At 50.0% G+C, this 57,671-nt stretch carries 34 protein-coding genes (2 of these 34 running past the window's edge); 5 read left to right on the forward strand and 29 right to left on the reverse strand.

Translation table 11 applies throughout. From position 1 onward, the window contains the following. The 12 genes from EYB31_RS06275 to EYB31_RS06330 form a co-directional block, all read right to left on the reverse strand. On the reverse strand, positions 1–5,603 hold the 5' portion of the coding sequence (locus tag EYB31_RS06275; protein ID WP_131012424.1) for a cadherin-like beta sandwich domain-containing protein. It extends 3,094 nt beyond the left edge of the window; 5,603 of the gene's 8,697 nt are visible here — the first part of the coding sequence; it begins with the start codon at positions 5,601–5,603; the stop codon falls past the left edge of the window. Between the two features lie 474 nt (positions 5,604–6,077). After that, entirely contained in the window at positions 6,078–7,370 is a 1,293-nt protein-coding gene (locus tag EYB31_RS06280) for an FAD-dependent oxidoreductase (RefSeq protein ID WP_131012425.1), read from the reverse strand. Positions 7,371–7,388: 18 nt separating this feature from the next. Further along, positions 7,389–8,234: a carbohydrate ABC transporter permease gene (locus EYB31_RS06285; protein WP_131012426.1), complete on the reverse strand. Its 846-nt coding sequence runs from the start codon at positions 8,232–8,234 to the stop codon at positions 7,389–7,391. A gap of 75 nt (positions 8,235–8,309) precedes the next feature. Continuing rightward, entirely contained in the window at positions 8,310–9,203 is an 894-nt protein-coding gene (locus EYB31_RS06290) for a carbohydrate ABC transporter permease (RefSeq protein ID WP_131012427.1), read from the reverse strand. Between the two features lie 55 nt (positions 9,204–9,258). Next, the gene (locus EYB31_RS06295; RefSeq protein ID WP_131012428.1) at positions 9,259–10,614 is read right to left on the reverse strand and encodes an ABC transporter substrate-binding protein; all 1,356 of its coding nucleotides are present in this window, start codon (positions 10,612–10,614) and stop codon (positions 9,259–9,261) included. A gap of 159 nt (positions 10,615–10,773) precedes the next feature. Further along, complete coding sequence (locus tag EYB31_RS06300; protein WP_131012429.1) at positions 10,774–12,393, reverse strand: response regulator; 1,620 nt, start codon at positions 12,391–12,393, stop codon at positions 10,774–10,776. Beyond that, positions 12,386–14,185, reverse strand: coding sequence for a sensor histidine kinase (locus EYB31_RS06305; protein ID WP_131012430.1), 1,800 nt, complete (start codon positions 14,183–14,185; stop codon positions 12,386–12,388). Before EYB31_RS06305 ends, EYB31_RS06300 begins: the two co-directional genes overlap by 8 nt. A 91-nt stretch (positions 14,186–14,276) precedes the next feature. Then, positions 14,277–15,668 (reverse strand): MATE family efflux transporter, encoded by a 1,392-nt coding sequence (locus EYB31_RS06310; protein ID WP_131012431.1) that lies wholly within the window; start codon positions 15,666–15,668, stop codon positions 14,277–14,279. Between the two features lie 48 nt (positions 15,669–15,716). Next, positions 15,717–16,934: an MFS transporter gene (locus EYB31_RS06315; RefSeq protein ID WP_206105437.1), complete on the reverse strand. Its 1,218-nt coding sequence runs from the start codon at positions 16,932–16,934 to the stop codon at positions 15,717–15,719. A gap of 128 nt (positions 16,935–17,062) precedes the next feature. After that, a complete protein-coding gene (locus EYB31_RS06320; RefSeq protein WP_131012432.1) occupies positions 17,063–17,830 on the reverse strand; it encodes an LppM family (lipo)protein in 768 nt (255 codons plus the stop codon). Between the two features lie 77 nt (positions 17,831–17,907). Continuing rightward, positions 17,908–18,810, reverse strand: coding sequence for a C39 family peptidase (locus EYB31_RS06325; protein ID WP_165452254.1), 903 nt, complete (start codon positions 18,808–18,810; stop codon positions 17,908–17,910). A gap of 289 nt (positions 18,811–19,099) precedes the next feature. Next, a complete protein-coding gene (locus tag EYB31_RS06330; RefSeq protein WP_131012434.1) occupies positions 19,100–26,152 on the reverse strand; it encodes an S-layer homology domain-containing protein in 7,053 nt (2,350 codons plus the stop codon). Positions 26,153–26,447: 295 nt separating this feature from the next. Between EYB31_RS06330 and EYB31_RS06335 the strand changes: the two genes are divergently transcribed. After that, positions 26,448–27,773, forward strand: a complete 1,326-nt coding sequence (locus EYB31_RS06335) for a HupE/UreJ family protein (RefSeq protein WP_240762121.1) — start codon at positions 26,448–26,450, stop codon at positions 27,771–27,773. A gap of 293 nt (positions 27,774–28,066) precedes the next feature. After that, the gene (locus tag EYB31_RS06340) at positions 28,067–28,582 is read left to right on the forward strand and encodes a DUF1643 domain-containing protein (RefSeq protein WP_131012435.1); all 516 of its coding nucleotides are present in this window, start codon (positions 28,067–28,069) and stop codon (positions 28,580–28,582) included. Between the two features lie 168 nt (positions 28,583–28,750). On the opposite strand, the gene EYB31_RS06345 is transcribed toward EYB31_RS06340, so the two are convergent. The 12 genes from EYB31_RS06345 to EYB31_RS06405 all read right to left on the reverse strand — a co-directional run bounded on the left by EYB31_RS06345 (position 28,751) and on the right by EYB31_RS06405 (position 46,208). Then, positions 28,751–29,458, reverse strand: a complete 708-nt coding sequence (locus EYB31_RS06345) for a DNA alkylation repair protein (protein WP_131012436.1) — start codon at positions 29,456–29,458, stop codon at positions 28,751–28,753. 250 nt (positions 29,459–29,708) lie between these two features. Then, on the reverse strand, positions 29,709–29,984 hold the full coding sequence (locus EYB31_RS06350) for a PhnD/SsuA/transferrin family substrate-binding protein (RefSeq protein WP_131012437.1): 276 nt from the start codon (positions 29,982–29,984) through the stop codon (positions 29,709–29,711). Between the two features lie 485 nt (positions 29,985–30,469). Further along, on the reverse strand, positions 30,470–30,817 hold the full coding sequence (locus tag EYB31_RS06355; protein ID WP_131012438.1) for a hypothetical protein: 348 nt from the start codon (positions 30,815–30,817) through the stop codon (positions 30,470–30,472). Between the two features lie 239 nt (positions 30,818–31,056). Continuing rightward, on the reverse strand, positions 31,057–32,163 hold the full coding sequence (locus EYB31_RS06360) for a slipin family protein (RefSeq protein WP_131012439.1): 1,107 nt from the start codon (positions 32,161–32,163) through the stop codon (positions 31,057–31,059). Positions 32,164–32,983: 820 nt separating this feature from the next. Continuing rightward, entirely contained in the window at positions 32,984–34,129 is a 1,146-nt protein-coding gene (locus EYB31_RS06370; protein WP_165452255.1) for a sialidase family protein, read from the reverse strand. Beyond that, entirely contained in the window at positions 34,107–35,270 is a 1,164-nt protein-coding gene (locus tag EYB31_RS06375; RefSeq protein WP_131012442.1) for an MFS transporter, read from the reverse strand. The genes EYB31_RS06370 and EYB31_RS06375 overlap by 23 nt, the downstream gene beginning before the upstream one ends. 534 nt (positions 35,271–35,804) lie before the next feature. After that, positions 35,805–36,431, reverse strand: a complete 627-nt coding sequence (locus EYB31_RS06380; protein WP_131012443.1) for a hypothetical protein — start codon at positions 36,429–36,431, stop codon at positions 35,805–35,807. A 562-nt stretch (positions 36,432–36,993) separates the two neighbouring features. Continuing rightward, the gene (locus tag EYB31_RS06385; RefSeq protein ID WP_165452256.1) at positions 36,994–41,967 is read right to left on the reverse strand and encodes a tetratricopeptide repeat protein; all 4,974 of its coding nucleotides are present in this window, start codon (positions 41,965–41,967) and stop codon (positions 36,994–36,996) included. 134 nt (positions 41,968–42,101) lie between these two features. After that, the gene (locus EYB31_RS06390; RefSeq protein ID WP_131012445.1) at positions 42,102–42,869 is read right to left on the reverse strand and encodes a hypothetical protein; all 768 of its coding nucleotides are present in this window, start codon (positions 42,867–42,869) and stop codon (positions 42,102–42,104) included. Beyond that, positions 42,853–43,416, reverse strand: coding sequence for a metallophosphoesterase (locus EYB31_RS06395; protein ID WP_131012446.1), 564 nt, complete (start codon positions 43,414–43,416; stop codon positions 42,853–42,855). The genes EYB31_RS06390 and EYB31_RS06395 overlap by 17 nt, the downstream gene beginning before the upstream one ends. Next, positions 43,413–44,291 carry a hypothetical protein gene (locus tag EYB31_RS06400; protein ID WP_131012447.1) on the reverse strand — a complete coding sequence of 293 codons (879 nt, stop codon included), beginning with the start codon at positions 44,289–44,291 and terminating at the stop codon, positions 43,413–43,415. Before EYB31_RS06400 ends, EYB31_RS06395 begins: the two co-directional genes overlap by 4 nt. 57 nt (positions 44,292–44,348) lie before the next feature. Continuing rightward, positions 44,349–46,208, reverse strand: coding sequence for an AAA family ATPase (locus EYB31_RS06405; RefSeq protein ID WP_131012448.1), 1,860 nt, complete (start codon positions 46,206–46,208; stop codon positions 44,349–44,351). A gap of 159 nt (positions 46,209–46,367) precedes the next feature. Between EYB31_RS06405 and EYB31_RS06410 the strand changes: the two genes are divergently transcribed. From EYB31_RS06410 to EYB31_RS06420, 3 genes are read left to right on the forward strand one after another with little or no spacing between them, the layout of a single operon-like run. Beyond that, positions 46,368–47,381, forward strand: a complete 1,014-nt coding sequence (locus EYB31_RS06410; RefSeq protein WP_131012449.1) for a helix-turn-helix transcriptional regulator — start codon at positions 46,368–46,370, stop codon at positions 47,379–47,381. A gap of 8 nt (positions 47,382–47,389) precedes the next feature. Continuing rightward, complete coding sequence (locus EYB31_RS06415) at positions 47,390–50,017, forward strand: AAA family ATPase (protein WP_131012450.1); 2,628 nt, start codon at positions 47,390–47,392, stop codon at positions 50,015–50,017. 3 nt (positions 50,018–50,020) lie between these two features. Continuing rightward, complete coding sequence (locus EYB31_RS06420; protein WP_131012451.1) at positions 50,021–51,427, forward strand: 5-methylcytosine restriction system specificity protein McrC; 1,407 nt, start codon at positions 50,021–50,023, stop codon at positions 51,425–51,427. A gap of 372 nt (positions 51,428–51,799) precedes the next feature. Here EYB31_RS06420 and EYB31_RS06425 read toward each other — a convergent pair whose 3' ends face one another. The 5 genes from EYB31_RS06425 to EYB31_RS06445 form a co-directional block, all read right to left on the reverse strand. Further along, on the reverse strand, positions 51,800–52,198 hold the full coding sequence (locus EYB31_RS06425; protein ID WP_131012452.1) for a hypothetical protein: 399 nt from the start codon (positions 52,196–52,198) through the stop codon (positions 51,800–51,802). Between the two features lie 86 nt (positions 52,199–52,284). Further along, entirely contained in the window at positions 52,285–53,085 is an 801-nt protein-coding gene (locus EYB31_RS06430; protein ID WP_240762124.1) for a phosphoadenosine phosphosulfate reductase domain-containing protein, read from the reverse strand. Positions 53,086–53,118: 33 nt separating this feature from the next. Next, a complete protein-coding gene (locus tag EYB31_RS06435) occupies positions 53,119–56,487 on the reverse strand; it encodes a hypothetical protein (RefSeq protein WP_131012453.1) in 3,369 nt (1,122 codons plus the stop codon). Beyond that, on the reverse strand, positions 56,466–57,353 hold the full coding sequence (locus EYB31_RS06440) for a DUF4007 family protein (protein WP_131012454.1): 888 nt from the start codon (positions 57,351–57,353) through the stop codon (positions 56,466–56,468). The genes EYB31_RS06435 and EYB31_RS06440 overlap by 22 nt, the downstream gene beginning before the upstream one ends. 9 nt (positions 57,354–57,362) lie before the next feature. Further along, a protein-coding gene (locus EYB31_RS06445; protein WP_165452257.1) for an FtsK/SpoIIIE domain-containing protein crosses the window boundary here: on the reverse strand, positions 57,363–57,671 show its end. Its footprint extends 4,848 nt past the window's final position; only the last 309 of its 5,157 coding nucleotides appear in the window; the start codon falls outside the window, past its right edge — the gene reads right to left on this strand; it ends in the stop codon at positions 57,363–57,365.

Raw genomic sequence — 57,671 nt, forward strand, 5'->3', positions numbered from 1 at the left:
AGAGAAGCCTGTTCAGCGGCTGTCGCCAACAACGTCCCTTCACTTCCGTCATATGACGAGTAAGTTTGCTCTTTAACCACGGACGAACCGGCATCAAGCGATAAGGTCAGAGCGGCCGGCTGAGGAACTGGAAGCTCCGCTGTCACGCCCGCGGACTGAGGACTGAGCACTACACGTCCCTGCTCTTGTCCGATAGCCGATACGGTGAAGGTGTACGAATCTCCAGCCGGCAAGCCGATAATAAGCGCTTGCTGCTGATCTCCCGTCTGCGGAGTCATATCCATAACCGGTACAGCCGTCTGCCCGTATGCTCCTCCGCTAGCCCAGATCCGGTACGTTGAGACATTGCCGGATATAGAGGCAAAACGCAGCGATACTTCTCCATTACCCGTCGAAAGCACCTCAGGGCGCTCCGGCGTATTCAGCGTATAAGGAGCGGTGACTTCAACCGTTTTTCCTGCAACCGCATAAACCGGCGCTTTTCCGGTAACAGTACCCGCCACAGACAAATAATAAGTTCCAGGCATCGTCATCGCAGGAATGTCAATCGTTTCGCTGCCGGAGGCAGGACGATCTTCCGCAATGACCTCTCCGATCAGTTGATCGGCGCTATTCGTCAGCATTACCGTTACTTTCGAGTCAGGTGTCGTATTCTCCATCGACCATGTCACCTGAATCCGGTTTTCATTACCTGGAACCGGCGATACGGATGCCTTAATGGAAGGAAGCGGCCGCAGCTTCTGGGTTTGAATATCGACGTGTTTGGCGCTTTGGATAGACCATTTGCCTGCCGGTGCATCCAATAGGGAAACGTACAGCATATCCCGTCCATCCTGCACAGGGTTCGGCGTTTCAACCTGCGGCTGCAGCGGATCGCCTGATCCTCCTCCGCTAGCCACGCGATCGGCGGCCGGCTGCAAGTAGGCGTTGCCGTCCGGCGTATTGAAATTCAAGGCCATCTGTTTGCCATCCGGAGAGATGATGACCGTATTGGCATCTCCTCCACTGACTGTCAGCATGTAATTTCCGTTATCCGCAAGCTCGAAATTTCTCGTATAACGTCCCTCTGCAAACATCGGTTTGATCGATCTGAACTTTCTGGTAGCTTTGTAAGCAATCACGCTGGTAAAGCTGCTGCTTACCGCCTTCCATTCCCCGTCCAATTTAACCCCGTCCAGCAAAACGGTCAGCTTCCGCTGTCCTTCGTCATAAGAAGCATTCATCCCGGACATATTCGGATCGGACTGGAATGCATACAGTTGTCCGTTTGGCGCATACAGCTTCGTCTGTGCATCAGCGTCGTAAATTTCGACAATCGCTTGACCATTGTCCGTGCTGCTCATTTTAAATACGTTAGGATATGCACCTGCCTGCAGCCACTGCACAACATCGCCTATCGTAGCTTTCTCAGACACGCTGTTCAGCGCTGCAGTCGGGCTGGTACCGGCACTGACAATCCACGTGCCCGCCTGCACCACATCGATCCGAGCGTATACATTGCCGTTAGCATCGCGATACGCGTTCCAATCCGGCTGATTTTGCTGTGTTTGAAGGTTATAAGGACGTCCATCCGGTTTGTAAACAATAACTTCACCTTGCGCAGCCCCAACCTTTAACACATAAGACCCGCGCTCCTCAACCGTAAGCGAGGTGACCGTCCGCTCCGGCGTCTGCATCCATAATCCGGCAAGTGCATCAAGTTTCATTGCCGGATCTGCAAACAACAGTTCATTGACGCTGATTCGACTGCTGCCTTTAGTGGCAAGCTTCCAAGTCCCCTTGTTCAGCGATACGCGCATGAATGTAATATCACTGGCAGCATCGTAGAAGGTTTCAGCCGAAGAACCATTTATTACGGCAAAACGCTGATCGCCCGACATGGTGATGAACGCATTATAAGCACGTTCTACCCTAAACTCGCTGGTCGTTTGGCCGTTTGACGCATTTGTTTCCACAGTGATCGCCGGCGTCCGATCGAGCGTTGTAAACTGTCCGTCTACCATCCGCGCCCTGACATTTTGGATTGCCGTATCTTCCGGCTGGAACGACAAGCTTACCGGCGTCAGATCGAATACCTTCTTCAGATCGTCAGCCGCCGCGATGTTAACCAGATTGCGCGAATCCGGCTTGATCAGGAACAATTCCTCCGCTATATCCAGCCAAGGTTGCGCTTTGTCCAAGAACTGGTCAACGCTGTTGTATAAATTATTCACAAAATCGAGGCCCTTTTCCCACCAGGACTTCTTCGGAGGCTCCGCTTCTACTTCAAACAACATCGTATTGTTGTTAAATGTGTACTTCACATTGGCGCCGATGCCATTGTGCTTGAATGTGCCGTATATGCCGGTATTGTCAACGGCCATGATCACGTTGTTTACCGTTGCCCCGCCGATCCGCGGGATTCCTTTAGGGACATATACGGTTCCTTTGATCGCTCCGTCAAAGCCTTTTTTATTAAAGGAGTAGGAGGCGATCACTCCCTTGATCATTTCAAAGACGTTGATGTCCCCTTTTGCCAAAAAACCAGGGGAGGAGAACCCTTGAATTGCCGCTACCTTCGGATTTACCACGGTTTGCATGTTCATGTTGTTCACAGGGAACCAATAATAATATTCGATGCCGGTGGCGGTAAAGCCAGAGGATGAAACATTCATATCGATCGAGTCGGTTCCAAGCAGATTAAACTTGTAATTCACCTGCGGATGCTTCAGCTCAGGGACAATAATATCGTTCACCGAACCTGTGACGGCAAGCTTTTGAGGGATTTCCGTTTTATCCGCCAGATTGCTTGCGCTGCCGAATAAATAGTTAACCTGAAGACCTGTGGAAGCCAGCTTCACCTTATTGTACATGCCGAAGCTGATGCCATCCAGTCGGCCTTGCTTGGTTTTCATGTTCAAATCGAAGCTGATATCCGTATCCGGCAAGCTGCCTATGCCTTTAACGCCAACATAAGGAATGCGGCTGTCCACGACAAATTGAGTATTTTTCGCATTAAAAGGCCCGATTTTAAAATCTTTGTTCATGTCGTACGTACCGGTCAGATCAAAACGGTTGTTGCGGAAGTTCATGTCCGTAACCGGTACGGAATTGCTCACTTTTTGGCTGCCCAACTGCAGGCCGACTTCCAAGTCCCCCGTCAAGCGCAAGCCGTCTTTGGCAAAAATCAGCTTGCTAGCCTTAACCGGCATACCGATATTTAAGTAATCGGCCGCTTCAGCGCCGTTAATGGCTATGGAGAAATCGTCGGACGAAAGTGTAAACGCACCGTCCAATAACGTATAGGATACACTGGCTCCAAGCGCTCCGTTGCCGTTGACATATAAGCGCCCTTCTCCGCTGATCGTGGATTTGCCGGTTATCTTATCTTTGGTTACGACAAGGTTACTGCCCTTGAACATCACCGAATCATTGATTACCACCGGCTCCGATGTATCATCCAGCACATACTTACCCTCTGCTGACGGGTCTTCCGTAAACGGCCCTTGCAGCCCCAAGCTGTTCACCTCGTTGCTTGGCGATGTGCTCGGCACATCGACGCGGGCGAAGTTGCGCGGCTTGTAGAAATCAAGCGCGGTTATCATCAGTCCTTGGAGGGATACAAAGTCGGGCTTGTAATAAGCGTGATTCAGGTATACATCATATTTCCCCGGCGGCAAGTTCTCCGTCCAGGTTAGTTCCAACTGCCGGTCGTTGACGACATTATATTTCAGCGGATATTGCGTGCCGTTCTGTGCCTGTAAGAAGTAATGAATGTCACTTATCGGCTTGCGCAGTAAATTGGTGATCCCTGTCCCGACAGCCACAATCTTCTTGGCGTCCTTCACATGGAGAACCGACGCTCCTACGCGGTTATATTCGACTTTCGGCGGCGTCATGTTGGGGTCGTCTTCCATGATAAAAGACTTCACTGGAGTATAACTTGTGCCGATTTCATTAATTGCGTATCCGCGCGTCTCATACTTTTGGTGCCAGGTCAATCCTTTCAGTTCAACGGTAAAAGCACCCATTCCGTCTTCCGAGACATCACCCGTGTACGGTACTTTAATCCATTGGTTAGCGTTTGTCTCCGTGTACATCCGGTACTCTATCCCTTGAGCGGTGATCGTTCTTGTACCATTGTCATACACATTGGTAATAACGCTGACAGAGTCATTCAGATGCAGCGGTTCAGTGTCAAAATTGATGATCGGATCGTTATCAAACCGGACACCCGGCGCTGTCGGCGGCGTATAGCCGAATAACCAAGTCTCGTTCACATTGCCGGCAGGATAATTATCAACAATGGCATTTCCATCTAACGGAAAGTTAACGATATCAATCTTACCCCGTTCCCCGCCAAATACTACAAAGTTTTTCCCGTCAAAAGCCATACCCGCATTAGTAAGAGGAAAAGGCACTTTATTAGGAACAACTTGAGTATCATAAACCTTACCATCTTTCGCAGTCGCACTTTGGAATATCGATTCCGACCCTACACCTGTAGGTAGCGGATACTTTTCCCACTTACTTCCGGTCCAAGCATATAACATCCCGCCCCTCATCGGAGGATACCTAGTCGAAGGCAGTTTCAGCTTCGGTACCAAATCCGCACTGGAATATAAATGAACGTAGTCCCGTTCACCGCTATAGAGCACAACGCGGCGCCCGTCATAAGCCATCGCTTGACCCCAGCGGCCATAGCCTTCCGGTCCATCCACCGAGCTCCATGACTGGGTATCCCGATCCCATTTCCATAGCAACGGAGAACTGTCGTCATGGGTATACGTCTTTGTTTCGGCGGTGCCTGCATAATCCTTAGTCACCGATCCGATATCCCCGCCATACAGCACCGCCGTATAGCCGTCAAAAGCCATCCTGCCGTTATATGCAGGCGGCGGAGAAGGATTCCCTGACTGAGCTTGCGTCCAAGCGGATCCATTCCACAGCCACGTATCGCCAAGTATCGTCTTTGCATTTTCACTGCCGGAGTATCCTCCGTACAATACAAGCTGCTGACCGTCATAAGCAAGCTGCGCTCCACCGCGAGCCGAAGGTGAAACGGTCAGCCCGGTTACCTCTTCCCACGTGGCGTTAATGCCGTCCCACATCCATGTATCGTTAAGCAGTCCCGTTTTGCCTACACCACCAAACAGCAGTACTTTACCGGTGGACGGGTCGTAAGCCATAACCGCACCCTTCCGTTTAGGAGGACTCGGATCAAGCTTCGCCAGACTAGGACCCAACTGTTCAGTCCACTTTTTGTTATTTCTATCCCAAATAAAGGTCTCATCCAGCAAACCGCCGTCCGAACTGCCGTTTCCCTGACCGCCAAACATCACGATATTGTCTGCGTTCTCATCGTAGACCATCGTCATTGAGCTTCTGGGATTAATAGTCAGATTCGGAATGTCCACTTTACTCCATTTATAGTCCGTGATTTTGGTAGTCCCCGGATTAGGACCGTATGTGCTTGAAATCGGCGTTCCGGTTCCGTAAGTTTGCCCCGTTACGGTGCCCTCCGCCTGCGCCGTGCTTGTCCCTCCAAACCACATAGGCATGCCCTGCAGCAATAACGCAGCGGTCAACAGCTTGGCCAGGCCGGTTTTCCATCGTTTTTGCACTACCGTTTCCCCTCCCTTTGAATGACAAATCCGGCATCGAATCGGTCTGCCATTTGATCCGCTATATCCTTGCAGATAAAATAATACATTTTTCGACACACTGCCCTTCCATTGTCTAATTTTGTAGCATCCATCATGCAACCATTATAAAAAGCAACTCTAAACAAACTATAAACAAAACGGGAAAATGACCCCCTTTTTTCAAAAAAACAATCAGCAAAAAGTACTAAACGACGTTCAAAGATACGCGAGCGTGGTTTATCGTTCCATCGGCAACCGCCATCCCGGCCGGAAACATGTCAACGGCGAAGAGAAGTTGTCTCATACGTAGTTTTTAACTGCGGTGCGACAGGCTCTTTTCCTCAAACGAAAAAGGTCGAATCAAAGCCTCATTTGGCTTTTGATTCGACCTTTTTCGAGCGGTTTCCCCTGTTACGAGGTTCACTTATTTAATAGAAGACTATGAAACCGAACTTACAACTCATATCCTTGTTTCCCCATATAATCGGAAACCGCGCCGCCTTCTACTTCACTTAACGTACAGCCCGACTTCGCGGCAATTGCCGCTGCGAACCCGATCGCTTCACCCATCGGGACCGCATTTCCCGTCACCCGGTAAGAGGCATGCGCCCAGAAATCCCCGCTTACGCACCGGCCCGCCAAGCCGAGATTGTCGATGTCCTCCGAGACAAGGCTGCGATAAGGGATTTGATACGGCCGGGAAATCACATTTTCGTTGCTGTAGCCTATTTTATCTTGCGATTGCAAAGCATGAATGTCGACATTAAAGCGCACAAGGCATATGCCGTCTTCAAATTTGCGGCCTTGGCGCAAGTCTTCGGCGCACAACCTGTATAGTCCCTTCACCCGGCGTCCTTCCCGAATCCCTATATGCGCGGAGGTAGAGACCAGCCGTACTTCTTCCCAATCGGGCACTTTCCTTAACAGCTTAACGGCATCATAGATCTCCTTACGCCCGTTAATCGACGCCTCGGTGATATCCTCCGTAGAATCGCATTTCACCCCGTATTCATGATTCATCATGATAAAACAGAAGTCCGGATGAGGAAGCCGGAAAATACATGGAGACTGATAGCTGGGCTCAATGCCCGCCCCATTCAGAAATCGGCGAAACTCTTGATGTTCGCTCGTCAAGCTCGTATTGCGCTGCGATTGGGGCACCCCGCTGATGATCGCCAGCATGGAAGCCGGCTGGGTTTTTCCCGTTGCCGGATGTCCGACTTCAAAAGCGCACCCCGCCCTTGCCGCCACATCCGCGCTGCCGGTCGTATCAATAAATACCTTTGCGCGCAGCGCTCGCCTGCCGCTATGCCCTTCGGTAATAACGGCGTCGATCTGACGGCCGCTCCTGATGACTTCCACCACCCGGGTATGCAGCTGGATATCAACACCCGCCCCCTGGCACATCTGCTCCAGCAGCAGCTTCATGGTTTCCGAATCGTACGTAAACTCGGCCTTGTATCCGGTCGGCAGGTATGCTTGCTCTTGTTCCAACCGGCCAATCAGCTCCTGGAAAATCCCCTCCTTGCCGCCGCCGTCCAGAACAATGGACAAATTGCCGGATGTCCATATGCCGCCTAGGCAGCCCGCAAGTTCAATCAGCAGCGTTCGGGCCCCATTGCGGGCAGAACTGAGCGCCGCTGCAATCCCCGCCGGTCCGCCACCGCATACGATGACATCATATTCGGCAAATACAGCCAGTTTTCTTTCGCACTCAGTGACCCATGTTTCCGTGGAAACGTTCATGACATTCACCCTTTCGATCTACCCTTTTAGGCCGGAGCTGGCGATTCCTTCAATGATCCATTTTTGACAAATCAGATAAACGACAAGCATAGGAATCAGCGCACAGAAAGCGGCCGTGGAAACCAAACTGTAGTTCGTCCCGAATTCATCCGTATAATTCGTAATGCCTAACGGAATAGTGTACAGACTTTTGTCATGCAGAAAGATAAGCGGGCTTTCGAATTCATTCCAATGCCATATAAAATTCAAGATGATGACGGTTACAAAAGCCGGCTTTACCAGCGGTGTAAAGACCCGCAGCCAGATGTACAGATGACCCGCACCGTCCAGCTTGGCTGCTTCCAAGTATTCGCCGGGCACCGTACGGTAAAACTGCCTCATCAAAAAGGTGCTCACCACATTCGTGAGGCCAGGTAAAATAATCGCCCAATGCGTATTCACGAGATGCAGCCAATCAAACAAGATGTACCGGGGAATTAATAAAATTTGGTTAGGAATCATTAATGTCGCCAAGTACACCAGGAACAAAAACTCTTTGCCTCTGAATTCAATTTTGGCAAAGGCATACCCCGCCAGCGAACTGGTTGCCAACGTCCCGATGACGGTAATGGAAGTCAGCTTCAACGAGTTTAAGTAATACAGATAAAACGGATATTTGCCCGTCCAGACTTCCCGATAGTTGTCCCAAGTGAACCGCGAGGGAATCCACTCCATCGGATACTTGAACACATCGATCGGCAGCTTAAAGGACGTGGACAGCATCCATAGGAAAGGAAGTATCATGATGATGCTGAAGGCAATCATGACAGCCGTATTCAATCCTTTGAGGCCCGACTGTCTTGCATGTGTCCACGCTTTAGCCATACGAATCTTCACCGCCTAAAATTGATGTCGAAATGGAATTTCGCATCGGCTCCATCACTTGACTTAGAGCGCTCCCTATTCGTTTGTCCATTGTCTTTGCCGTCTCCATTGTATGAGAGTGATCAATAACAAGATGATAAATACGACCCATGCCATGGCGGACGCATAACCAAACTTATAATAATTAAAAGCCGTGATGTAAATATAATAAGCCAGCATGGAGGTGCTGCCCGCCGGGCCGCCTTGCGTCAGCATAAAGATCGTCCCGAATACTTGGAAAGTGGTAATCATTAAAGTAACGACGATAAAAAATGTAGTTGGCCGCAGCATGGGAAGCGTAATATGCCAAAACTGCTTCCAAGCGTTTGCCCCATCGACCTCGGAGGCTTCATACAAATCGTTGGGAATACCTTGCAATCCCGCCAGGTATAGGACCATCGTGTAACCGATAAGCCCCCATGCGCCGATTAAAATCACCGCCGGCAGCGCCCAGGTACTGCTCGAGATCCACCCGGGAGGATCGGAGATGCCAATCCCTTTGAGGAATGAATTGATGATTCCGTCCGAAGGACGGTATAACATCCCCCACACAACGGAAACGGCAACTATGCTCGAAACGTACGGCATAAACACCATCATGCGGATGATGCTCTTCAAATAAACGCCCCGGTTCAAGATCAACGCGGTTGGCAGGGCAATGACCAGAATCAACGGAACGGTTACGGCCACATAAATGGCATTGTTTCGCAGCGACTTCACAAACCATTCGTCATGCCATAAATTCAGGTAATTGTCCAGGCCCGTCCACTTCAGAGCTTTCATTCCCCCCAGAAAACTCCATTCAGTGAAGCTGAGTATAACCGAAAATGCGATAGGAAGTAGCGTCAAAGCGATAAGCCCCACCATATTCGGCATAATAAACAAGTAACCGGTCAACTCTTCTTTATGCTTGCGTAACCATGTTTGCATGTGTTCCTCCTTCGCAACAAGCGGGCCGATCCGTAAGAAAGACCGGTATCAGGGTTCATTTACGAGCCGCTTTGATGAGCTCATCCGCCCGCTTCTTCAAGTTCGCAAGAGTAATGTCCATGCTCTGGTTATTTAAGATGAATTTTTCCGTCTCTTCCTTAAGCAGTGTTCCCAGCTCCGGCCTTGCCGTATTATTCTTCGGAAATGTAAAGCGATAATCTCCCGAATAATACGCTTTCAACGACGGCAGATCAAACAGTTCTTTGTTTTTTCCGGCCGTTGCCTCAACAACCGTGTTTACATCGAACTTCTTCCAGCTTGGGACCCGGCCGAAAGGCACCATCGGCTCATAGCCGTCGGTGGAGTACCACTTGATAAATTCCCACGCTTCTTGTTTATGCTGCGAATTGGTGCTGATCGCCAAAAAATCCTGCATGCCGAAACCGTTATATCCAGGCTGGCCTTGCGTCATATGTGGGGTCGGAAGTACAGCGGTTACAAAATTGTGGGGATACTTCTCCAAATCCTTGACGCTGCGAATCAGAAACGCTCCCCAGATCATAGCCGCTTTGCCCTTGAGGAATTCCTGATCGGGAGCGGGCTTGGATGCGACTACATCGCCGTATGGCATGATCGATTTATCTATTTTCTCCATGCGTTCCTGCAGCGCAAAAATTTGTTTCCAGATCGGATCGTCAAAAGCGGATGTGCCGTCCGCATGATACAAAAAGTCGGCTCCCTGCTGACTTAATGCCAACGTGTTGCCAAAGCTGGCCTTTGCATAATCAAACAAAAAACCGTAGCGCTTATTTGCCCCTTCGCCTTTGGTAAGCTTCTTAGCGAGGTTGGCGACGTCCTCCCAGGTCCAGTCCACCGGCGGCAGCGGTTCACCAATCTCGTCTAACGCAGTTTTATTGATCAGTATGCCATCAATCGCTTTCTGAGCAGGCACATAATAAATTTTCCCGTTAATAACCTCGGTATTACCTTTGCCGAACAATTCATCGAGATTAAAAGCGTCTTTGGCCAAAAACGGATCCAACGGTTCAACCACACCGGCCTCAATTCGCTTGTTTCTCAGATTGGGGTCGTAACCGATGAAGATATCGACGTCTTTGCCCGAATATAAAGCGGTATCCAGCTTCGTATTGCCCGCGGAATCGTTCACAAACCGAACGTATTCCGCCTGTACATCGGGGTGAGCTTTATTCCAATTTTCCACGGCTTTGGCGGGACCGTTCTCTTCCGGCGTTCCTCCCCAAATTTTCAGTTTGACGGGTTCCTTGCCGCCGGTTGCGGAGCTGCGGTTTGCTTCCTTGCCTTGACCGCTGCCGCCGCTGCATCCCGTGGCGGCTAACAGCACACTAAGACACAACAACGCGACAGACCCCATCTTTTGTCTCGCTTTCAATCCATATCAACCTCCTTGAGTAATTGCTACTTCAGTATAACGGCGGTTGAAAGCGGTTGAAATGAAGGATACCGCCAACATTCTGTAACATTCTTGGAATCCGCGATTGCGTGCAATGACATAACATACTTTCTCGTATGATTATTAACCGAATCTGGATTATTTTTTGGTGAACTGATTCCGGTAATCTAGAGGATTCATGCCTATATACCTTTTGAATTGTCTGGAGAAGTAATTCGAGTCGGCAAAACCTACCCTTTCGGCGATTTCGTAAGTTCGCAGATCGGAATTGCGCAGCAGCTGTTCGGCTTGCTCCAAGCGGTACTTCGTCAAATAATCGATCAGATTTTCGCCGGTTTCTTTTTTATAAAGGTGGCTGAGGTAAGATTCGGACAGCCCAATCGAAGCTGCAATATCCGAAACTGTGATTTTTTGGCGATAATTGCGATTTATATAAGCTTGTGCTTCTCTTATTTCCGAGCGCATCGTCTTACCTGCTTGCTCCTTGTAGAAATCGATGTAAAATCCGATCCAACCGAGAAACCACATCTGCATCTCCGCCAAAGTGTCGATATTTCGAATGGCTTCGCTTGGGTGATATCCCTGAAATTCCGGAAGGTCGATCAGAGATAACCCTACCCGCTTCAACTGCCTGGAAAAAGGCAGCATCAAATCGTCAAAAAACACTCTTACTCTCCGTACTTCAACCGTTTGGTTCAGGCTGCGCTCCATAATGCCGCGCACGATCCGCTGCAGCGATTCCTTGTCTTCCAACAGCAATTGATGTTCGATATGTTTAACTTCTTCTTCGGTTAAAGAAATAACTTGATCCGGATCGGTCGCCGCCTCATCGCTTGTTACAATGGCCGGCTCGGAAAAATAAAACGTGTACTCCAAAGCAAGAATGGCCAGACGATAAATTTCGGCAAACGCCGGAGGAATCGCCAAACGATGGGCAATGCCGATAGAAACGGAAAACTTCAAGTATTGGCCGACCGAAACTCGGATCCGATCCGCAATGACTCGCGACTGCGACTCCCATACTGCAAGCTCGGCGCAATTGAAGAGCAGTACAACAATCCCCTGATCATCAACAACAACATCGCCGCCTCCTTCCGTCCGTAATATCTCCAAAGCTATGTTGGATACGGCGAAGGTGGTCAAATCCTTATTTGCGAGTGACTTCGGATGATGTTCCTTGTCCAACCCGCGAATGCGAATCGCCATCAAACCGATGCTGTCCCGCAGCGGAATAACCCAATCTTTCACAGCGGCAGCCCACTGCTCCGGTGTATGCAGCTTTCCTTCCAAGGCGTCAACGATCATCTTTCGCCTCATCACCTGCGAACTGACATGAATCATCTGCGATTTTTGCGCTTCCGATTGTTCGGCTTCCTTTCGTTTAAGCAGGTTGTCCCGCACGCGGGTCAACAGGGTTTGCAGCTCTTGCGGCTGCATGGAAAGCTTCAGAATATAATCGACGGCACCCAGCTTCAAGGCTTGTTGGACATATTCAAAATCGTGATGCACGCTCAGGATGATTACCTGAATTTGCGGGTACGTTTCCCGCAATTGTTTCATCAATTCGATGCCGTTCATGACCGGCATCTGAATATCGGTCAGGACAACATCCGGCACGTACTGGCCGATTAACTCCAAGGCCTGCAAGCCGTTCGCCGCTTCCCCGATCAGTTCATATCCCAGCGCCGACCATGGGATCATGGATTTGATACCTACACGAACGATCATCTCGTCTTCGACAATCAAAGCCTTAAGCATGTTCCAACGTCGCTCCTTTCATAGGCAATCGAATCGTTACCGTCGTGCCCTCATCCAGCTGACTTGCAATGCGCAGGCCATATTCAGGCCCGTAATGCCACTGAATCCGGTCATGAACATTTTTCAGTCCGATGCCCGAAATTTGGGATTCGCCAGGCTGGTCCGGCCGATCAAACTGCAGCATTTTCATGCGTTCGGGGGTTATCCCTGCCCCGTTGTCTTCTACCGACAGCAGGAAGTCGTTTCCTTCCGCACGCCCGCGCAGTCGGATTTCTCCCTGAGCCGCCCCGTCCTTGAACCCGTGCCGGATACTGTTCTCCACAATAGGCTGCAGCGTCAGCTTCGGTACAAGCAGCTCTTTAGACATTTCAGGCAGTTCTAACCGCAGCGTATAGTTATTGTTAAACCTCATATTTTGCAAATCCATATAAAGCTGCAGATGCTCAAGTTCCTCACGAACCGTTACCAGATCTTCCTGATGCTGAAACGTAATCTCGAGCAATCTCCCCAATCTGGACACCATCTCTGCGACATGGGATGCGCCGCTCATGTAGGCCGTCCACTTTATAGTATTTAATGTGTTAAATAAGAAGTGGGGATTAATCTGCGCTTGCTGCGCCTGAAACAGGGCAGCTTCTTTCTTTTTCCGCTCCTCTTTATTCCTTTCGATGCTTTCCCCCAGCCGCCGCACCATCTGATTAAACTGCTGGGTTAGAAATTTCACTTCGAAGGGGCCAGATAACCGAACGCGGATATCCAGATTGCCGCTGTCCAGCGCTTGAATTGAATGCGTAAGCCGGCTAAGCGGCTTAGTAATCAGCAGCGAGAACAACGAAATCAGCACAATAAACAAAGCTGCAAAAAGTCCGGCGATCAGGAACAGGTTGGATTGCGCTTTCGCCAGCCGCTCCCGCAATACGCTCTGATCATAATACATCGTCAGCTTCCAGTTGAAATTAGGCAGCTTATAACCCATGAAATACCCTGGCTGGCCTTTGAACTGCACTTCCGTTTCCCTGCGATCCTGAGAGGCTTGCAGCAGTTCGCTCGGAAGCTGCTGCCCAATCATGGAGCGATCATTGGAAATAAAAACCGTGCCATTTTCCGCGAGTACATAATAAAGATTGCCGAAATCCTGCTGAATTTCCTGCGCGCTCAGGAAAGCGGAAGTACGCAATTGAAACAGCAATATGAGCTGATGATCGTTTACGGAACCAAACTTCAGCATTCGCGCCATTGAGAGATAGGATTCATGTTTCTCGGCAAAATCCGCATTACGCGGGGAGGCAAACCAATAAACGTAACCGTTTGCTTCGACGGTATTCCGATACCAGTCCAGATCCTGAATTTGTGCGATTGATTTGGAATCGGTTAACGATGCTGTGCTGTAAATAATCCCCCTGGTATCGATTAATGTAATTTCGCCTTCTCCGGGAAGGATATAATTTTTGACATCCGTCAGCTTGGATACGACTTCCTGAATCAATTGATTGCGAATGTACGCATCGTTTTTCCAATTATCGTATTGCCCGGTAATTTCGTTAATCCGCTTGTCCAATCCGATTAAATTCGAGGCGGACAACATTTGGTCGATCATCTTTTCGATACTGTTGCTTTTTGTTTCCAGCGTCTGGACATGTGTCTGAAACACTTCTTCTTTTAAAGCATTTTGCGTGGACAGGTTATAAACGATCAAGAGGATAGCCAGTGGCACCAGCACAAACAAAATCAGCAGCTGGAGAATACGCGACAGGATCGTTTGAGTGGAGCGATGCAATTTCTGTGAATACATGAGGATATACACCTCCGAAACCGAACAGAATCGTCGTCAGTATAGCAAAAAGAGCCGCCCTAAAGCGACCCTTATTTTTGATGCAACGCCATCATTCCCCAGCCGCCGGTTCGATCAGCCGGTGCTTATACCACTTCTCGCCGCGGAAGCGCCATAAGAAGATGGCCCCGCGCACGCCCCATTCGCTTTGCATCGCCACCCATACGCCGATGACTCCGAAACCTAACACGATGCCGAAAATATAACCAAACACCACCCTGAACAGCCACATCGACAACATCGCTGTAATGGAGGTGAATTTGGAATCGCCCGCCGCTCTGAGTGCTGAAGGCAGCAGGAAGCTGATCGGCCAAAACACCACCTGGACCACCGAATTAATCAGAATGATGACATAAATATTGTGCACAATATCGGCCGGTGGATGGAACAAACCGACAATCGGCTGAAATAAAGGAACCATGATCAGCGCCATCAGCACAAAAGAAGCGGAAGACAACCACAGAAACGATCTTGTAAATTTCCGGGCATCCCGGATGTTCCGCCGCCCTATACATTGGCCCACAACCGTTACCGTACAAATCGACAACGCCATAGAGGGAATTTGAAACACGACGGCAAGCGATGAACTGATCGCATTGGTTGCTATGGCATGAGTGCCAAGCCCCACTATAAACACCTGGGTCAAAATTTTCCCGCCGTTAAAAAACATCTGCTCCGCCGCTAACGGCAGCCCGATATACAATATCTTTTTGAGCATGGACAACTTTATATGAATCATTTCTTTGATCTGGATACGCAAACTGGTGTCCAGGCGCATCAAATAATAAATCGCGCAGGCCGCGCCTAAATATCTGGCTATGTTCGCCGCAATGACCATACCCAGCACACCCATATCCAAAACCTTGATAAAAACGATATTTAATAGAACATAAGAGAGGTTCATAATAAGCGACAGCGTCATGGACACCCTTGTTCTGCCGATCCCTCTGAGCGAACCGTTGACGGATTCGATGATTGCAATAGCCAGATAAGACATGCCGCTTCCGATCAAATACAGCCGGGCATGCTCGAACACATCCGCTTCCGCCGTCCCGAACAACGCATTGAGAACCGGACTGAAGCCTAAAATCACAACCAGAGCGATGCAGATCGCAAGCAAGGAAACAGAGGAAACCGTGCTTGCCGCGGCTTTCGACACCATCGGGGCGTTGCCGCTCCCCTTGTATTGGGCGACCACAACCGTTCCCCCGGTCGAAATCGCGACAAATACGCCAATCAGAAACATGTTGACCGAGTCGATCATATTGACTGCGCTGACTGCCGCCACACCCGAGGAGCTAATCATCGCCGTATTCATCATGTTAAGGCAAGCCATAAAAGCCTGATCGATGAGCACGGGCAAAAATAGCGAAAGGACTTGCCGGTAATCGATCGATTCACCGGAAAAATGGGTTTCCAAAAATGCGTGCAGTCTGGCCTTCATATGAGATGGAATCACATTCGTCACATTCTTTTTGTTATATTTGAACTGCTAATCTGTCTTAAATGTACGCAATCTGCGAAGCGATGGGAATAAGTACATCCAGAGGCCGGCAACCGCTATCGTGCCGATGCCTCCGATCAGCGTGGCGGGTACAGCCCCGAAGAATCCGGCCAATGTCCCCGATTCGAATTCTCCCAGCTGATTGGACGTGCCGACAAAAAGCGAATTCACGGCGCTTACCCTGCCCCGCATCTCGTTAGGCGTGTTTAATTGGACAAGCGTAGAGCGAATAACCACGCTGATGACGTCCGATGCGCCAAGCACAAACAAAGCAAACAGCGATAACATCAAACTGGTCGACAGCGCAAACAAAATCGTCGCCGCTCCAAATATGCCCAAAGCGCCGAACAAAATCGGCCCCAGCGCCCGCTTCAGCGTATAATGTGCGAGCACCAGCGACATCAAGAGCGCCCCGACAGCCGGAGCCGAACGCAGCAGCCCCAAGCCCCACGGGCCCGTATGTAAGATGTCTTTCGTAAAGATAGGCAGCAGAGCCGTTGCTCCGCCCAACAAAACCGCAAACAAATCCAGCGAAATCGTGCCCAATATGACCTTATTGCGGAACACAAACACCAATCCCGAAAAAACCGAGTTCATCGCCAGCGGTTCTATTTTCCGTTCGACACGCTCCATGCGGATCAAGAAGACAAGCACACCCGCGCACAACAACGCGACGGCCGACGTCGCGTAAACATAGGTGGCCCCAAGCGAAAAAAGCAAGCCCCCCAACGACGGTCCGAGAATTTGCGCGGTTTGACCGGCCGAGGCGGACCATGCGGATGCTTGCGGTAATAATGATTTGGGCACGAGCTCCGGCACAAGCGCGGACATCGTTGGTCCCTCAAAAGCGCGGCAGGCTCCGATGACGGCGGCGGCCAGCAATATTTGTTCACGGCCGAGCCAACCGGCATGACTGCCGAAGACAAGCAGCACAGCGACGATTCCTTCGAATAGCTGGCATATAGCCACGACTTTTCGGCGGTCAAAGCGGTCTGCTACCTGGCCGACAACCAAAGTAAGCAGCAGCATCGGTACAAACTGGGCTAGTCCCACAAGGCCTAAGCTGAAGGCATCTTCGGTCAATGCATACATCTGCCACGCAATTGCAACAGACAGCATCTGAAAGGATGTCGTCGATAAAATCCGCGCCGCCCATGATTTGGCGAACGCCGGCTGCCGAATAACGGATTCACTAGATTGCGACAAAATACAGTTCACGACCTTTCAGTAGGCATGCCTCTTTTTTACAAAATCTACGCATTTCCTAGTTTAGCATAGATGGAAGCGTTTGTGCCCTACAAAAAAGCCGAAAATGAACAGTACCTGACGGTCGGTCAATCCAGATGATTCGGGTTCTGCTCCTCCAGGGGCAGCGCTTCTTGATAACGAAGCGGCCTTTTTCTTTTTCTTAACATGGCAAACGCGATCATGAGGAGCACAACGACAAAAATAACCACTATAATGATGACGTTGGTTACATTGAATACTTTGGCTTTTAAGATGATTTCGTTTTTCGATCCGGGTACCAGATCCCACTGGTAGGTCTTCTGATCTCCCAGCAGCCGGGTGGCGTTCTGTTCCTCTGCCGCTATCGGCAGCGTTAACGTGAACTTCAGGTCAATTTGGCTGAGCAGCGCTTTTTGAATACCCATCGCATCGTTTGTATCCGGCTTCATACTGCCGAGGTCCATAACGCCTTTGTAGCTGTAGGTGTTGTACAGCAATCCCTTCTGAACGTCGACTTTCATACTGTTATCGCCCTTCGCGAAGCTGGCGTTAATATCGTTCATCGGGCCTACCGATGTAAGCTCGTTTACGTTGTTCTGATGTTTTTTGGCGATGACCCCCACATATTCGCCTTCCCGGTATTGAGTGACAGTAAACCCTTGCTTTTCAAAACCTTGCTTGATCTGTTGAATCGGTTCCTGCGCATCTTTGCCGGCTGACATCAAACCGGCGAGCGCCCCGTTCATGCCCAGCTTGTATTCGAGGTCAGCTGAACTGTCCGCGTTCACCGTGACGTGAAAGTCACCTTTTACACAGCCGCTGAGCAAACACAGCAGGACCACTGCGATGAATCCCATCAATAATTTCTTTTTCACCGAGCATCCCCCCAAATTTTAGATAATGATCAAAATAATTGTAATTATATATGAGAAGGTTGAATTTGAATATATAGTTAGGGAGTATACGTTACGGCCTGCTTGCCCAGCTGTTCCCAGCTGTCGATAAAAGCTTGCTTCTCTGCTTGCTCCGCCTGTTTCCCCGTAAGCGGATTGTTGACGTACACGTAATCATCGTCGTACCCTACTAACAGAACGGCGTGTTCTTCAAAGGTGGCGTTGATCGTCCCGCCCGCTTGAGTGTGCCACTGCTGCCAATCATCCACAGGCTCAAAACTTGAGGTGGTCCAAAGGATAACCGGGCGATCCGACAAAATCTGCTTTTCAACTTCTTGAAAATCGCTCCCTGACAAATCGAGAGCATGTCCATGATCTATCCGGTTCAGCAGGTCTTTAATCGGCGTATGATAAACGCCGTAACCCATCTCTACGCCCGTAATATCTCCGACAAATCCAATGTCAGGGTCCCCCCATTCCACGACGGAACCGTCCGAATCGGTGCGGAGCGGCGTTTCGTCCTTGTCCAGCATGCGAATGAGCTCTTGTCTGTCGTAAGGAAGCTGCAAGTAGCTCGACAGCATAGCCAAACTCGTAATCTCGCAGCCATTCTCATATTCGGGATATTGGGACATAGCCGGAACGTCGATAATATGTTTCACTGCGATCGGGTTAGCCGGAACTCCTCCATCAACCGGAGAACGAGTGGCTGCAGCGGCAAGATCTTGCGATTGCGGTTCGCCTGATCCGGCAGGTTCAGCCTCCACCGGCTGCTTCAGCTCCCGTGGCATCTGTGTGCGGCCGTCCTGTGCTATCTGTGTGCGGCCGGTTTCGGCGATTTCTTGTGGCGCATTCGCTTCCTCATGCCAAACAATGGGCGTACCTCTCTTTGCCGTATCGGAACATGCCGTGCTGAACAGAATTAAGGCAACTATGGCTATTAATTGCAGCTTTTTCATCATTCTCCCTGCCATGACTTCGGATTTAATATCATCTTATTTTTCTCAAGTCTAGCAGAAGTCCGTTTATTGCATCAATATCCATTTCTCGCACTTCTTCTACACCACCGCTAACCATTTCTCAATTGTTACGCGGCTCGCTATTCCCCCCTCCTAAATTTACCTGCAAAAAAAGACCTGCAATCTGCGGCTCCAATAAAGGAACAAGCAGATTACAGGCCTTGAACAATCACTTCGCCTTTGGATACATTTTGCAGATCAGGCCAAGGTATGCAGTTTTTTGCACCAAAATTTACGGTTTCATCGTTTTAACGATCACGGATACCGCTTCGGCGCGTGTCGCATTGGCTTTCGGCTTAAACGTACCGTCCGGATAGCCGTCAACGACATGACTTGCAGCTGCCGACCCAACTGCGGCTTTCGCCCAATCGGAGATAGCGGAGCTATCCGTATATGCATTAGTTCCTGTTGTGGAAGGCAGCTTCGCCGCCCGCACCGTCATCGCCGCCATTTGCTCGCGGGTGATGCGATCATCCGGGCCGAAGGAGCTATCGCTATAACCGGAGATAATTTCGTATGCCGCCGCGGTTTCAATGTATTTGCGCGCCCAATGGCTTTGCGTATCGGCAAATACGGTGCCGCTCTTCTCCTGCAGCTTGAACGCTTTGACCAGAATCGCCGCAAATTCCGCACGGGTGATAGTCCGGTCCGGTCCGAAGCTGTTGTCGGGATATCCTTCAATTGCCCCGGCCTTAATCAGCTCGCGGATGTTTTGTTCCGCCCAGTGGCCGGCAATATCCGATAAATTCAGCTCAGCGGAAGGCGTTGCCGGAGTGGTGCCCGACACTTGCTTCTCCACGGTCAATACGGCAAATTTGCCGAAATGGTCGACCGTTCCAGTCACCACCGCTTGTGCCGTATCCACGCTGGAATCTGCCAACGCATTCCACTTCATCGCGGTTTCATCAAACCAATAGACCGCAACATCCGACTTAGCCGGATTGATTTTGGACAGATCCGCCGGGAGACTTACGGTTACCTTTTGCGTGAAAACGTCTGTTTGATCTTTGTTGATGTCAAACACTTCACTGATGAATGAACCTGGGGCATACTTTGTCAGGTCATCAAAGCCCGTCACTTTGGCTACAGTAATTCGAATGTCATTTTTGCTGGCTCCCGCCGGGATCACGATCTTCACGCCCTGATCTGTGACCGTACCGCCGTTAACGCCGCTGACCAGCGTACCGCTAATAGCCGAGGCGCCGCTGTTGGAGCTGGAATTGCTGGAAGTGTAGACTACCTGCGTATAACTTACAAATTGGGTAAAATGCTTCGTCCAGATGACCAGGTCGGAACCAACCTCGATCATCGCTTCTCCGCCGTCAACGATCTCCCGATCCGCCGCTTCTTGCGTGTCTTGACTAACCCGGTCCTTGATTGGCGTAAACACTCTGTTCTTCACAAATCCGGCCGCTTTGCCCGCCTGGTTCGGAACGAGCAGCCTAACCGCTTTATCGAAGGTCAGCGTCATATCGGGAACCCCGACTTCAATGACAGCGGCAACTACGCCGCTGCTCACAGCAACGCTGCTATTGGGCTGAACTGCCGGCAATTTGATCACGCCGTCCCAGTTCGCAGGAGCCGTTACTTTCACGCCGCTTGGGATGTTCATGCCAATATTGCCAAGGCTCGTTGCAGCCTTCACTTCTACTAGAGGCAGTGTCGCCTGCTTGCTGTCGCCCTCTGTTACCGGAACAACCTGCATGCTCGCATTTACGACGCCTTCCGGAACATTGAGGCTAACCGGCGCAGTAGTAAGCTGAACCGGAGTGCCGGTTACCGTCTGAGCGGCAGCTCGCGTCATTTGCAGCCTGTAGATTTTGTAATCGCCCTGCACCTGCACTTTAATCGTAATCGTATTAACACCTTCAGCCAGAACGATTTGTTTACTGCTGGCGGCTTCGCCGTTAATTTCAATCACTGCCTGAGCATTGTCTGGTACTGCAGTTACAGTAGTGCTGGCCACCCCGTTACCGACGCTGAGGCTATAATCTGTGGTGGCCGGCGAAAAGCTAAAGCCAATTCCATCCACCTTCAAATCTTTCAGTTTTGTGCTGTTGCCTGCCGCTCCCGAAAGCTCGCGTGTATCTCTGACACGGATGCGCGTTCCGTCCGCAAACTTTCCAAGCAAACCAACCGCTTCATAAATGTCTCCTGCAGCCAGAACTGGCACAGGCACGTTCGTTTCATTAATCACGTAACCGTCCGTAAATACGAGAACGGCGCCGCTGCCGTCATCGATAACGTAAGAATTATCGTCATATTGGGACAACACTTGTCCTTTTACCTTAACCAACAAGCCTTGATTGGCATCCAGGCCTGCCTCTCCGGTGGAGATCGCTTTCGGCTGTACTGGGGCCGATTGGCCCAGTTTAACGACATCGGTATCGAAGGTGTTGTATTCGAGCTCAAGATTGTTCTCGAATGTTTTGATATGCCCGTACACACGCGCTTTGTCGCCAAGCTCCAGCGATTTTTCCGGAACTTCCTTAAATGCCATAATCCCCCCGGTCGCATCCTGCAAATAGAACGCATCGAAGAAATTGCCTGCCGGCGTTGTCACCGTGCCTTCTACGACCGCATCGGCGCCTTCCGGAAGCTTGCGGGCATCAGCAATCGTCGATACAACCGTTCCTCTGCCGGCCAGCCAGTTAAACACGTTAATGGCAAATTCATCGTTGCCGGAATTGACATCATCAAGCTGCTGATCGTTGAGCAGGTTCATGCCGGCGACAAACAGCTTGCCGGAGCCAATCTTTTCCGTCGCAATCGCCGGAATTACCGAACCGCCGGTAGTGTCGTTCACATTATCGTATACGTAGCTGCCGCCTTTAATATTGCTTTGGAATGTCGTTTCGTTACCTTTGGCGATGAGGGTCACCGTCGAGCTGTCGGTTAACGGCTGATGGCCGACCTTCTCCAAACTAGAGCCGCTGTAATATTCCAATTCGGAAATACGGTCGGTCAAATAATTCGCAACCAACTCCGGATGCAGCCTGATCGCAAAATTGTATTTTTTCGTATCGGAGAAGAAATTGCCTTCTTTGGATTCGTCAAAAATACCGTCATTGGCAATTTGAATCGTAGATCCCATCGCAACAAGCAGGTCGTTATTGATGGTGGGATCAACGTTGAAATTGCTTTTGCCCGTCAAATACAACGAACCTCCGCCATTAACGTATTCGGCCACCGCCGTATTCTCCGCAGAGGTCAAATCGGATGCCGGGTGAGTAACTATCAACACCTTCACACCCTGCAAAACCGCGGCGCTAAGCGGCTGCTTGTTCTCAACGACCGTATAACCTTCCCGCTGCAGCGCGCTCGTAAGCAATTTGAAATTGTCCTTGTAAGTCGCATTGACACCGTCGGTCGTGGTGTTTTCATTGCCGTGCGAAGCATCAATCATAATCGTCATGTTCAGCTTCGCCTTAACAACCACCGCTTCTTCAAAGCGATTATCCGCCGGGTTATCTCCGTTTATCGGATTCAGTACGGCAATCAGTGTATGGTTCCCGGTAACCGGATTGTTCCAAATGACGCTGGCGGTGCCGACGGTTTTGGAGTTCAGCTTATCAATCGTTCCTGCGCCGATCAGATGAGCTTCATCCACCGCATCATAATAAAAATTCACTTTCAGGTTACTTTGCGCCGTAGTGCCCATGTTGCTGACCCCGGCTTGCAAGCTGGCTGGCGTTCCGCTTACCATGGAGCCGCCGACAATGTCCAAACCGTTCACCTTGACATCGACTTCCGTATCCATCGTCCAGATCGGCGCGGAATACATTCTCTCTCCGTCCATTTGAGTCACGCGAACGATAAACCATTGGGAGCCGCCCGTAACGGTATAGCTCGGATTCCATGTAAAATCTTTCGTCATTGGAGCAGCGGAAGCAACGACGTTCCCTCCGTTGGTCACCAGCTCCACCTTGGCCACCCGGTCGTCGGACTTATAGTTCGCAGGCAGGTAGCTGTAATCCGCCATGGAACTTGATTCAGCCAGCGAATCGGAGCCTTTGACGGAAAATTGAAGTGTCTTCGAATCTACGGTCGATCCCATGTATTGACCGTTAGCCAGCACGTCCAAAGTAAAGTTCGGATCTTCGGTCATGTATACGCGATGTTTCTTCATCGAATCGAGCAAAGAGGCCTGGGACAGATCGCTGGCGACAATGACGGTCCGCTTGTTCGTTTGTCCCCAAGTGCCTTCGTGATTGTCTTCCCCGAATGTCGGAGCCACATGCCACCCCAGATCCAACGCGGTAAAATATTTTTTCTCCGCATTCACATAACCGTAATGGCCCGATCCGTTCCCTACTTCAAACATCGTAAACAGCTTGTCGACATTTTTATCGTACGGTTTGAAATTGTTAAACGCATTGGCCGACATATCCGGGTGGTTGAACTGCGCCGCCACATTATCATAGGTCAGCACCCAGGAATAATAGCTGTTCAGGTCTTGATACAGCCCGCCTTCCATTTTACGGTCAATAAAGTTGTCCGTACCAAATACGTTCGAATGGCCCCATGTCGTTGCCGTCATTTCAAAAGCCGGAAACACGGTAAACTGGCTGTTCGTATATTGGGCCGCGAGCTGCTTCGTCAACTGCCAATCGGCTCCGCCGGTACGCTCCGGTTTACCGTCATGCTGTACCGTATCTTGGCCGATTTGTCCCGCATCGATGTCGTGGGAGTGGTCGGAAAAAGCAAACCAGTCATAATGATGCGCCTTCGCCGCCTTCAATGCGTCCTCCGGCGTGCCTGCGGCATCATGGGAAATATTCGTATGGTTGTGTGTCGTGCCTCTGTAATGGTTGCCGCCGGTAAACGGCTGCACCACTTCAAAAGTCCACGAGCCCGAGCTTGGATTGCCTTTCATATCACCGGCCGTTACGGATACCGTATGAATGCCAAGCGCCAAGTCGGCAGGCGGCGTAAACTCCACCTTTTTATCTGTTTTGGAAATAAACGCAGAGATCGTATTATCGTCGAGCTTCACTACGATCGAGTCTTGGTTAACACCGCTTGGGTCGTTCAGATCAAAAGAGATCGTCGGGCGATACGATTCCACCCGGGCGTCTTGAGCCGGAACCGTGTTCAAAATGGCCGGTCCTGTCGTGTCCTCAACCAAGCTAACCGAATAAGGAGCTGCGGCTGATCCGGCTGTTCTAACTGCCGAACCGACAAGCGGCGCCGCTTCGATATAATATTCGAATCCGCTTACCGGCACTTGTGCGGCGGAAAGCGTTGCAATGTAATTGCCTTGGTCACCGCTCATGGACAGCGGTACATAGGAGTTTGCTCCGATCGCCCGGTAGTACACTGCAGCGGATTTTGCGCCGCTGATCGTTGCATTAAAAACCACGTCCGTATTAAAATACGCGCTGGTCATCGGTTCATGCTGAATGTCCAATGCCTGAACGATGTCGGCCGAGCTTCTGGGGAATATTTGATAAAACTGATCGTACGGAGACGAGGTGTCATTTTGCCCGACAATACCGGTCACCGTATACGAATTTCCGATAATCAGCTCATCCTGCGCTTTGATGCCTGTCGTGTTGACAACACGAACGGTGATGCTTTTGCTTGTGCTATTCGTCTCCGTAAACGTGACGTTATAGGCGGTAGTGCCCGATGCCGCCACACTGCCTACCCGGCCCGTCACGACGGCCAATTTGCCTTCTAACGGCTCGGCGCTGGCGAAGCTGCTAAGCTCGGTGACGCTTGTCTCTACCGGGGCCGGTATAGGAGCTGTCCCCTTTTGGGCCATGGACACCGGTCTCAGCTCCGTTAACCCGCCGTAGAAGTCAAGTGTCCCTGTCACCTCAATCTCATCGCCGGGGGCCATAGTGAAGCTCGGCGCTTTACCGTAAAGATTGATACCGCCGCTTTCATCTTGGATAAAATAGCTGTTTGAACCTACAATGTTGTTGGCAACTGTGGCGATCCCTTTCACGGTGACCGTCTGGCCCGTGCCGATCAGATATCCGTCCTGATCCACTGCTTTTACCGCAGCAATCGGGAGAGTCGATGAAGTGTCCAGCTTATCTGCACCCAGCGGTGCGCTCTCCAGGCTGCGTCCGTTAGCGCCGTACGTTTTTTGGGTCACGTAAATTTTGCTAGGCGGATTGCTGATTTTAAAAGAAAATGCCTTGCTGGCGTTCGACATCACGTATGTGCTGTTCGATACGGTATCGGTCAAAGGAACCGTAGCTCCCGCATCGGAATACACATACACCGGGGAGTTCGGCGCACTTGCCGTACCCACGATAGTCCCTGTGCTTGTCCCGTTCGCAAACAACGCCGCACCTCTCACGAGCGGGGCAGGCACTGCCGGATCGATTTTGACGGCCTTACTTGACAGCTTGCCGGTTACGGTAGCCGTAACATAAATCGATCTGCCACCGGTTACGGTGGCGCTAAACGATCCGTCCGCCGCCACATTCGCGGATACGTCGGCTGCTCCACCGGTTGAGCTGGAGTAATAAATGTCTACCCGCGCTCCAGGCGAAACGGAGTAAACCGCACCGGTTACTGACCCGTTACTCAGCAGTTGGATACTGCTGCCGACAGGATCGGCCGTCTCCGGACTTGTACTGCTGTCTGCAGGTGTTGTTGCGATGATCGAGCTGTTCCGCGGAATTGGCGCCAGCAGTTCGAAATCGTTCTTATTCGCATCTGTGTCCAATCCGCTGCCTTTGGTCGAATTGCCTGACGTTCCGTCCTTAGCTTTTCGCACCGCAGCTGTCGTAGCGCTTAAATCGCCGGTAGGCTGGCCTTCAGATTCGCTTGCGGCCGTACCGAAGCCGACAAAGTCAACGACACTGGCATCGGATTTGCCGGAAATAGCCGTTATTTTGCTTTTAACCAAAGCAACTTTTCCCGCTCCGGCCGCCATATTAATGGTCCCTGTATCATCGGGGGAATCAAGTGCCGTGGTCCCCCCGCTTCCTGCCGCTTCTTGAATCAAATAATATCCGTGAGGTTTGATTTTGTTTTTCAAAGGGGTAGCCGACCAGCTTGTCCCGGCGGATGATGCATATTGAACCGACCATCCCGACAAATCGATCTCGTTGTTTGTTGGATTATACAGTTCAATAAAATCGTTTTTGTAGGTCGACCCTGAATTGCCGCCGCCCCCGAACACCTGGCTGATAACCACTTCGTCATCCGTCGTTTTTGCACTTACCTTTACCGCAGCCCCAAACGGCATGAGTATGCCGCAGAGCAGCGAAGCGACAAGAACTTGACTGACCCATTTCTTGTTACTTTTTAACCACTGATTCACTTTTTAATCTCCTCTCAATTGCTAAAGATGAACGGTTTGCCCAAGCAGATAAATTCCGTTTATCTCTCCTCCCCCAGTTAGTAGCTTCATGGTGACATCTTAATTTAGCATGCGTTTGTAAATTCACATGCAGTGTTATGCTTAGATTTCGTGAAGATAAGGTTGAATAATTGACATTCCGATTACAGCCGGTTAATACTCCGAGTGATATTTGCACGTATAATTAGGCCTGTCTGCGGCCGAATTGCAGTCCAGACATGCACTTATAATTATGATAAAAGGAATGGTAATCTACATGAGACGTACTTCTTTGCCGACACCATCTGCCTTCAAGCTCCTAACCGCATGTTTTCGGCTGTTTGCTGCAGCGGTTTTATTAACCGTTGCGCTTTTGCCGGGACAAGCAGACGCCCATGCGCTTAGCGTAAGTTACACGAAAATCACTTTTTTGCCAAAGGAAACGAAACTGGTATTCTCTTTGGACACATTATCCGTGCTGGAAGGAATGGATCTTGATGCCAATAAAGACGGCAAACTCGACGAGAAAGAGTTGGAGAGCGGACGCCACCGCGTAGAGGAATGGATCGACGATTCCGTCGTGCTGGAGGCGGACGGCCGCGATCAGGAGGGCAAGCTGGAAAATATGCGAATTGAGAAGAAAAACGACAAAGAATTCGTCAGCTTCGAAATCAGTTACCCTGCTTTTCAACCCGGTCAGACGGTCAGCTTAAACGACGGGCTTTATTATGGAGACGCTACAACCACCTACACCAACTTCTTGACGGCTCAGGTCGGAAGCCAGCTCAGTCAGGCGATCCTTCAGGGAAAACAACGCTTATGGACGATGCTGCTGACGGAGGACCAGCAAGAGCAGGAGCGGTCACAGACCGCCGTAGGGAAAGCTTCGGGGCAGCCGGGCAATATGAGCGGAGCAGGCGGTATAGCTGACAAACAAGGCATTTCCGGCGGCACGCCTGCTTTGGCGGGTGGCTCAGCAGTGCCGGCCGGAGCCGGCCAAGCGCAGAAAACCGCGCAACCGCATGCCGCCGCGGAAGCGGTTGTGTCCCAGTCGAATGATACCGCGTGGTTTGCCTTCTTCAAACTAGGGATCATGCACATTTTATCCGGTTACGATCACTTGCTGTTTTTGTTCGCTTTGCTTATCCGCAAGCAGAAGTTCAAGGAATACGCTGCCGTCATCACCGCATTTACAATTGCTCACAGCATCACACTGACGCTGGCTGTGCTGGATATCGTCAGCTTGCCTTCCCGTCTTGTTGAATCGGCGATCGCGCTTAGTATTTGTTATGTAGCGCTGGAGAACATCTTCCGCAAAGAGATCCGTTACCGCTGGACCATAACCTTTTTGTTCGGACTGGTGCACGGCATTGGTTTTGCCGACATCCTTCAAGAGATGGAGTTGCCGAAATCGCGGATTGCCGTCGATTTGATCAGCTTTAATCTGGGCATCGAAGCGGTGCAGTTGGCGCTGCTGATCGTGCTGCTTCCCCTGCTCGCCCAATTGCAAAAGCTGCGGCCATATCCGCGTGCCGTTCATTACGGCTCTTACCTTATCGTAGCGCTTGGCGGAGTCTGGCTCGTGGAGCGGCTGTTCTTTTAATTTTGCCCCGCCATGCCAGCTTCAGGTCTCTACCTTCATCACCGCTTCCCCGGCAGCGACTGGCGGATTTGCTCTGGCACACGTTCGGTTGCATCGTATAAACAATCAAAAGCGTATATCGATTTAATTCGATTACGCTTTTTTACATGGGCATTTTATCATTATCAACATAATCGGATCGCTCTTCGGCCCGCCTAACTTTCTTAAAGCTGCTTCAGAAAGAAGAATATGACAGAGTTAATCCCAGTTATTGTATAATTATGACAAACCTACTATAACGGAGGGGAATGCGGTTGAAAAGAGAAGCTGTTATCGATGCAACCGGAACGTACCGCTATTTATTGCGGCGAGAATGGGATTCCGCCAAACCAAAGGCGTTGTGGATTATGCTGAATCCAAGCACGGCCGATCACGAGGAAGACGATCCTACGATTAAGGCTTGTACCCGATTTTCTCTAGGCTGGGGTTACGGCTCATTTGAGGTCGTTAATCTTTTTGCTTATCGGGCAACCCATCCGTCCGAATTAAAAAAAATCGAGAAACCTATTGCCATAGGAGCGGAAAATGGCGCATTCGTTCGCGAAGCGTTAGCAAAGGCGGATGTAATTGTAGCCGCTTGGGGTGCCCATGGTAAAATCCACAAGAGAAATCAAGACATGCACTTCATCTCGTTAATTGACAAATACGAGTTAAAGTGCCTGGACATTTTAACTTACGGAGATCCCCGCCATCCTCTGTACGTCAGCGCGGATACCCTGCTTCGAGAGTTTAAGCCGCAGGGCATGCTTCGCTACCCTTTTACAAGTTAAATAATCAATGGCATCAACCATTAGATTGGTTTTGCATAACCGCGGCAGATTCAGTCAGTAAACAGTGGATCGATTATCCCTCGACGTCATCTCGCTAGTCCCATTCTCCAACAGGTTCATCTGTTCGATGCCATTAAATGAGACCGCTTTAACCGGTGCCCCTTCTCTCTAGCAACGTACATGTTTGCGTTTAAATCCTAGCGCCTGCTTATCAACCGCCTTTTGAATACGTTCGGAAGCAAGCAGAAAACTGCTCCTTTTCTTATCCCGATTAACTTCCACAGCACCTACCTCTTTGGCGATCTCAACCGCTTTATTATGGAGCGGCAGATAGGATACCCCCACTGTATATATAAAATTATTCATAGAATACTTTGTCCGATCGGGAGCATCGTGGATCGTATTTTTCACCAATTCAAGCATACTCGCTATTTTACTTTCGGAAAATTCATCGTCCGGGCGATTCCCCAAAAGCCAGCAATAGCAACTCCAACCCGCCGACATTCTCAACTCTTCGCCGCTGGCGATCCACTTATCCGCTACTTCTTGCGCGATATCCGCTTCTGCCAAAGTTACCGCAACCACAAAGTCGGACAGCATATAAAAATAAGCCCCATCCATCCAACGTTCAAAATCGGCTTCAGTCATCGCCTTGGGATCTGCAATCATTCCGGCAAAATACATGGCATCGTAGTTCCCTGTAGCGTATAGCTGTTCTGCTAAAGGCTGGTTTATTTTTGCTTTTTTTAAAATCGGCTTCATTTCGCCTGTAGCCACGCCAAAAACCGGTTCATGCGCACCATTGGACATGTAAATCTTCTTGGTTCGTTCCTTGCCGAGCGCTTCCAACTCCTGCATAACCATTTCAAAATTCAATGTGTACCACTTCCTTTTTACAGAGTTGATTCCGGACTATCCAGATTGCCGGTTTATGGTTGACCGCTGGGCCTTTTTGATTGTATCGGCTTTATGGTGCGTTTGTTCAAGGTAATTATGACCACTTTATGCCATGAGGATGCATATATTTATAGAAACTTCCGTTTTCGTGTGACGATTCAAGAGAAACCCTTTCCCTGATCAAAAAAGAACCGTCGCTTAAACCCACTACAGTTCACATACAATCACTTTACTCTCCTTCCATAATATCCAATACTTGACGCGTAAAATCGAACTTTTCATCCTCCGACTTGGCATATCCGTAATGACTAAAGATATCCACTATCACTTTTTTTCCTAATGGATCTTGACCCAATGAAATGAATGCATCTTGAATTTTTTGCTTCCAAGCCGGATCCATATCAGGCCGCACGACAATCGTATCATTCGGCAGCTTATCGGTCATCGCAATATAAAATAGTTCGCTCAATAACCATGCTCGACCTTTCATCTTATGAATCTTCATAATAAACCTCTCATTCTTTTTAATATTCCAACCGAAGTTTCCTACTAATGAACACTGGCAGCCTCAGCACGCCAATCTGGTAATTTATGTTGTTCTGTACATTGACCTCGTTATCCTGCACCCCATCCAATGAGCACACCAATCAATTTCCCTTTTTGAAAACAAAACCCGCCAATAAGGCGGGCTTCTAATGACATGATACCTCTACAAAATCATTCATAATAAAAGCAAATAAACTCAAGCGCCAACTCGAGAAACCCGACATTTGAGTTTGTTAATCACATAAATATTACATGGATAACGTCTGGGCTACCAACAGCTACGTACTTCCGAGATCTCCCGGCGGGCCCGAACCTTTCACTAGATAATGCTCCCAGCACGATGTCACAGATACGCCGATCAATAAAGTCGTTGCGTGCTGCCAACCGTACCGAAAAGCACTCCGCCGAAACGGCGAAGCGCTTAACAACCTTAACAACTACCCTTTACTTCTTCTCGACTTGCAGCAAGGTCACATTTTTCACAGAATAGGTGTCCTTCAGTTTTTCTTCCGAGATGACGTTTAGCTTGACTAAACTCGCCACCTTGGAGGCGTCCGCCTTGGAGATCATACGCCACACTTCGGAGTCGGGCAGCGCCTGGTACAGCTTGCTGTCGTCATATTCCTTCCGCTCCTGAAGCACAAGCTTCACCCTGTAGCTCCCCGCTTCGAATTCCGACACTTCCCGCTCCTCACAATGACTTAAGATCTCGCCGCGCAGCTCGGACAGCTCTTGTTCTATTTCTTTGTGCTTTTGCTTCAGGTCATAATAACGCTTCACTTTCTTCTCCATATTTCTCTTCTCACGCTCCTCTCTCCAACATGTTTATGCAGGAGAGCCCAGTTTAAGACAGAATGGAGCACAGACGACAGATAAGGCTTTACAGACATAAGGTTACTATGTTTTCTCCAAAATGAGAAAATAGGATAAAGCTCGGTCAGTTTTCCATGACAAAAGCTTTATCCCCTATCATACAAACGCGATTATTCCGCTTCTAGCGAGATCCTGTTTTCCATACCCTTCCGAGTTTCTCATCTGCTCCGATCACCCAACAGAGAATTGAGCTGCTCGAGCAAATTCCCGCCGCCTGTCAATGAAATGGTGCCAATCTTCTCGCAGATTTTCTCCAGAAACTCAAGTTCTTTCAAACGATACAACGTCTGGTTCTCATCCATCAACTTGGCTGTATTCAACAAACTGCGCGCAGAAGCGGTTTCCTCCCGGCGTGTAATCAGATTAGCCTGCGCTTTCTTCTCTGCAAGAAGGACCGTATTCAGGATATCTTTAATGTCCCCTGGAAGGATAATATCCTTCAGTCCGGCCGAAAGGAACAACACGCCGTAATCATCACTTTTCTCCTGCAACCGGGAAAGGACAAAAGCGGCGATTTCCTGCTTCATTTTGAGCAGATCATCAAGCTTTAACGTACCGACATATTCCCGCAAAATGAGCTGAAGCTGGATATACAGCTGTTCCTCAAATGACTTGATAGCCATGATGCGGAGGGGACTCACAATTTTGTACTGGCAAACGAAATTAAGCCGCAGTGTCACCTTATCTTCGGTCATCATTTCTTGGCCAGTCATATCGATTTGCAGCTGCCGTAAATCGACGGTTTTTACCGCGACCGAGACAGGTCCTCTCCAGAAGTAATATTTGCCGGGACCAAGCTCTTTTTGCATCACATGATTGTAAAATAAAGCTCCCGACTCGTGGTTTGCTACCTCGAACGCCTGATAAAAGCCCGCCAGCTTCGGAAGAAGGGCTGCATCAATTTCTGCTGGCAGTTCCGGTTTCCGGATATCTATGTGAACGTATGTATGCTTTTTCAGCACATTCCAGAACGCATAACTTCCGGATGTCAGCAGTCCACAAAACTTACTGTCCTCATAATGCAGCACATACTCGTGGTCAAGCACATGAACCACATCCAGCTGCTGCAGAAGTCCCTCATCATGCATAAACAGCTGTAAATCTTTACCCTCAACGATAAAAGGCTTCGTTATATTCAACACAACGACCGTATCCTCGGAAAAAGCCGAAAAACGATATACATTAGGCTGAAGCAGTTTATAGTAGTTCCCTTTTCGGAACAGCAGGCCTCGCTCGTCGTTATGTATTGTCACTTTTTTAAACATACAATTTCCTCCTCTGATCTGATTGTTAGGAATCCCCCTGCTGCAAAAGGCGGAATCTCGCTTGAGAAGCGGGATAACCTGAACATCCCCCCGTTAACTCCATCATCCGTGGGACAAGCCAGCCTGCGCCTGCCACAATATCATGTTCATTATGCGGAGAATGTTCCAGTGGCCCGTTTCGGTATCCGCGGATTGCATGGCCCTGCCGCAGTGTGCATGGAAAGCCACCTGGATTCCTAACACCAGTCAATTTTTTCACAATAAGCTCGATTAGAAGTCGAGTGCTCTACCCTGAGCGAATCGTCTGTAACGATGGGGAGTCGAACCCCTATGGAAGATTCATGCCGGAGCGATCGTACAGCATACAAGCACCTATTGGCGCAAGCACTGCGGAACCTTATGAAGTCCCAGCCTTGGTACATCGTCCATGTAGTGAACCTACATGTATCTTAAGCCGTCCCCCTCTTAACGAACATGGCAAAAGTATTACGACTCATCGGAAAGTTTCCATTTCTCCCGAAATAAAATTGTTCTGTTCCTGGAATATTTGCGATTACCGCTTTTTAAAAACCAAGCAGCAAGCAATACAAGAATGGGAAACATCACCGTGGCCGAAAGACAAATCATTAACTCGAGCAAACGTCATTAAAGAATGGGAAAAGTTCTATAGAAGAAAATAAACTCAAGCGTCGGCTAAGGGAAGCCCGGCGTTTGAGTTTTTTAATAGGATAAATATTACGCATGGATAACGGCTTACTGCCGAGAATGCTGAGCACATGCCCTAAACACACTTTCCCATTTAGCTAAGACGGCGTTTAGGCTAATCCTCCACAACCCAAGCCCAGTTGAACCGGGCCAACGTCAGATAACGTTCATCCGCCTGCTCGGTTTTCGCCCCTCTTTCGTAGAGGCACAAAATTGTCCCGTCCGCAGCCACAGCCAGATCGGAATACTGCGCGGGGCCGGACTCCAGCGATTTGCAAGCCATCCAGGTTCGGCAGTCGTCCACACTTGCTTTGATCGTTAATCCTTGGCGGGCATAAGGGCGGACGATCAGCGTGTCACTCACTTTCGTCGTACGTTGAGGTCCCGTCAAATCGGATAAGTTAGCGAAAAGAATCGGAGCGACCGGATACCCTTGCTGCTCCGGCAGCTTGATAATCGAGCCAAAGCAAATCGGGTCCGGCAAAGCCTCGTCGAAATAAGGCTGCGACCATGTCCCTGCCCCGTCCGGACTGGTTACAATCAAGCGGCGGTATGTATCGCTTTCCGTCCGCACATTAAACAGCACCGTTCCGTCCGACAATTCTACCGGCACCGTCTCGTTCGGATGCAATATCGCATCCGAGGTTCGTACTACAAACTCACCGGGCCGCCATGTTTGCCCATGATCGTCACTGTAAATCGATACGACATCGGAGGGACGATGCCCCTTTTTCCCGTTGCCAAATTCTTCGCCGGTGCCTTCGGACATCCATACCGGAATCACCAGACGTCCGCCGGTAAGCTGAATGCCATGACCGGGGCCTGGAGCGATGACCTGCCAAGCGTACCGATCCCGATATGTTTCCATAACAGAAGTAATATCGGTCGGCTCACTGAACGACGCGCCTTCATCATCCGATTTCATGTAATATAACCGTTCATAATTGGTACAGTACAGGCAATGCACGTCACCTGTTACAAGGTCGGCAAACAACACCAGATTGTTAACCGGCTCCGCCGCGCTGTATTGCTCATACCCGACCAATACCCGGGGTTCCTCCCATGTAACGCCATTATCAAAGCTGCGCTTTATTACAATATCAATCGGGTCCCAATCGCTTCCTTTTCCCATACGGGCGTCATACCAAGCGATGACGGTCCCTTTCTTCGTTGTAATCAATCCCGGAATACGAAATACCCAGTAACCACGATCCCCCGATTTTTCAAAATCCTGCTTTTCACAAAATGCGCTCTGCTCCATGTGCCGTTCTCCTCTCCATTTCATATTTGGACCACAGGAAGGTAAGTAAAGTGCCGACAGCCGCCACAACTCCTCCTGCAAAATAAACTTCACCGGGTTCGAACTTCTCCATCCCCCACCCTCCGGCAGTGCTTCCGATAAACCCGGCAACACCTGCAAATACAGCTGTAAAAACAGCCTGTCCGGTAGCCTGCAGATGCGGCGGCACCAATTTGGTAACCTGTAGCACCGCGGCGACATAAATGATCGGCACCGTCACCAAATTCATCACTTGATGAACAATCAGCCATATCGGATCGTAAAGCCAAGCTACAGTCACCCAACGGAGCGCAAACATCCAGCCCGCAAACACCAGCAGCCGGGTCTCCCCATACCGCTGTACCAAACGGCCCGACAAGAAATAAGCGGGAATGGAGCACAACGTAGCTATAGACCAACTGAGCCCGACTTGAAAATCTGTCGCTCCCCGCATTTTCATAAACACACTAAACAACTGGTCATTCATCCGAAAAGGAACTGCAATGATCATAATGGCAAAAAGGTACCCCAAATACTTCCGGTCACCCATCAGTTCGCGGAGATGCCGGATTTGCAGCGGTTTCACCTGACGGTTAGACCCGCTCGGAAGCTGTGAAGCGACAGCAATCAGCAGCAAACACATCGTGGCAAATACAACAGGAAGCGGGGCAATTCCCCAATGGCCAAAGGCAATCCCGAACAGCAAGCTGCCCAGCGACAAGCCGGCAGACCCCCATAACCGAACGTTCCCATAGCTCGATCCCGTTCTGTTTGTGTAATCAATCGCCAGCGTATCGGCTAACGGCACAACCGGAGAATAGAAAAACATAAACAAGGAAAAACCAGCCGACGCCAGCAGCAGCGTCTCCATCTGAAAAAGCAAACTTCCAGCCGCTAAAGACAACGCTAACAGCACAATAAGCAGCTTTTTCATTCTCCGCCACCGGTCCGCTACAATCCCCCATAATGGCTGCGCCACAATCGAGGTGACCGATCCTGCCGATATCAGCAGCCCTACCTGCGCAACCGAATAACCCTCATGCTGCAAGTAGAGGGGCAAATAATACAAAGTGACAACGGTAAGAACGGCTTGCATGAAATAATAAGAAGATAATGCAATCATCGAATGTCCAGTTTCTCTTGAGCCAACTTATGCTCACTCTCCTTTCCTGTCACATAGTGTACTCGCTCGCCGGACCGCGGACATCTCAATTTTTCGGTAAAGTTTGATTGGATTTTGGGAATTTAGGTGTTTGCTGTTGGGGCGTTAGCCGGGGGCGGAGACACGGAAAGAGACGCATGCGAATTCATACGCCTATTGGTGGAGGATCATAGCTATTTTCGCGACGATGATCCCAGTTGGGCTGATTATTAACGTAGTTAACGATCATATTTAGCCGCGGCGATGAAATCATCGTTTTTTTACGCTGTGTCCATCTGGCATTAAGAAAACCGAGTGATTTCAGGTGAGGGCCGGATTTTTATTCGGTTGGTTTATTTGGCGCCATGTCGTAGCTGGACTTTATCTGTTGGTCACCTTAAACCAAAAAACAACCATTCCTGCCTAGGCTCTGTCAAGCTTTTTGTGCAGATTTTGTTTCAATTTGCTCCAGGAGCACGTACTCCTCCTATGTTCTATGTTGCATATATAATAGAATCAACTCCATTTCTTAATCAGTTTCTCCACTCGCTTTCGCTTTGTATCCTTTTCAATATCGTTGAGTCGTAAGTAAAGCGTCTTTGTGAAAGAGGCTTTGTTTGTATCGTTAACGATGGATATTGCATTCTCCGCATACATGGGAAGTTGATTAGTCGGACATCTTTTAAGCTGTTTGATGAGCAATGCGAATGCATGATCCGAATAGAGTTTGACCGAACATAGTTTAATCAGGATATTGATTCCGTGATCTTTCGTTATTACCGATCCTTTGTCCGTAACGTCAACAATTTTTGTAAGTGCTGCATATATGACTTCCGGATTTTCAAGAGTTATCGCATCTAATGCCGTCATAGCCCCCCAAACAAGTCGATTGTTCCCATGATCAAGCAATGTTACGAACTCTTTGCTGTATGCGGCAACTAAAGACGGCTTGAGATTTCCAATTTCATAGAGGACTTTAATGCAATCGCTTTGAATGTTCTTGTCTTTGTTATGCAACAAGTGATCAACAAGTTCTTTCACAGCTTCTCTATCCTCTCGGCCGGCAATATCTTTCGCCAGTTCCTGATTAGGACCTTCGTCTTTGCGGTTGAGTGACGCTGCTAATTTGTCGATTATGGTCATTGGTTTATCTCCTTCATAGTTGAGGCAACTCGCTTTATTAAATAACCTTATATGATTTAAGGTAAATGTGCTACATCAAATTGTTCTCCGCTGAAGAGGGCATACGCCGTTTATAAGGTAACAGTCATGAGTTCCTGCGACAAGCAGTATTTGAGTATAGTGATTTTTCATGGCCTTAAGGAAATGAACACTTTGTTGGTTGGAATGGCCCAAGTCCCCTGCAATAACAAGGACCTTCGAGCATTCCTGCGGCAGTATATTCTCCACCAAGGAGTCAGATCCTTGGCAAGCTTGCATGGCTCGTACCGCGTTCCGGGTCAAGAAGCTCTTGATCCGGATCTGCGCCGTAGGAGAGCAGAAGTCTTACCAGATCGTGGCTATTTGCCGGCGACGGCATTCCATACAGCTCAAATCCACCCCCTCCCCTTTGTTATTCCGGCAATCTCAGTCTAGCAGAGGGGATGTACAAAAAAATGGACAGCAAACATCAGCGGCCAAGCAAAAAGAACAAACAAAAAGAGCATCCCCCGACCACATAATAGGGGAACGCTCTTTCGAATGATTATAACTTTCTCTGCAAATTCTGCTCGTAGGTTTCCTTAAATTTGTCGCCGAACAGCTCGAATTCCTGTAAATAATCCCGGCAGGACCGCAACAGGTTCATGTACATGATGGACACGTTGGGTTCCTCATCCAATATGGACGCCAGCTCGAAAACTACAGCCGTTCCGGTACCGCCATAATCCCATAGGTAATCTTCATTCTCCTCGATGGCGTAACTGATCGCTTTAGCGCTCAGATGCTGCCTGGCATATTCCTTGTCGATAATCAGGGTGTCTCCGGGCACGTAAATTTTGACGTGATCATTGATGACGGTCACTGCAGCCCGGTCTTTGGCGGTCACGGCATATGAAATTTTTTCCCCTGCAAAATCAAATTCCCTGATCTCCACTTCATTCTGTTCGCCATAAGGAACCGGTTCCTTCCCGTCCCGGGAACCATACAAGCCGCTATGGAGCTTCTCATTGATGATTTGCCGGTAATAGAACTGTTCCTCTTTCGTGGCGGCCCGGCCCATAAGTCGGATCAACTCGTTAACGTCCAGGCTCTCGTCAATGTCCACCGCAGCTTCGGGCTCATCCATATCAACCGTGTATTCCGGGATTACGGCTGCGGCGGCAGTAGCTTGAGCTTGCGTGAGCCGCTCGACGGCCAACGCAAAACCCTGCTCCGCCGATTTCCCGTACCATTCCATCGCCTCCTCCTTATTCTGCGGTACGCCATAGCCATTCTCATAACAGAAGCCCACATTGTACTGCGCTTCCGCGTGTCCCAGTTCGGCAGCCTTGCTGCAATATTCGAAGGTTTTGTTCAAATCGCGTTCGATCCCTTTGCCTGAAAAATAACACTCTCCAATCACATTAAGAGCTTCCGGATTGCTCCAGTACGCAGCAGACTCCAATACCTCAACGGCCTTCCGGATGTCTTGCTCCGTTCCAACACCATTTCGGTAACAGTTCCCCAACTTAACAATTGCCTCTTCTATAAAGCCCGATTTTTCAACGGCTAGTTTAAAGTATTGAAAAGCTTTGCCGGCATCCTCCCCGACATGGACATCCAAGCTTGGGCAGTAGCCCATCTCGTATGCCAGCCCTAATTCGTAAAACATACTGTTGTCTTGCTGCGTTTCCGCCAGTTGCTCATACAATCCGATCAGCTTGGGGCCGTATGTTGTACCGTATTTCTTTGTGTAAAGATCTGCCAGAGGAACCAGAGGTTTGTCCGATTCACTTTCAAATACGGGGTAGCCTTGCAAATAGGCTTCCTCCATCAGAATCTCCGCCTGTTCCAAATCGGCCGGAACCCCTCTACCCTCCATGTACATCACAGCCAATGAAAACTTGGCATACGTATTCCCTTGCCGGGCCGATAGCCCCAACCAGTAGGCAGCCGTCTCGTCATTCCGAGCGACCCCTCTGCCGCCTTCGTATAGAGCGCCCAGATAGTACTGCCCGGTAGCGCAGCCTTGTTTTGCAGACTGCCCATACCAGCGGGCTGCTTGTTTTTCATTTTGGGGAACCGCAATGCCACGCTCGTAAAAATGGCCCACCATGGTTTGTGCCGCAATATGGCCCGATTCCGCCGCTTTGATGTAATATGGGAATGCCAGGTCTAGTTTGCTCCAGCTGCCATAATCTTCAGCCGCGAGGTAATACCCTTCCACAACCTCCCGGATCGACTTTTCATCCCCCAGCTTCACTGCTTGCTCTAACCAATAAACAGCCGTTGTGTAATCCTTCCGTTCCTCATTCTCGGCCATATAGAAGAGCCCAAGATTCCGCATCGCCTCCGGATCCCCAAGCTCTACAGCCTGCCGGTACCATTGCTCGTATTGCCGGTAATCCTCCGCAATTTCCCCGTCTGAACCAAACATACGATCCAGATAGAACCTTCCCCGTTCATCTTCTCGCTCCGCGGCGTGCCGGAAATAGCCGGCAGCTTGCCCGTAGTCCAGAGGTACCCCGGTCCCTTTTAAAGAATATAAGCCCAGTGCATGGAGCGCACTCTTGCTGCCCAGTTCAGCCGACTTCCGGTAAATCTCGGCGGCCTGCTGAAAATCCATATCCGCAGCATATGCCTCGGCCAGAACGTGGCTGCAATCGATCAGCTTGCTTCCGGCATTCTCGTTGCCCACCCGGACGGCTTGTTCATACCGATGAATCGCCATGCGGAGACGGATCGTTTTACCATAATGCCGCTCCGCTTTTCCATCTTTCAACATGTCGCCCAGCCATTCCTGTGCGGTCCCGTCTCCTTGCTCCGCTGCGAGGTTATACCACTTGAAGGCGGCTTCATAATCCGCCGGGACCCCTTTGCCGAATTCATACATATACCCCAGGTGCAGCTGGGCGGTAATATCCCCGGCTTCGGCGGCTTTTAGGTAATAATACAACGTCTGTTCATGATCCTGCTCAGATTCGAATCTGCGGGCCAGCGAATAATACCATTCAGCGGTTTTTTTCGCAGCAGCTTCATGGCCTAATCCTGACGCTTTTTCATACCATTCCGCTGCAAGCTCATATTCCCATTCCGAAGACAGGAAGTCTCCGATTTTCGCAAAATGGTCAGCCTCCTCGTATCCCGGATCGCCATATTTCTCCGCCTCCCGGTAGTGCTCCATAGCAGCCGTGAACATTGCTTGATCAACCGCCGCTTTGGCCAACCGGCAGCAGCACTCGTGGAGTCCGTTCCGGTAGTAATCGTTATCACGGATTTCCCCCGCTCCCCGATACCAACCAAGGGCTGCTTCCACATCGTCCTTCTCCAGTGCTTGCTCTCCAAGCTTCAGATAACACCGGTTCAAATCCCAATCGCAGCTGCAATCACCTGTCTCGTTCGCTTTCCTATACCACCTTGCGGCTTGCTCATAGTCTGGAACGTCGCAATTGGAATCGCAGTCTGAATAATAGTTGCCCAACGCTTCCATAGCGGCTGCACAATCAAGCTCTGCCGCCCTTTTATACCATTCCACGCCCCGCTGGTAATCGCCATTCGCATAGCAGCGCTCGGCAACCTCCACATAATGTTCTTCAGCGGACTTATTGGCGAGTCGGACACCGCCCGCCGCTGCGTACCATTCCGCAGAAGTATCGTCGTCGGCATAAACCCCGTTGCCTTCGAAGTAACATGCGGCCAATAAGAGCATACAATCTTCATGCTCCAATTTCGCGCCTTTCTCCAAAAGCTCGACGGCCTCTTGGCAGCTGTATTCCTCAAGAAGCTCCTTGGCCCATTCGAAATAACAGTCCGCCAGCCAAGCGTCAGCGTTATCGATTCCTGCAGCTCTAGCCTGCTCATAATAATGAACCGCTTGTTCGTAGCTTTGCTTGACGCCATATCCGTTTTCAAGGCAGTTGCCGATTTGCAGCAGCGCCTTGTTATTGCCGTATTTTAGCGCTTTACGGAAATAGTCGCAGGCTTTGCCTTTTTCATCCGAAGCCTTGGACTTCAAATAGTGTTCGCCGATGGCGTAAGAGCCTTCCGCTGCCTGTAGCCTGGCTTCGTCGTCCCCGCGCTCAGCCGCCTGTTCGAACCAATACACGGCCTGGAACGCATTTTTCTCGCAGCCTTTGCCTTCCTTATAGCAATAGGCAATATTTTTCATCGCCACCGGATCGCCCTGATTGGCCGCCTGCTCATAATAATGGGCCGCCTGCTGATCGTTCCGGTTTACACCTTCGCCTCTGGCATAGAGCACACCCAAATTATTCTGCGCCGCCGCCGAGCCGTTGCGGGCCGCCTGTCCATAGTACTCAGCGGCCTTGCCTGCATTCGGAGCCACGCCAATGCCATTGGCATAACATAAGCCCAGATCAAAGAAGGCGTCCTGATTACCGTAATCTGTCGCTTTCCGAAAATAAGCAAAAGCTTTAGGCCGCTCCTGCTCCTCTTTCGCGTTCCAATAGCGTTCCCCGATTTGATGCGAGAGGACGGCAACCTGCTCCGCTGCTTCCAGATGCTTTCGTTCTGCTGCCTGCTCGAACCAATAAAGTGCCTGCTGCCTGCTTTTTTTCAGGCCCGCTCCGTTCAAGCAGCAATGCGCCAAATTCCACATGGCGTTAGTATTGCCGCCTTTTGCAGCGATATCGTACCAGTAGACGGAAGTCTGGACATTTGGGGCGACCCCCTCGCCATTGGCATATAGAACGCCCAAATTGTTGGCCGCACCCGCATGCCCGGCCCGGGCAGCTTTTTCATATGCCGGAACGGTGACTTTATACTCGTTATACTTCTTGGCTTTCAGCGCCAGTTCGTAATGAAATTCCGCATAAGACCTCCTGGCTTGTTCGCAGCCGCGGTTCGCAGCCGTCTGGAACCAGGAAAGGGCCTGGGTGCAATCGCCTCCGGAGCTGCCGTTCTCCTGATAATATACCGCCAACAAGTAAGGAGCTTCAGCATGTCCCAGTTCCGCCGCTTGTTTGAACAGCTCTACCATCTCACGCGAATTCGACCGCATCTGCCAAAGCTGATTCGCCCGGTGGAACAGCTCCGCCGCCGTCGGCGGCTTCGGAGCGGGAGGAACAGGTTTCGGAGCAGGAGAGACAGGCTTGGGTGCGGCATATTGCGGCTTCGGCGTGTTGAGAGGTTGACGCTGCGATTGTCCGAAAGGAGTCCGGGGCGGAGCGGGCGGCTTAGCTGCGGGCTTCTTTCTATGCTGTTCCAGGAAAGCGTCAAATGTAATACGCTCATCAGCCACGAACCCCGGATAATACGTGTGTACGTACTTTCGGACTAACTCCCGGTCCGTCCCCCTGTATTTCCCCTTATCCTTACCCCCTTGGTAGTTGGCGCTTTTTTCCCGGTTGAAGTTATAGGCGCGCACAATCGAAGACACCGTCCGGCTGTCATCCAACGAGAAGGCCTCGGCAATTTGGGGTTGCGTTTTGTTCTGCACGATATATGCATAGATCACCTCCGTATGGAGGTCTTTGCTGTAGCTTTTAAGTTTGGGCAGTTCATTATGAGTAGCGGACATGGTCGGAATCACCTCGTGGTTGTAAGACCTTTTGTTTCGTTTTCCGTAATTCGACATAAATTTCATTTTCTATATTACTTGAAAAGAAGCCTAGATTACACAAAAATTTTCCAATACAGCCCAAGTATGGTTCATTACGCGTCCGGATACAGCAGCTCCACAACCTCTGGAAGCAGCGTGTCCGTCTCATCGTCGAACTTCAGAAAGTCAAACCCGGACCCAAACGAACACAGCAGCTCCAGATCGTACTCCCGCTCCAGATCCGGGTTCCATTGGAACACAAAAACGGCTTCCCCATGATCAAACTTTCGGGGTAAACAACCCGCTGCGGTTCGGAGCAATCGGCTCCCCAAGCACAAAGCCGTGATACACTTGTATCCGCCTGCCTTGAATGTTGAATAAAAGTGCCGCAACGCCAAATAGTCGAACCGGTCCGCGATATGGTTCGCTGCATCGAACAACGACCGAACCTTATCCTCAAATTCCACCAAATCCGCTCCCGCTTCCATCAAGGCCTGTTCGATCTTCATGAAACGATCCAGCATCCCTTGGCTCAAATCTGCCAACTCCGCATATGACTTCTTGTCGTTCTCAGCCATTTGCTCCAGCTGACGGGCGTTGAACCGGTTCAACCGGTTGATCTCGCCTGCCGCATCCGATTGGCGAAGCTGCAGCTCATAGATCTGCCCGTCGACGGATTGGATCAGAGCTCCAATCGCACGCCAAACCGGCTGGACATCATCATTCGCATACTCCAGCCGATCCAGCAACGCCATCCACATCAAACTAAGCAAAGCGACCTTCTCGCCCTCATCCAGGGATGACCATGGTTTCCCGCCGCACTGTTCTTTTATTCTCCGTATCACATGCCCGTGAAACGATTCATCAATGTAGTCTTTCATCCAGCTCTCCCCCTAGTCTGAAAGCTTCATTGTTGGCGATCAACTGTTGCAGGCCCACCGGTGTAAAATGATTGATGTCCACCCCTGCATTCAGCATGTTCGGATTGTTCCCGTAGTAGCGGAAAGCGTCGCAATCCCGATTGTTGTGGATATGCCCAAATACATGCAGGCTCCCCTTGTAATACCTGGGCCATTCGGCCATCGGATAGTGGCAAAGGACCAGATGCCGGTCCAAATCCGTAATCTCCTTGATCTGGCTTACGCTTTCGAAATACGCCGTCAACTCAAGCCGCTTCGTCCATTTCTCGTGGTTGCCCAGAATGAGGTGTTTCCTCCCGCTGAGCTGCCGTAAATAGTACTCCGGCGTATGCCGGGACCGTAACATAAAATCGCCGACGATATAAACCTCATCCTCATTCCCGACCGTTTGATTCCAATTCCGCATGATCGCGTTATCCATCTCATCAATCGTGGCAAACGGCCGCCCACACATGCGAATTACCGCTTCATGCCCAAAATGCGGGTCCGCGATATAAAATTTGTTCATGTTTCCTCAACTCCCGCAATTTCATTAAATTCCCGTCTCCAGTGAAAATACTCAAGATCCGCGGCATCGCCGGTCCAGTCAAGCAGATCGCAGAACAATCCCGGCTTCAGATAGAACGTCTCCTCGGGAAAAGCGGCGGCCGGTTTCGAGAGCCGTATCCGTAAACGTTCAATCCACTGCTCCAGCAGTTGAACACTGTACACCATATAACCTAAATGAACGGGCTCATATGATGAGTAAGGCTTGAAATAGGAGGCATGGCTATTTAATACCTTTGTTCTGAAAAGGCCCATCGTATGCTCCAGCGTCTGCAATAATTTGGATGCGCTGCGGTCGAACGGCTCGGAACCGACCGGGGACAATCGGGTGCGTTCATTCACTTCTCCGATGATTGCAAACAGCTTTCCAGCCAGTCCCCTCAATGCCTCATATTCCCGCTCTCCTGATCTTGTCCGGAGCAATACGGCAAATCGGCCCAAGCGGCCGATCTGATCTCCACAGCGGGCCTCCCCTCCCTCCAACTCTTCTCCATCCATACATGCAGCCGAATCAGCCAAATTCGCGAATTCCTCCGTCACCCCGCCAATATCGATGCCGAATGCATCCAATCTGTCCAGCAGCGCTACGAATACCTCGCCTGATCCGATCTGCCGGCTGCAGACCGGCTTGGCTTGCAACCTGGTCCATAACCAATAAGGAATCCCGGTTTCATCCATATCCTGATTTTCCGCCATAGTTTCTTTAACCTCCCGATAAAAATCATTGTCCCAACCATCGCCGCGGCCAAACCCTAGCACTTGTTCCGTATAAGGCTGTAAAGGCTCCGAAAACTCCAGCGCGGGCACGTCTGCGTCCTCAAGGTTTTTTCTGGTCACCCGTCTCACCTTCACATCTTGCGCCTTCATCGTTGAACGGCCGATATGGAGCAATCTTTAGTGGAATCCGATTCTGCTTTTCTCCCGCGCTCCGTTAAAAATGTTACGTTCGGCACCGAGCAATTCCTCGGCCGCCTTCTCCATATCGGCGGTCTTTAACGTCCGCAGGTCATTGTCCTCCCGCTCGGCCATATAACCCACCGCGCTTTTGAACAGCTTGCGGATCAATCTGCCATTCCCCATATTTTCGGAGCGGATCGTTCGGATCCCGTTCACAAAGCATCTAATCGTTTCATAAGCTGTTGCCGCATTCTCCAGAACGTAGTCCTCTTTATTCGTAAAGTAAGCAAACATCTCGCACAGCTCATCCACGCTATAGTCCTTGAATTCAATTACGTTGGTCAGCCTGGAACGCATTCCGGGGTTAGCATGTTGAATGAAACGCCTCATCGGATCACCATACCCGGCGAAAATAACCAGCGTATCCGGGTTATTCTCCATCTGCCGGATAATCTCCGATAATGCCTCGTCCGAGTAGCCGTCCGCTTTCCCTTCGCTCATCAGGCTATAGGCTTCGTCTATGAAGATCGTTCCGCCTTTTGCCTCCTCGAAGACTTTGGCGACAGTCGGTGCTGTCCAGCCGACATACATGCCCACCAAATCTTTTCGCGAAACCTCCTTAAAAGTATCGTTCGCCAGCACATTCGCTTCACACAGCATCCTGCCGAAAATACGCGCGACGGTTGTTTTGGCTGTTCCCGGACTACCCATAAACACCGCTGCGGCATGACTGTCGGATGTCGGGTAACCACTGTTTCTCCGCTGTTTGTCAAAACTCAAACGTTTCAAAAGACGGTTTAGCTGAGCCTTCACATCCCCCATCCCGATGAGCCTGTCCAATTCGGATTTGGCATCCTTCGCCTTTCCCGAGGTTTCGTTTTTCTTACGGATATCTTTTGCGATTAATGACGAATCGAAGTCCGCTTGGGTTATCGTTCTGCTGTCGTCCCGCTTCTTGCCGATGGCTTTGCTCACGAAGGTTTCAATGTCTACGGAGCTCCGGAAGCTCATCCCGCGGTAATCCATCAGCTCCCGGATCAGCTTTGTTCTATTCAACGACCGGGTTAACTTATAGCCCTTTGCTTTGGCGATGTCGCCAAGAACCTTCCCATAATACTGCACCGTCGGCCGTTCAAGCACACAGTACTCCATATTTGTCTCGAACAAAACCGACTTCTCGAAGAACGCAACATTGCCAAAGGAACCGAAATGCGACTCCCGTTCAGGCCGGGTCACCAGAATATAGATGAGGAACCGTCCGGACTGTTCGAAATATTCGAAGGGATCCTTGGAATTCAGATGCATCCCATCGTGGTCTTCGACGATCAAGGGATAATCCCCCGTTTTCCAGTAAGGTTCTTTAGCCTTCACCTCTCCCTCCATACGGGTGTTGAAAGCTCCGAAGCCCATTCCGAACGGCGGATTCCGCATAAATGCGCAGCTGAATTCAACCGCCGGAATGACGGGCAGATAGGCCAGATCATCCCTCCGATAGAGAATCGATTCGGAGGTCACTTCTTCCTCCCCGTCCTCATCTTCATCATCAAGGTCCATCGGGAATTCCTCTTCCTCATCGCAGCAATCCTCTTGTGCTTGCTCTTTAGCGCAGGCAACCTCCGCTATGTATTTCTTAAATAAGTAGCCGGCCGCGAGCAATCCGTCCTCCGCATAATGGCATTTGATCAGCACGCTGCCTGCTCCCTTCAGGTCCAGCTTATCGATCGAGGCCAGATGGTCCGCTATCGCAAAGTCCGCCTTCAGCTTGTCATAGGGCAGCTCCGGAACCGGAATATACTGCATGATGTCTCCTTCACTTAAACGGGCTGACATTTTTTTGGCACTGGTAATTCTGAGCATTGGTCATTCATCCTTTCGGTTTCGTATGTTACTGGCTTGCAACTCCTTCTATATTTTGATTATATCGCGCCCGATGGGGAGAAATTTGGACATCCCCCGATTGACCATCCGTCCCTGGGAAGGTAAAATTTTCTTATCCTACCTCAGGAGGAACCCTCTTTGGAAAACAAATTGCCAACCCAATTTCAAATCTATTCCGTTCTCAAGCAATTTTCGTCTGCGGATCATCCTATGAATGCTGCGGAAATCAAAGAAAAATTGATAAGCATGTATCATCTGCCGAAGGGGCCCGACCGTAAAACCGTCTATAGCCATATTCATGAATTGCAGGTACTGTCGGATAACGGCATTCTGGATTGTGAAATCTTCGCCAAAAAAGACGATCATAACAGAACCGCCGGTTATTATACCGACCCCGTTATAACCAAAGCGGAAGTGAAGCTCCTCTGCGATGCCATTGCCTATTCACGTTTCATAAAGAAGAATCACAGCATCGATCTGATTAAGAAAATAGGCGGGGCTTTCGGCAAGGATTTCATTTCCAAGTACAAGTACATCCTGGAGTTAAAAAACAAAGAGAACAAAGATTATAACGATTCCTTTTTCAACAGCATCGAAAATATCGCTGACGCCATAGAGAAAGGAAATAAAGTAACACTTCAATACTTGCAATATGATCTGAATAAAAAATTGGTGCCTAAAGATAAAGAAAACGACGGTTTCCGTACGGTAAGTCCCTATAACTTGGTTTGGACATTAAACCATTACTATTTGTTCTGCCACGTTGAAGAGCATGGACAAGATCGATTTCTGCGGATGGATAAAATCAAGAATGTAACCGTATTAGAAGATGAGAGAATCAAGCCGCTTCCCGCAAGCTTTAATGTCCGGGACTACATCCGGAATCAAGCTTTCATGTTCGGAGGCGACCTGGTGAGCATTTCCCTGCGTTGTGAAATGCGTATGCTGGGGCAAATCATCGATTTCTTCGGTGAAGATGTAGAGATCGCTCCCATCGACGACCATTATTTCAGAGCCCATATCAAAAGCTCCATCGAGAGCATGAAATATTGGGTGCTGCAGTATATCACTGCAATCGATCAGATCCAACCGGAGAGTCTGCGGAAAATGATCGTGCATTATTTGGAGGACGCTTTGAGGCGGAATCAGTAAAGGAGCGTATGATTGAGACGGATGAGCTGTGCTCACAGGAAGAAAGCAGGAGGAATATGGGCATTATAAACGACTTTTCGCTGAATAAGCTTGTTGAGATTAAACGGGCGGCACAGGCTTACAACGCCGTCTTGATTACCGGCGGCTGCGGGACGGGTAAAACTTTCTTGGCCAAAATAGCAGCGAATGCCATTGCTAACGGTTATGCGGAGGAAGATACGGACAAGCTCGACGACGCGATTTGCGATAATGTCGAGTTGATTCATTTGCACCCGGGTTACGGTTATGAGGATTTCGTACAGGGGGTTTTCGTCAGCACTGTAAATGACGATCTGAAATTCGAAACAAAACCGAAAATATTTCTACAGGCGATCGATTGTGCCCTGCGAAAGGAAAATAGGGACAAAGCTGTAGTGCTCATTCTGGACGATATTCACCGGGTCAACGTCTCGTCCGTATTTGGCGAGCTGCTGTCCGTCTTGGAGAACCATCGCTCGGAGCAGCCCCAAGACGAGATTACGTTGGTGAATGGCACACGGATTCCCATGCCGAGCAATCTATATCTCATCGCCACGATGAATACGGCGGTACCTAGCCCTTTTGTGCTGGATTATGCGTGGCTGAGAAGGTTTGCCGTCGTGCGTTTGGAATCCGATTACAGGTATGTGAAGCGCGGGCCTTCCTCCCTTGAGAAAGATACGGCGGAGCAGTTGTACGATCGGGTCAATTCCATTGTGGCCGGCGGCGCGGACAATCCGACTGAAGCGGTTCAATATGCAATAGGGCACGGTTTTTTTGCCGAAGCGCCATTCCTGACTTCAAGAATTAAACGCCAGATCATTCCTCTGTTGAAGCAATATGTATTGGACGGAATTTTGGATGAATCGAAGGTGGGAACGGAAATCGACAGTCTGGACGCCAGTCTTAGTACCGGGATTACTTTGGACTACAATGACGTCGCTTCCTTCGACCTGTCAATGACGTTAAACAGGCTGAAAGAGACAGATATAGCTGATTATTTGGCTAATATAGAAGACAAAAGACGGTTTCAAGTGGAATTGATCGAACATCTGATTTGTCAAATGATAGAACGTAAGCTGATAGGGAACTTTGAACTGTTTTACCGTGTCATGCGCAATCCCGATATATTTCATTATCTTGAATCTGATGTCGAGCTTCATTTATTCGAGCCGCAAAATAAAAGTATCAAATTTCACGACAAACCTTCACATTATTCAGCGGTCAAGAACAGCAATATGGTGGAGATTCACGTTTGCGGAACCAAGTATTTCCCATTCCGTGTCTATACGGCCAAAAACCAGAAAACGGCCTTAAGCAGCAATCCGAACAGAGAAAGCTCTAAAAGCTCGCTGAACCCTTTTCCTATCGCCTTCCGGATGCTTTATTATTTTTACAAGACTTATCGGGACAATGTGAACGATTATGTTGCCAAATTCCCGGGCGACCACAATATGAAGCTGCTGCTCAACCTGGCGGACGATGAATTCAATTATATCAAGAGCTTTGACAAACGGACAGCTAAGATCGTATGGGAGGATGACCCGGATCATCTCTCACTCGCAAGGCTCACGATTCTTTGGCCGCGGAAGGAAGACGGTAATTCAATCGAAATCAAAGGAGTATATCGAATGGAAGCGAACGATTACATAGACATCATGGATAATATGGAAGTGAGGCAGATGATTCTGCAAGGGCCCCCAGGTACTTCCAAAACCTATACGGCCAAGGACATGATTGCAGCAAAATGGAGCATTGCCAAAGATGAACTGAAAAACTTCAAGATTCCGTCCTACGACCAAGCTTGGGATAAACCGTTTGGCTGGGACATCGTCCAATTTCACCCTTCTTACGGATATGAGGATTTTATAAGAGGCATCACTGTGGAAACGCCGGAAAACTCCACGGCTCCGCATTATAAAACGGTCAATAAACTATTAGGGCGTATGGCAGATTTAGCCCTCCGCGAAATCCATAGCGGGAAGAAGTTTTACCTTATTATCGACGAAATCAATCGAGCCAATATCGCCACGGTGTTCGGGGAATTGATCTATGCATTGGAATATCGCGGCGAGCAAGTAGCAACTCCTTATGAAGTGAAAAATACGAATTCCATCGTTCTTCCCAAGAACTTATACATTATCGGCACGATGAACACCGCGGATAAATCGGTCGGAGGGATCGATTATGCGATTAGAAGGAGATTTTTATTCTTTTCGCTGACACCGGACGCAGGTGTAATTGAAACATATTTTGAAGGCAAACCCGGCGTGGAAGACGTTAAGAAGAAAGCCATCACATTGTTTCGCCATATCGGCCTGTTTTTTGACAGCTATTTATCGGACGGATACCATAAGGATGATTTGCAGATCGGGCACACCTATTTCTTGGTCGACACGGTACAACAATTAAAGGATCGGTTCAAATATCAAATTGTCCCTATACTGCGCGAGTATTATAAGGACGGTTTGCTCGATAGCGGAGAAAGCGAAACCAAGCCGGAATTGAAAGATTTAAAAGCCTTTATTTCCGGAACCGAGGGATCGGCGGACGCGATGTTCGCGAAGTTAACGGCGGCAATTACGGCGGCGGCAGCAAACGGTCAGAAAGCGGAATAGCCCATGAAAAATAAGCTTTTCCCAGGAAACGACTGGTCTGTCCTCAACAAATTGCCAGACTGGCTGACAGACCTGGACCTCAGCGACCGGCATCATCCTTACACCAACCTTGGAATCTATCAGGATCAACAAGGCCGTTACCTTGCGAAGGGATATGTCGGCGTATGCAGGCTAAAGGCAAACGGCAGAAGGGTGCTCGATAAAGAAGGACGGGAGTGCATCCTGCGGGTAGTGCCTCGTTTTCCGGGACTGGAGCCACTCGCCATGTTGAATGAATTGCAGGACGATGACGAATTCGCGCAATATTTAATGCCGGAAAGGGCGCTTTTGAAGGGAAGCACGGAGGAATCCAAGGATATCCTGGACAATGAACTGTTTTACTTTTATCCGAATGAACCGCTGATCCCTTTAGCTCATGAGGCTATGAAAGACAGCAGCCTATTAACGGTTATGCTTTTTCTTAACGGCTTGAAGGCGGTGTGCAGGAAGCCGCTCATGGGATCGATGCAGCAACACGAGGAGAATTTAACCGGCAAGGTCAAAGGTAAAATACTGGTATCCCCTAATATTAAACATAATGCGGCGAGAGCAAGAGTTGAGCGTATATATTGCCGGTATCAAGTGTATAGCATGGACATCCTTGAGAACCGGATTTTGAAATATGCGCTCCATAAAGCAAACCGGTTTTTGAATCGATTTTTCAGCCATGTCTCAACGGACTCACTGCAGAAGATCAGGCAAGCGGTACATTATTGTAATAAGGCACTGGAGCATGTAAGCCTGAAGAACATAACGGAAGCCGAGCTCAGATCCGCCAAAGCCGCCGGGTTTTACGCTTATTACAAGCCGGTGCTGGAGGCCGCGAAGATGGTCATCAAAGGCATCTCGATTCGAGCCGACGGCGAAGTGGAGGATGTAGGTTACATTACCCCATATGCCATCAATATGCAGAAGCTGTTTGAGTTTTATGTGAGGGCGGTGATCAAGCGAGAGTTGAAGAAAAACCCGGATTGGCATATATCGCTTGAGCCTTATTTTAAACCGCATGAGATTCACCGCAACGAAAACATTTACTTGATGAGAAATGTCCGGCCCGATATTGTGCTCAAGTACATGAAGCTTGAAGGGGACCAATCTGAAGCTAAATATATCGTATTCGATGTAAAATATAAGAGGAGTGACAACAAATTTTCTGCAAGGGAAGATACTCACCAGCTCCTGAGTTATCGAATGTTATTTGATGCGGAGCATATCGGGTTCCTATTCCCGAATTGTGTAGAAAGCAGCCAGCCCACCGAGATTGTCTCGCGGCAACATACAAAAACTTACTATTATCAATTCAAGGTCTCTTTAGAAGAGAAAGGCTGTGCAAAGCTATGCCAGTTTCTCGGAGGTATTGGCAGTTCTTGAAGCTTTTGATATGAGACCGCCGCGGCGGTCTTTTTTTTGTTCATGTGCGGTTATACATAGTTGGAGTAGATGATGGGATGGACGTTCCTTCGACAGCAGCTTGCGGATGGGGGCGACGAACCGCTCCTTCTCCCTCCAAGCTGTGTTACTATTGTCGTTTGATCTTACATACCTTCACAGCGTCTCCCGGCAAAGCCAACAATGACTCCCCCTTGCCTCGGCCTACTCCTGCACGTGCCGTGTATCCTTCCTTATGCGTATCGCTTCCGCATGCTCTTTTCGATAGCCGAACCACCTGCTCAAAATGCTCAAGCATTACCCGCAACGCACAAAACACACGCTTCCCCTCAAGGACTCGGAGTGAGGTTCTTCTTAATAAGATATTAAGTGCCCCCAATAATACACTCTTTTCCCCTCACACCTTGCCATAGCTGCACCAGACAACAACTTCGCCGTTTTCCGATCAATGAAGCCGTCGGTGGTGTACGGATTGTAGTACGCCTCCCGCAGGGGGGCATCTCCGGCTCCCAGCATCTGTAACCCACGCTGGAATCGACCTCGGACGAACGCATGCACGTTCTTCTCTTTGTCGCGGCGTGCACGTCGCTGGCCCGAAAGGCGAACGACAAACGTGACGTTGGTGACAACAATGCTGTCAGCGTAGCCGAGAATGCGCTTCGTTCGCGCATCGCGGATGGAAAAACAGCATTTGTAGAAATGATAGGCAATCAGCACAACCTGATCTTCTTGCAAAAACGAGAATTCCACCATACCCTATCACCCGTTTCTTTGTGATAGTTACTAGTATGCTGGAATTCACTGGTTTTATAACCGCGGCAGCGAGTCATTCGGCATATTTATACTGTACACACACAAGGCACGGTATCTTCTTCCATAGCGGAGTAAGACGCCGCTCCTTCACGCTCGAGCAACTCACGGTATTCACGGAGCGTGTAGGGACCACCGTTTTTTTTCAAAATCGAGACGTCCTTGTCAAAATGCTCCCGAAACTGCTCTTCCATTTCTTCCTGTTCCCGGTACACATCCGGCCACGTCTGCAACAGATGAGCGTAGTGCTGAAAGCCGCCACGGACACAACGTCCACCGCAGTTAGCATGAGAGAAGCCCAGCTCATACATAAGAGGCAGCTTAATTCCCCATTTGTCTTCGATAATTTTCTTTGCATCAACCTCTTCTCGGAATGTCGTGATTAAGGGAAACCGAGTCTCAACAGGCTCGAGCGGGTAGTGCTCGTAGAAGTTTTTGAGATTGACCGCACGGTGCTGCTCATGGCGTCCGATACCGAAGTAGAGCACAGGCTCAAGTTGATGGTCCGAACGTAGTTCCTCAAGGAAGATGAGTGTTTGCCGCACTTTCAGCTCTTCCGAGCACTTGGCCAGCCTTGAATTACCCATGAAACGGTAGTCGTAAAATACCTGCTCCGGCGTCCGCCCGTCAGTACGGTACGTAATTTCGAGCCCCAGGTAATCCGCAACCTCATGCATAAATCGATAATTATCTTCATGCTCCCACAGCGTGTTCGTAAAAAAGAGCATGCAGTTCTCCTTACCGTACGTGTTAACCATATGATAAGCGACATACGCGGAGGATGCTCCCCCGCTGTACATGGCAACATGGATGGGTTTGCGTTCAACCATAGTCAGCTCTCCCTCCTTGGCTGTAAGATCAGCTTACACTTCCTGCAATAGCTTCATTAGTAGTTGCTTAAGTTCCTGGGGCGGCACATCGCGGCCTCCATGTTTGAGAATGTTTTTCACATTCGCATACAGTGTCTGCGATTTCTTGGAAAGTGGCTGCGTCAGATCGACTTCGGCGCTCATCCCTGCAGCCACCTGTATCGCCGGCAGCAACAGCTCCCATTCATACTTCATCTGTTTGCCAAAAAGCTCCTGCGTCGCGTCCGACCATGCTTTCCGCCCTACTCCCACCATATGCTCAATGAGTCCCTCCAGCAGTCGTTCCTCCATACCTGCGCCCAGCGGCAACGTTTGTAGCCGACTATTAAGCCCTATTGCGGCGCCGCGCAGCCGCAATAGTTCCTGCACGAACGCCGGTGCGGAATCTACACCGGCCAAAGCGAACAACTCGCTTTCCAATTGAGCCCGATTCATGTCCATGAAGCCCTCTAGCTCAGTGCGAGCTTCAACCAGCTGTGGCTCCATCGCGGCGAGTAACCGGATGTTCCGGTACGGATCCGTCTCCGTCGCGCGGATATATGCCCGAATCTGCTGCGTCCCCGTAGACAACTGGCTCGTGATTTGGGCAAACATCGGCAGCCCGCGCAACCAAGCGAGCATAACGTCCGTAACACGTAAGAAACTTGTCGCTTCCTCCACGGGTAAGCCAAAATGCGCACCAATGCGGGCAAGCTGCCCTTTTTCCTGCGACGTCAGAATGAAGTAGCGGTATTCATAATCGTCTGCTCGCTCAATCAGCTCATAGACGGACTCGCCGTTTAGGTGCGTAGTAAGCATATCTCCGGCATAGAATAGCAGTTGCTCCCAATGCCCGCGCAGCAGCGCCACAAACAGTACTGGAATGACGGCTGCGCGGATGCCGTAGGGCGGCTCTTTCAAAATGCGCACGAGGTCAGCTAGCGAGCCAAATGGCTTCTGTCGGATATGGTTAATCAACTCCATAGCCAAAGGTTGCAAGCCAGAATCCGGCTGTAGCCCCCCGCCTGGTTCACACAGAAAACCGTTGTTCTTCAACGTGCTGACATAGATGAGATAATTTGGTCCGTATCCGGTGATACCGAGGTTTGGCTCCTCCGGTTGACAGATCAGTCGGTTGATGACATCGATGACAGCCCGTTTCTGAATCGCAGAGATGCGATTGCGGTTAAACGCCTCATTGCGAATTTGCGGCGTACCCGTATACGTATTTTCTAGACGCTCCGAAAGCAATCTTTCCAACTCAACGACAGAGCGCAATTCACGATGTTCTCCATTTACCCACCACCTCAACTGCTCAAATGACACATAGGGTTCCACGAATTGCCGAATTCGTGAGCTCGTCTGCTGCTGAAGATACTGAAGTTCATTCTTCAGCCGGGCATCCTGAGCCGTGAAAGAGCTGTCCTGGAGCAGTGCTTCGATAACCGCATACTGCCTCAGGCTCGGCCACACGCGTTCAGCCACGAATGAAGGAATCGCGCAAATTTGCTCAAGTTTCAGGCGCTCTAATTGTGTCGCTCCTTGCTGCATTTGCTCCTCATCATCAAAAAGGACGAGCAAAACCTCGTCATCCGCTAACGCTGGCGTGGACGGAGCGACCTCCTGCTCCAGTTGATCGAACCAGACAAATCGATACGTAGCATAGCGAAGCATATACATCCGATCGTTGTATTCATTGGGCAGCACATACGGCGTCGGCAAATGCTTACCCAACAACTCGACCGCCGCTTTGCGGCTCAGTGCCAGCGTCGCCACACGCTCGGCAATGACATTGTCGATATCCACTGAGCTGCCGTCATGTAGCTCCCACTGCAGTCGCACCTCGTTGTAGCGCACAATCTTGAGCGCTGCCAACTGCGCAAGATTTTCCACCACTTCGTCAACAGCTACACCAAGTGCAAAAGCAATGAACGCTGCGCTCATCTGCTGCTTCTGTGCCAGGCGGCTGACTGCGCCGAGCGTCAGCAGGCGGGCGATACGTGTCTGTAACGGAGCCCTCCGTGCCAGATAAGGCGCGATCCGGCGATACAACAGCAACGCCGGCTGATCGGGTTGGTCCGCGTGATCCATGTCGAAGTAGCTGAACAGCTTGTCCGCATAATAGTATCCGTCTTCCTGGGTAACGTGGTCACGCAATCCGTAACGCTCATCGTCGCCATAGAAGGAGAAAAGCGTTCGTTCATTTTGACCAAACACATTGGATAAGAACGGTAGTATAACAACAGCTGCAGGATGCAGCGGATACAAGCCCTGAAGGATGTAATTTTCCAACTGGTAAGGTGTGAACTCGGTGAATAACGGATAGCTCTGCAGATTAGCAAAAGTCTCTTTCTCTGCTGCCGAGATCAGGCTATGTGCATTGATTTCGGTTCCCGCCTCCTGGGCAAGACGCAAATAAGTGACAGCGTCTGTTTCCAACTGGTAATGACGAAAGCGTTTTTCCACCTTTTCAAACTCGGTACGAATCTGTTCTTTGCTTTGTGCGGCGTATTGGCGGATATGCTTGTGACCGACCAGCAGCAGTTGCAGATTCGGCACGCTGTTCGCGAGCTCTGCCAAGTCCTGCAAATCCTGCATGTTGCGGATCGCATCCTGTGGCCTCAGTGACTGCAGGAAGCGCCCGAATTCATCATAGACAAGCGTAATACCTTGTCCATGCTGCCTCAGCTCCTCTAGCAAGCGCTCGATATTATAGGTAAAATGTTCTTCATGCCCCACGCTCCAAGCTGTACCCGAGGTCACACTAGGATAGAAGTCGATGAACGCCGCGATTAGCTCCTCACTGTACCCTTGCACCTGCCGCAGCCACTCTGCCTCTTCGAGCTTCAGGCTAGCCAAATGCTCCCGAAACGCACTGTATGCATGGGGATACAATTGTCTCCAACGCTCCACCGTGGTGAGAATGCTGTGAACTTCGTTCGGCGTCGTCACGTTCAACCCTGCCTGCTGCAGCGCTCTGTGCAACGCAGCGTTGATGATTGTCCGTAGCTCCCCCGATTTGCCGTTAATGATCACGGGCAGATAAGCCAGCGATAATGGCGGCAACCGCCGCAGCCGATCAGCCAGTATCTGATCGTAGCGGTCAGCCTGCCGCAGCAGCTTGTCCCACCAATCGGCGTTAAACTGGCGGGAAAACAGTTGGCACACAATCGCCGAGACTAGCGACTTTCCGGTCCCATAGGGGCCGACCAGCAGATGGGAGTGCATGCCCTCGGGACTTTCCACACTTTCCAGAATGCCTCGTAGCACATCTGCATGCGAAGTAGACAGCAAATAGCGATCTATCAGGCTTTCATTGGTAAGATCAAACTGTATGTTAATACTTGCTTTATAACGAGCCATTACCGCGCCGCCGCCTTCCATTCATAAGCCTTCTCCAGGAACGCGTATGGATCTTCGGCTTCAACCGTTAAGTTGTAGATCTGGTTCGTTCGTACGAAATGCACTGGATAGCGGGGATCTGCTTCCAATTGCGTGAGCGCATCAAGGATATGATTGGAGCTCAAATTGAACATTTTGCCCCACAGCAGCGGTTTGTATTGTAGCTCCTCCAATGTCACACTGCTAACCTGCGATCTCTGGCAGTACACCAACAATGCAAAGTAGAGCGCTTCAATGCTCACATCCATCAGCTCCGGTGTCCGCTTCACGAACTGCTCTTTGATTTCATGCAGCAAATGCAGCCCGGTGAGCGGGCTTGCCACTACTTCCTCGGGATCGTCCTCTTGACGCGAGCGAATCGTGTACAGTTGCCTCAGGCAGTCGAGGTCTTTTTTGAGCGAGCCCGCGGAAACCGTCTTGCTCGTCTGTTGCCGTGTCCACTCCGTGAGAGCTGCATGCAGTTCCTCATTCGTTGCGGAGCGAGACGCATATTCATTAAAAAACCAATACCACGTCGTGGCCTGATCCCGATTCGATGCAAGAAAATAATGCAACAGCCCCGAGGTTAGCGGCAGCCGGATAAAGCGGTCGTGCCGATGCATCAACTGGCCGAACGGAGTGATGACGTTAATCGGCCGACCTTCCTCGTTCTTCGCTTCCGCGATCACACCCGTCGCCAGCGACCAGAACTTCAGCGACTTCACCATATTACGCCCCAGTCCAATGCGTTCAAAGCCGAAGTCGTCGTAGAAAAACCTTGCGCCCTGCTCATCCTCGAGCAGCATCCGGATCGCTTTTGACAACCAATTCACCCGCAAGTAGAAACTCTGATGATGTCCAAAACGCATAGAGCGAATTCATCCTTCCCAGCGATCTTCGTTAAAAAATTTAAGCAACGCGTTCTGTACGCTATCGGTCAGAAAAGGACTCTTGCCCCGTAGCACGTCAGGTTGATCCAGACGGGCGAGGAAATCACCCTTGCCGCCGAGCCGTTCCGCTCCTTCCTCGTCCAAAATGATTTTCGACGCGTGATGATCCGTCGCCCTTAGCGCCAGTCTTGCCGGCAGGTTGTTGCGGATATTGGTCGGCACGATATCGGCTTTCGGGCTTTGCGTACAAATTAGCAAATGAATGCCTGCTGCGCGAGCCTTGGCACCCAAGCGAGT

The sequence above is a fragment of the Paenibacillus thalictri genome (genome assembly GCF_004307995.1).
Classification (GTDB): Bacteria; Bacillota; Bacilli; order Paenibacillales; family NBRC-103111; genus Paenibacillus_AF; species Paenibacillus_AF thalictri.

Coding starts and splice junctions, on each gene's coding strand:
- EYB31_RS06280 (WP_131012425.1), bottom strand. CDS start 7,370: ATGAACGTTTCCACGGAAACATGGGTCACTGAGTGCGAAAGAAAACTG.
- EYB31_RS06285 (WP_131012426.1), bottom strand. CDS start 8,234: ATGGCTAAAGCGTGGACACATGCAAGACAGTCGGGCCTCAAAGGATTG.
- EYB31_RS06290 (WP_131012427.1), bottom strand. CDS start 9,203: ATGCAAACATGGTTACGCAAGCATAAAGAAGAGTTGACCGGTTACTTG.
- EYB31_RS06300 (WP_131012429.1), bottom strand. CDS start 12,393: ATGCTTAAGGCTTTGATTGTCGAAGACGAGATGATCGTTCGTGTAGGT.
- EYB31_RS06305 (WP_131012430.1), bottom strand. CDS start 14,185: ATGTATTCACAGAAATTGCATCGCTCCACTCAAACGATCCTGTCGCGT.
- EYB31_RS06310 (WP_131012431.1), bottom strand. CDS start 15,668: ATGAAGGCCAGACTGCACGCATTTTTGGAAACCCATTTTTCCGGTGAA.
- EYB31_RS06325 (WP_165452254.1), bottom strand. CDS start 18,810: ATGATGAAAAAGCTGCAATTAATAGCCATAGTTGCCTTAATTCTGTTC.
- EYB31_RS06335 (WP_240762121.1), top strand. CDS start 26,448: ATGAGACGTACTTCTTTGCCGACACCATCTGCCTTCAAGCTCCTAACC.
- EYB31_RS06350 (WP_131012437.1), bottom strand. CDS start 29,984: ATGAAGATTCATAAGATGAAAGGTCGAGCATGGTTATTGAGCGAACTA.
- EYB31_RS06355 (WP_131012438.1), bottom strand. CDS start 30,817: ATGGAGAAGAAAGTGAAGCGTTATTATGACCTGAAGCAAAAGCACAAA.
- EYB31_RS06360 (WP_131012439.1), bottom strand. CDS start 32,163: ATGTTTAAAAAAGTGACAATACATAACGACGAGCGAGGCCTGCTGTTC.
- EYB31_RS06370 (WP_165452255.1), bottom strand. CDS start 34,129: ATGGAGCAGAGCGCATTTTGTGAAAAGCAGGATTTTGAAAAATCGGGG.
- EYB31_RS06375 (WP_131012442.1), bottom strand. CDS start 35,270: ATGATTGCATTATCTTCTTATTATTTCATGCAAGCCGTTCTTACCGTT.
- EYB31_RS06380 (WP_131012443.1), bottom strand. CDS start 36,431: ATGACCATAATCGACAAATTAGCAGCGTCACTCAACCGCAAAGACGAA.
- EYB31_RS06385 (WP_165452256.1), bottom strand. CDS start 41,967: ATGTCCGCTACTCATAATGAACTGCCCAAACTTAAAAGCTACAGCAAA.
- EYB31_RS06390 (WP_131012445.1), bottom strand. CDS start 42,869: ATGAAAGACTACATTGATGAATCGTTTCACGGGCATGTGATACGGAGA.
- EYB31_RS06395 (WP_131012446.1), bottom strand. CDS start 43,416: ATGAACAAATTTTATATCGCGGACCCGCATTTTGGGCATGAAGCGGTA.
- EYB31_RS06405 (WP_131012448.1), bottom strand. CDS start 46,208: ATGCTCAGAATTACCAGTGCCAAAAAAATGTCAGCCCGTTTAAGTGAA.
- EYB31_RS06415 (WP_131012450.1), top strand. CDS start 47,390: ATGATTGAGACGGATGAGCTGTGCTCACAGGAAGAAAGCAGGAGGAAT.
- EYB31_RS06420 (WP_131012451.1), top strand. CDS start 50,021: ATGAAAAATAAGCTTTTCCCAGGAAACGACTGGTCTGTCCTCAACAAA.
- EYB31_RS06425 (WP_131012452.1), bottom strand. CDS start 52,198: ATGGTGGAATTCTCGTTTTTGCAAGAAGATCAGGTTGTGCTGATTGCC.
- EYB31_RS06430 (WP_240762124.1), bottom strand. CDS start 53,085: ATGGTTGAACGCAAACCCATCCATGTTGCCATGTACAGCGGGGGAGCA.
- EYB31_RS06435 (WP_131012453.1), bottom strand. CDS start 56,487: ATGGAAGGCGGCGGCGCGGTAATGGCTCGTTATAAAGCAAGTATTAAC.
- EYB31_RS06440 (WP_131012454.1), bottom strand. CDS start 57,353: ATGCGTTTTGGACATCATCAGAGTTTCTACTTGCGGGTGAATTGGTTG.